The sequence below is a fragment of the Pseudomonas sp. FSL R10-0399 genome (assembly GCF_009600165.1).
GTDB classification, from domain to species: Bacteria; Pseudomonadota; Gammaproteobacteria; order Pseudomonadales; family Pseudomonadaceae; genus Aquipseudomonas; species Aquipseudomonas helleri.
On sequence record NZ_WIWK01000003.1, the window covers coordinates 57672 to 115342 of the forward strand.

General features: G+C 56.9%; 42 protein-coding genes, 1 pseudogene and 1 riboswitch (2 of these 44 cut by a window edge). Of the genes and pseudogenes, 21 read left to right on the forward strand and 22 right to left on the reverse strand.

The window, feature by feature from the left end:
* Nucleotides 1-569, forward strand: the 3' portion of a protein-coding gene (cobF, locus tag GHO41_RS01485; protein WP_153432738.1) for a precorrin-6A synthase (deacetylating). Its footprint begins 193 nt before the window's first position; only the last 569 of its 762 coding nucleotides appear in the window; its start codon lies beyond the left edge, outside the window; the stop codon is at nucleotides 567-569.
* Here cobF and GHO41_RS01490 read toward each other — a convergent pair.
* On the reverse strand, nucleotides 564-1868 hold the full coding sequence (locus GHO41_RS01490) for a glycosyltransferase (RefSeq protein ID WP_153432740.1): 1305 nt from the start codon (nucleotides 1866-1868) through the stop codon (nucleotides 564-566). The two genes, cobF and GHO41_RS01490, sit on opposite strands and share 6 nt — an antisense overlap.
* 123 nt (nucleotides 1869-1991) lie before the next feature.
* Nucleotides 1992-2191, forward strand: a riboswitch (cobalamin riboswitch).
* A 93-nt stretch (nucleotides 2192-2284) separates the two neighbouring features.
* Between GHO41_RS01490 and cobW the strand changes: the two genes are divergently transcribed.
* From cobW to GHO41_RS01510, 4 genes are all read left to right on the forward strand, one after another.
* On the forward strand, nucleotides 2285-3355 hold the full coding sequence (gene cobW / locus GHO41_RS01495; protein WP_153432802.1) for a cobalamin biosynthesis protein CobW: 1071 nt from the start codon (nucleotides 2285-2287) through the stop codon (nucleotides 3353-3355).
* Nucleotides 3356-3358: 3 nt separating this feature from the next.
* The gene (gene cobN, locus GHO41_RS01500) at nucleotides 3359-7129 is read left to right on the forward strand and encodes a cobaltochelatase subunit CobN (RefSeq protein WP_153432742.1); all 3771 of its coding nucleotides are present in this window, start codon (nucleotides 3359-3361) and stop codon (nucleotides 7127-7129) included.
* A gap of 20 nt (nucleotides 7130-7149) precedes the next feature.
* Complete coding sequence (locus tag GHO41_RS01505) at nucleotides 7150-8157, forward strand: ATP-binding protein (protein ID WP_153371930.1); 1008 nt, start codon at nucleotides 7150-7152, stop codon at nucleotides 8155-8157.
* Nucleotides 8158-8225: 68 nt separating this feature from the next.
* Nucleotides 8226-8813, forward strand: coding sequence for a VWA domain-containing protein (locus GHO41_RS01510; protein ID WP_256678655.1), 588 nt, complete (start codon nucleotides 8226-8228; stop codon nucleotides 8811-8813).
* A gap of 74 nt (nucleotides 8814-8887) precedes the next feature.
* On the opposite strand, the gene GHO41_RS01515 is transcribed toward GHO41_RS01510, so the two are convergent.
* On the reverse strand, nucleotides 8888-9154 hold the full coding sequence (locus GHO41_RS01515) for a hypothetical protein (RefSeq protein WP_048371701.1): 267 nt from the start codon (nucleotides 9152-9154) through the stop codon (nucleotides 8888-8890).
* Between the two features lie 352 nt (nucleotides 9155-9506).
* On the opposite strand from GHO41_RS01515, the gene GHO41_RS01520 reads away from it, so the two are divergent.
* The gene (locus GHO41_RS01520; RefSeq protein WP_153328919.1) at nucleotides 9507-10832 is read left to right on the forward strand and encodes a sigma-54 dependent transcriptional regulator; all 1326 of its coding nucleotides are present in this window, start codon (nucleotides 9507-9509) and stop codon (nucleotides 10830-10832) included.
* A 370-nt stretch (nucleotides 10833-11202) separates the two neighbouring features.
* On the opposite strand, the gene GHO41_RS01525 is transcribed toward GHO41_RS01520, so the two are convergent.
* Nucleotides 11203-11724, reverse strand: a complete 522-nt coding sequence (locus GHO41_RS01525) for an AAA family ATPase (protein WP_153432744.1) — start codon at nucleotides 11722-11724, stop codon at nucleotides 11203-11205.
* A gap of 273 nt (nucleotides 11725-11997) precedes the next feature.
* Here GHO41_RS01525 and GHO41_RS01530 point away from each other — a divergent pair, with 273 nt between their 5' ends.
* Complete coding sequence (locus GHO41_RS01530; RefSeq protein WP_153432745.1) at nucleotides 11998-14931, forward strand: RHS repeat domain-containing protein; 2934 nt, start codon at nucleotides 11998-12000, stop codon at nucleotides 14929-14931.
* A 76-nt stretch (nucleotides 14932-15007) separates the two neighbouring features.
* Here GHO41_RS01530 and GHO41_RS01535 read toward each other — a convergent pair whose 3' ends face one another.
* The 4 genes from GHO41_RS01535 to GHO41_RS01550 form a co-directional block, all read right to left on the reverse strand.
* Nucleotides 15008-15775: an SDR family oxidoreductase gene (locus tag GHO41_RS01535; RefSeq protein ID WP_153432747.1), complete on the reverse strand. Its 768-nt coding sequence runs from the start codon at nucleotides 15773-15775 to the stop codon at nucleotides 15008-15010.
* Nucleotides 15776-15799: 24 nt separating this feature from the next.
* Complete coding sequence (locus GHO41_RS01540; RefSeq protein WP_153432749.1) at nucleotides 15800-16867, reverse strand: phosphotransferase family protein; 1068 nt, start codon at nucleotides 16865-16867, stop codon at nucleotides 15800-15802.
* 186 nt (nucleotides 16868-17053) lie between these two features.
* Nucleotides 17054-17368: an SCP2 sterol-binding domain-containing protein gene (locus GHO41_RS01545; protein WP_123749121.1), complete on the reverse strand. Its 315-nt coding sequence runs from the start codon at nucleotides 17366-17368 to the stop codon at nucleotides 17054-17056.
* Nucleotides 17369-17423: 55 nt separating this feature from the next.
* Nucleotides 17424-18134 (reverse strand): histidine phosphatase family protein, encoded by a 711-nt coding sequence (locus tag GHO41_RS01550; RefSeq protein WP_371928797.1) that lies wholly within the window; start codon nucleotides 18132-18134, stop codon nucleotides 17424-17426.
* A gap of 204 nt (nucleotides 18135-18338) precedes the next feature.
* On the opposite strand from GHO41_RS01550, the gene sohB reads away from it, so the two are divergent.
* The gene (gene sohB / locus GHO41_RS01555) at nucleotides 18339-19358 is read left to right on the forward strand and encodes a protease SohB (RefSeq protein WP_371928798.1); all 1020 of its coding nucleotides are present in this window, start codon (nucleotides 18339-18341) and stop codon (nucleotides 19356-19358) included.
* A gap of 180 nt (nucleotides 19359-19538) precedes the next feature.
* Nucleotides 19539-24656: an NEL-type E3 ubiquitin ligase domain-containing protein gene (locus tag GHO41_RS01560; protein WP_178126454.1), complete on the forward strand. Its 5118-nt coding sequence runs from the start codon at nucleotides 19539-19541 to the stop codon at nucleotides 24654-24656.
* A gap of 48 nt (nucleotides 24657-24704) precedes the next feature.
* On the opposite strand, the gene GHO41_RS01565 is transcribed toward GHO41_RS01560, so the two are convergent.
* The gene (locus tag GHO41_RS01565) at nucleotides 24705-25199 is read right to left on the reverse strand and encodes a DUF934 domain-containing protein (protein WP_153432754.1); all 495 of its coding nucleotides are present in this window, start codon (nucleotides 25197-25199) and stop codon (nucleotides 24705-24707) included.
* Nucleotides 25183-26841, reverse strand: a complete 1659-nt coding sequence (locus GHO41_RS01570) for a nitrite/sulfite reductase (RefSeq protein WP_048371678.1) — start codon at nucleotides 26839-26841, stop codon at nucleotides 25183-25185. The genes GHO41_RS01565 and GHO41_RS01570 overlap by 17 nt, the downstream gene beginning before the upstream one ends.
* A gap of 607 nt (nucleotides 26842-27448) precedes the next feature.
* On the opposite strand from GHO41_RS01570, the gene GHO41_RS01575 reads away from it, so the two are divergent.
* A complete protein-coding gene (locus GHO41_RS01575) occupies nucleotides 27449-27697 on the forward strand; it encodes a DUF465 domain-containing protein (protein WP_048371676.1) in 249 nt (82 codons plus the stop codon).
* Nucleotides 27698-27806: 109 nt separating this feature from the next.
* A complete protein-coding gene (locus GHO41_RS01580; protein WP_048390444.1) occupies nucleotides 27807-28103 on the forward strand; it encodes a putative quinol monooxygenase in 297 nt (98 codons plus the stop codon).
* Between the two features lie 46 nt (nucleotides 28104-28149).
* On the opposite strand, the gene GHO41_RS01585 is transcribed toward GHO41_RS01580, so the two are convergent.
* Together GHO41_RS01585 and GHO41_RS01590 are read right to left on the reverse strand one after the other, a co-directional pair.
* Complete coding sequence (locus tag GHO41_RS01585; protein ID WP_153432756.1) at nucleotides 28150-29922, reverse strand: acyl-CoA dehydrogenase C-terminal domain-containing protein; 1773 nt, start codon at nucleotides 29920-29922, stop codon at nucleotides 28150-28152.
* A 36-nt stretch (nucleotides 29923-29958) separates the two neighbouring features.
* A complete protein-coding gene (locus GHO41_RS01590; protein WP_123749528.1) occupies nucleotides 29959-31581 on the reverse strand; it encodes an acyl-CoA synthetase in 1623 nt (540 codons plus the stop codon).
* A gap of 178 nt (nucleotides 31582-31759) precedes the next feature.
* On the opposite strand from GHO41_RS01590, the gene GHO41_RS01595 reads away from it, so the two are divergent.
* Together GHO41_RS01595 and GHO41_RS01600 are read left to right on the forward strand one after the other, a co-directional pair.
* Nucleotides 31760-33571: a PAS domain S-box protein gene (locus tag GHO41_RS01595; RefSeq protein WP_153432759.1), complete on the forward strand. Its 1812-nt coding sequence runs from the start codon at nucleotides 31760-31762 to the stop codon at nucleotides 33569-33571.
* A gap of 3 nt (nucleotides 33572-33574) precedes the next feature.
* Complete coding sequence (locus GHO41_RS01600; RefSeq protein ID WP_048371669.1) at nucleotides 33575-34219, forward strand: response regulator transcription factor; 645 nt, start codon at nucleotides 33575-33577, stop codon at nucleotides 34217-34219.
* A 253-nt stretch (nucleotides 34220-34472) separates the two neighbouring features.
* Here the strand turns inward: GHO41_RS01600 and GHO41_RS01605 are convergent, their stop codons facing one another.
* From GHO41_RS01605 to GHO41_RS01615, 3 genes are all read right to left on the reverse strand, one after another.
* Complete coding sequence (locus GHO41_RS01605; RefSeq protein ID WP_153432761.1) at nucleotides 34473-36101, reverse strand: Na/Pi cotransporter family protein; 1629 nt, start codon at nucleotides 36099-36101, stop codon at nucleotides 34473-34475.
* A gap of 90 nt (nucleotides 36102-36191) precedes the next feature.
* The gene (mgtA, locus tag GHO41_RS01610) at nucleotides 36192-38906 is read right to left on the reverse strand and encodes a magnesium-translocating P-type ATPase (RefSeq protein ID WP_153432763.1); all 2715 of its coding nucleotides are present in this window, start codon (nucleotides 38904-38906) and stop codon (nucleotides 36192-36194) included.
* Between the two features lie 228 nt (nucleotides 38907-39134).
* Nucleotides 39135-39374, reverse strand: a complete 240-nt coding sequence (locus GHO41_RS01615; protein ID WP_153432765.1) for a hypothetical protein — start codon at nucleotides 39372-39374, stop codon at nucleotides 39135-39137.
* Nucleotides 39375-39998: 624 nt separating this feature from the next.
* Here GHO41_RS01615 and xerC point away from each other — a divergent pair.
* The 3 genes from xerC (at nucleotide 39999) to GHO41_RS01630 (ending at nucleotide 43067) form a co-directional block, all read left to right on the forward strand.
* Complete coding sequence (gene xerC / locus GHO41_RS01620) at nucleotides 39999-40844, forward strand: tyrosine recombinase XerC (protein WP_153335393.1); 846 nt, start codon at nucleotides 39999-40001, stop codon at nucleotides 40842-40844.
* An 88-nt stretch (nucleotides 40845-40932) separates the two neighbouring features.
* Nucleotides 40933-41139, forward strand: a complete 207-nt coding sequence (locus tag GHO41_RS01625; protein ID WP_048371663.1) for a PLD nuclease N-terminal domain-containing protein — start codon at nucleotides 40933-40935, stop codon at nucleotides 41137-41139.
* A 374-nt stretch (nucleotides 41140-41513) separates the two neighbouring features.
* Nucleotides 41514-43067 (forward strand): TerC family protein, encoded by a 1554-nt coding sequence (locus tag GHO41_RS01630; RefSeq protein ID WP_153432767.1) that lies wholly within the window; start codon nucleotides 41514-41516, stop codon nucleotides 43065-43067.
* 195 nt (nucleotides 43068-43262) lie between these two features.
* On the opposite strand, the gene GHO41_RS01635 is transcribed toward GHO41_RS01630, so the two are convergent.
* From GHO41_RS01635 to GHO41_RS01645, 3 genes and pseudogenes are all read right to left on the reverse strand, one after another.
* Entirely contained in the window at nucleotides 43263-45683 is a 2421-nt protein-coding gene (locus tag GHO41_RS01635; protein ID WP_153432769.1) for a glucose/quinate/shikimate family membrane-bound PQQ-dependent dehydrogenase, read from the reverse strand.
* Nucleotides 45684-46023: 340 nt separating this feature from the next.
* Nucleotides 46024-47600 (reverse strand): annotated as a pseudogene (locus tag GHO41_RS01640) (aldehyde dehydrogenase (NADP(+))).
* A 17-nt stretch (nucleotides 47601-47617) separates the two neighbouring features.
* Nucleotides 47618-48253: an isochorismatase family cysteine hydrolase gene (locus tag GHO41_RS01645; protein WP_153432771.1), complete on the reverse strand. Its 636-nt coding sequence runs from the start codon at nucleotides 48251-48253 to the stop codon at nucleotides 47618-47620.
* A gap of 259 nt (nucleotides 48254-48512) precedes the next feature.
* Between GHO41_RS01645 and GHO41_RS01650 the strand changes: the two genes are divergently transcribed.
* A complete protein-coding gene (locus GHO41_RS01650; RefSeq protein ID WP_323368825.1) occupies nucleotides 48513-49010 on the forward strand; it encodes a helix-turn-helix domain-containing protein in 498 nt (165 codons plus the stop codon).
* A 296-nt stretch (nucleotides 49011-49306) separates the two neighbouring features.
* On the opposite strand, the gene GHO41_RS01655 is transcribed toward GHO41_RS01650, so the two are convergent.
* The 3 genes from GHO41_RS01655 to GHO41_RS01665 form a co-directional block, all read right to left on the reverse strand.
* Complete coding sequence (locus GHO41_RS01655; RefSeq protein WP_153432772.1) at nucleotides 49307-49732, reverse strand: GNAT family N-acetyltransferase; 426 nt, start codon at nucleotides 49730-49732, stop codon at nucleotides 49307-49309.
* A 375-nt stretch (nucleotides 49733-50107) separates the two neighbouring features.
* On the reverse strand, nucleotides 50108-50716 hold the full coding sequence (locus tag GHO41_RS01660) for a TetR/AcrR family transcriptional regulator (protein WP_153432774.1): 609 nt from the start codon (nucleotides 50714-50716) through the stop codon (nucleotides 50108-50110).
* A 14-nt stretch (nucleotides 50717-50730) separates the two neighbouring features.
* Entirely contained in the window at nucleotides 50731-51951 is a 1221-nt protein-coding gene (locus tag GHO41_RS01665; RefSeq protein WP_153432776.1) for a multidrug effflux MFS transporter, read from the reverse strand.
* 282 nt (nucleotides 51952-52233) lie between these two features.
* On the opposite strand from GHO41_RS01665, the gene mdlC reads away from it, so the two are divergent.
* Entirely contained in the window at nucleotides 52234-53865 is a 1632-nt protein-coding gene (mdlC, locus tag GHO41_RS01670) for a benzoylformate decarboxylase (protein WP_153432778.1), read from the forward strand.
* 27 nt (nucleotides 53866-53892) lie between these two features.
* Here mdlC and GHO41_RS01675 read toward each other — a convergent pair whose 3' ends face one another.
* A complete protein-coding gene (locus GHO41_RS01675) occupies nucleotides 53893-54861 on the reverse strand; it encodes a LysR substrate-binding domain-containing protein (protein WP_153432779.1) in 969 nt (322 codons plus the stop codon).
* 95 nt (nucleotides 54862-54956) lie between these two features.
* Here GHO41_RS01675 and GHO41_RS01680 point away from each other — a divergent pair, with 95 nt between their 5' ends.
* A complete protein-coding gene (locus GHO41_RS01680) occupies nucleotides 54957-55913 on the forward strand; it encodes a DMT family transporter (protein ID WP_371928802.1) in 957 nt (318 codons plus the stop codon).
* Nucleotides 55914-55920: 7 nt separating this feature from the next.
* On the opposite strand, the gene GHO41_RS01685 is transcribed toward GHO41_RS01680, so the two are convergent.
* Nucleotides 55921-56694 (reverse strand): ABC transporter ATP-binding protein, encoded by a 774-nt coding sequence (locus GHO41_RS01685; RefSeq protein WP_048372143.1) that lies wholly within the window; start codon nucleotides 56692-56694, stop codon nucleotides 55921-55923.
* Between the two features lie 208 nt (nucleotides 56695-56902).
* Here GHO41_RS01685 and GHO41_RS01690 point away from each other — a divergent pair, with 208 nt between their 5' ends.
* Both GHO41_RS01690 and GHO41_RS01695 read left to right on the forward strand, forming a co-directional pair.
* Nucleotides 56903-57427: an RNA polymerase sigma factor gene (locus tag GHO41_RS01690; RefSeq protein WP_153432783.1), complete on the forward strand. Its 525-nt coding sequence runs from the start codon at nucleotides 56903-56905 to the stop codon at nucleotides 57425-57427.
* Nucleotides 57424-57671: the start of a FecR family protein gene (locus GHO41_RS01695; RefSeq protein WP_153432785.1), read on the forward strand. The gene runs 592 nt beyond the window's last position; the window shows 248 of its 840 coding nt (coding positions 1-248); the start codon lies at nucleotides 57424-57426; the stop codon falls past the right edge of the window. Before GHO41_RS01690 ends, GHO41_RS01695 begins: the two co-directional genes overlap by 4 nt.

Sequence of the window (57671 nt, forward strand, 5' to 3'; positions counted from 1 at the left end):
TCAGTGATCCGCAGCGTGATAGCTCAACGCCTTCCTACACCCGGGGCGTGGAAGACTGGCATGAGCAACGCGCCGAGGTGTTCCAGCGCCTGATTGAAAATGAACTGGCCGAGGGCGAGTCGGGGGCATTTCTGTTATGGGGCGAGCCGGGGTTGTATGACAGTACGCTGCGTATTCTTGAGCGGGTGCGGGCGAATGGCTGCACCGGCTTTGATTACGAAGTGATCCCCGGCATCAGCAGTGTGCAGGCATTGGCGGCGCGCCATCGCGTGCCCTTAAATGGTATTGGCCAGCCGATTCGTATCACCACCGGGCGACGACTGACCGCCGCAGACCTGGACAATGTAGTGGTGATGCTCGATGCCCACTGCGCGTTTCAGGCGTTTACCCAGGAAAACCTCGACATTTATTGGGGCGCTTACCTGGGCACCGCCGATGAAATCCTGATTGCCGGCAAGCTCGCTGACGTTAGCGAGCAGATCAAACACACCCGTGAAGTCGCGAGACAACGCAAAGGCTGGATCATGGACACTTACTTGCTGCGCCGGCGCCTTGCACCCGACTTATGAGGTGAGGGGCCTGGCGCTGTTTTTCGCCTCGATCCACTGCGACATGTATTGCGTACTTTTATGCTGGTGATGGCGCAGCATGGCGCCGGTGAAGTTGTTGCGCCGATGCTGCTCAAGCCCGGCGCGGCATGCATTGATGCGTTGCACCAGCGCCGGGCCATGGTCGCTCTGCAGGTAGCGCGCCTGGAGCAATGCCTGCCCGTTTTGCTGGGCGTTTTGCCAGGCCTGCGGGTTTTGATACAGCTCAACCGCGGCGGCAGCAATGGCACTGGCGCTCTGTTCAATGGCACCGGCCCATGGCATGTCACCGTGCATGCCTTCGGCGCCGATCGGGGTCGTCACGTTGGGCGTACCACACAGCATGGCGTCGGCAATTTTGCCTTTGATCCCGGCGCCAAAGCGCAGCGGTGCGAGGCAGATGCGGGCGCTACTCATTACGGCCAGCGCGTCTTCGGCCCAGTTCAACACGTGGAAACCTTGCTTGGGGTTATGCAAGGCCGTGGCTTTGGGCGGCGTGTAGGCACCGTAGATATGCAACTGGGCATCGGGCAACTGTTGGCGAATCAGCGGCCAGACCTGAGTTTTCATCCATAGCACTGCATCCCAATTGGGCGCATGGCGAAAGTTGCCAATGCTCAAGAAGTGCTGGCGCTGCTCAAACGGCACGAACTCGGTCGGCACCTTGTCGACCATCAGCGGGCACCAGTGCAACAAGGCGGCGGGCACGTGGAATTGCTCGACCAGCAGATCAATCTCGTACTCGGAGATCATCAGGTTCAGGTCGCTGCGATAGATGGCGGCAATTTCTCGCTGCGCCAAATCGGCATCGGCCATGTGTTCGAAGGTCTGCACGGGCGAGGGCGCAAACAGGCGGCTGAAGTCATCCTGCTCGGGATGATCCTTTAAGTGGGCCTTGAGTTGCAGATGGCGAGCATCACGCAGGCTTTGCAGGTCTGAGGTTTCAAGCACCCGCAGGGCATTCGGACAGTGTTTCTCGACACGCCAGCCGAACTGTTCCTCCATCATGAAGCGGTCAAACAGCACGATATCCGGGGCCAGGTCACTGATAAAGGCATCAAAGCTGCTGTTATTCAGCTCGATAGCAACCTCAGCAATGCCCAGTGCCGCCAGATCAGCCTTGTGTTCGCCAATCCCGGCGGGGCTGCTGAAGGTGATGTGCCAGCCTTCCTGCAAGAAGCTCTCGATGATTTGCATCATATGCCCGCCCGCCGCCGAAGACCGTGGCTCGGGCCACACGTAGCCAATGATCAGAACGTGGGTAGGGCGGGGCAACGACATGAGCAGATCCTTGGAACCGGGGGCGGCTGAAAAAGCGGCAATTGTCGCGCAGTCAGGTGTTTGTAGCCAACTCGATTGTGGGAGTGGATAGTCGCTCAACATTGACCTGTTACAAAGCACTGCGTAGCCTTGCACCTTCGAGGTTCTTCGCCACGCGAAGCTAAGACGGGAACGCGGTATGCCGCGGCTGCCCCCGCAACTGTAAACGGTCAATAACCCTGCCAGGCCACTGCTGATTCAGCGGGAAGGCGCAGGGCAGAGGTCAGCCGCTGGCGGACTTCCAGCCGTAAGCCAGGAGACCTGCCTCGTACCAGATTCTTACTTCAACCGGGCGGGGTGATCCGGTGGCGAAGAGTAACCGCACACACCGGGCGGTTCTCGTCCCGTATGCCCGCCGCTTTGCCAAAGGGCATCCGATGAAAACACTGGCCAAAACCCCCGTCACTATCGTTACCGGCTTTCTCGGCTCGGGCAAAACCACCTTGCTGCGCCATATGCTGGACAACGCTCAAGGTCGTCGCATTGCCGTGATCGTCAACGAATTCGGCGAGTTGGGCATCGACGGTGAAATCCTCAAGCAATGCTCCATCGGTTGCACCGAAGAAGAAGCCAACGGCCGCGTGTACGAGCTGGCCAACGGCTGCCTGTGCTGCACCGTGCAGGAAGAGTTCTTCCCGGTCATGCGCGAACTGGTTGCCCGTCGCGGCGACATCGACCACATCCTCATCGAAACTTCGGGCCTGGCCTTGCCAAAACCGTTGGTTCAAGCCTTCCAGTGGCCAGAAATCCGCAGCGCCTGCACCGTTGACGCGGTCATCACCGTGGTTGACAGCCCGGCCGTTGCCCGTGGCACCTTCGCCGCCTTCCCGGACCAGGTCGACGCACAGCGCAAACTCGACCCCAACCTGGACCACGAATCGCCATTGCACGAACTGTTTGCTGACCAACTGGCCAGCGCAGACCTGGTGATCCTCAACAAAACCGACTTGATCAAGCCCGAAGACCTGGCCAAAGTTCGTGCCGAAGTCGCTGAAGAACTGCCACCGGCGGTAAAAATCATCGAAGCCAGCAGCGGTCGCCTGCCGCTGGACGTGCTGCTGGGCCTGGGCGCCGGTTCTGAAGACCATATCGACAGCCGCCACAGCCATCACGACCATCACCACGAAGGCGATGATGACCACGACGATCACGACCACGACGCCTTTGACTCGATTTCCATCGAGCTGCCGCAAGCAGAAGAGCGCCAGTTGCTGGATGCGCTTACCGAGCTGGTCGTTAAACACGACATCCTGCGGGTTAAGGGCTTTGCTGCCATTCCTGGCAAACCGATGCGTTTGCTGATCCAGGGCGTGGGCACGCGTTTTGACAAGCACTTCGACCGCGCCTGGGGCAGTGACGAAGCACGCACCACCAAACTGGTGCTGATTGGTCAGGACCTGGACGCAGCCTTGCTTGAGTCCGCACTGCGTACAGCGTTGGGCGCTTAAACCATGCATTTGCTCAGGACCCAGCCCGGTGGCTTTGTATCGGACGACAACATTGCCGACCTAGGCCAAACACCCGCCGAGCTGGTGATCCTGTGCAGCGGTGATTCAAGCCTGGCACTGCTCGCGGACGCCGCGCAGCAGTTGCCTGAAGATTATCCAAGCCTGCGTCTGGCTAACCCGATGCAGGTGCAAAACCACGGCTCGGTCGATCTGTATGTCGATCAGGTGCTGCAACACGCCAAAGTGATTCTGCTGTCATTGCACGGCGGGATTGGTTACTGGCGCTATGGCATCGAGCGGTTGATGCAGTTGGCCGAACGCGGCGTGACGTTGATTCTGGTGCCGGGCGATGACCGGCCCGACCCGGAGCTCAGCGCGTTGAGCACCGTACCCGCCGAACACGCCGAGCGCCTGTGGCACTTTTTACGCCAGGGTGGGCGCGCAAACGCGCTGCAACTCTATCGTTGCCTGGCCAGCCTGTGGCTGGAGCGCGATTATCCGTGGGGCGAGCCACAAACCTTGCCGCGTACGGCCATCTACCACCCGCAGCACGGCAGCGCCGAACTTGCCCACTGGCAAGCGGATTGGCAGGCCGGGCAGCCGGTAGCGGCATTGCTGTTCTATCGCTCGCACTTGCAGGCGGCCAATACCGCATTTGTCGATGTGTTTTGCCAGCGCTTACAGGCGGCCGGGCTTAACCCTTTGCCGATGGCGGTGGCCAGCCTTAAAGAGCCGGGCTGTCTGGCGGTGGTACAAGATCTGCTTGATGAGGTCGACGCCGGGGTCATTTTGAATACCACCGGTTTTGCTCAATCCAGCCCGGAAGCGCCGCATCTGCGGCCGTTCCGGCGCAATATCCCGGTGATTCAGGCGATTTGCGCTCAAGACAATGAACCCGGCTGGCGCGACAGCGAACAAGGCCTGGGCCCGCGGGATTTGGCGATGCACATTGCCTTGCCCGAGCTGGATGGCCGAATTATCAGCCGCCCCATCAGCTTCAAAGACCTGGCTTGGCGCAGTGAGCGCAGCCAGTCAGACGTGGTGTGCTACCGCGCACAGCCCGAGCGTATGGACTTTGTTGCCGAGCTGGCACGGCGCTGGGTTGAACTGGCCCGTATTCCCAACGCGCAAAAACGCATTGCCCTGATTCTCGCCAATTACCCGACCCGAGACGGGCGCATTGGTAATGGCGTGGGGCTTGATACCCCGGCGGCGGCGCTGAATATATTGCGCGCGTTACAGGCTCAGGGTTATCCGCTGCAAGACGACTTGCCAGCGTCGGGCACAGCGTTGATTCAAGCGCTATTGGGCGGGGTCAGCAACGACCTGGACAGCGTGGACCTGCGGCCCTGCCATCAGAGTCTGGGCCTGGATGAATACTGGGCAATGTTCAATCAGTTGCCCGAAGCCAATCGCCTGGCCGTGAACGAGCGCTGGGGCACACCGCACAACGATCCGATGTTTCGCAGTGGCCGCATGATGATTGCCGGGCTGCGTTTTGGTTTGACCTTTGTCGGCATTCAGCCTGCCCGGGGTTATCAAGTGGACGCCAGCGCGGTGTATCACGATCCTGATCTGGTGCCCCCGCACGGGTATCTGGCCTTTTACTTCTGGTTGCGCCACACCTATGGCGCCCATGCCGTGGTGCACGTGGGCAAACACGGCAACCTGGAATGGTTGCCGGGCAAAGGCGTCGGCCTGTCTGAACACTGCTGGCCGGATGCGATACTCGGCCCGCTGCCCAATGTTTACCCGTTTATTGTCAACGACCCGGGCGAGGGCGCACAGGCCAAGCGGCGCACCCAGGCGGTGATCATCGACCACCTGATGCCGCCGCTGACCCGCGCCGAAACCTACGGCCCGCTACGTGATCTGGAACTGCTGGCCGATGAGTATTACGAGGCACAGTTGCTCGACCCGCGCCGCGCCCGTGAATTGCAGGGCGATATTCTCAAGCTGGTGCGCGACACCCACATTGATCGCGAGCTGCAACTGGACGACAACCTCGACAGCGACGCCGATGCGGCTATTTGGTTGCCGCGTCTGGACACCTATTTGTGCGACCTCAAAGAGTCGCAAATCCGCGACGGGCTGCATATTTTCGGCGAATCCCCGGCCGGGCGACTGCGTATCGACACCTTGCTGGCGTTGCTGCGCATCCCCCGTGGCGATGGCCGTGGCGCCCAATCAAGCCTGTTGCGGGCATTGGCCAAAGCCTTTGAACTGGGTTTCGACCCGCTGGACTGTGCGCTGGCCGAACCCTGGACCCAGCGTCAGCCGCCGCAGTTGCAAGCCGTCAGCGAGGCGCTGTGGCGCACCGCAGGCGACACCCGTGAGCGTCTTGAGTTGTACGCTGCACAGTTAATCGAGCAAGCATTAGACGGCGGCTTGCAGTTGCCGGGCAACGCGCAATGGGCTGAAGTGCGCTCGATTTTTGATGCTTTGCTGGACGTGGTCGCGCCGCGCCTGGACGCGTGTGGCCCGGCGGAGATGCAAGGTTTGCTGGATGCCCTGAGCGGGCGTTTCGTGCCTGCCGGGCCCAGTGGCGCCCCGAGTCGCGGGCGTCTGGATGTACTGCCCACCGGGCGCAACTTCTTTTCGGTCGATGTGCGTAATCTACCGACGACCACTGCGTGGCGGATTGGCTTTCAGTCCGCCAACCTGATTCTTGAACGCCACCTGCAAGACCATGGCGATCACTTGCGCCAACTGGGGTTGTCGGTGTGGGGCACGGCTACCATGCGCACAGGCGGCGATGACATCGCCCAGGCCATGGCGCTGATGGGCGTGCGCCCGGTCTGGGCCACGGGCAGCCAGCGCGTCGATGACTTCGAGATTTTGCCGGCCAGCTTGCTCGACCGACCTCGGGTAGACGTGACCCTGCGGGTCTCGGGGTTCTTCAGGGACGCTTTTGCCAACCTGATCCGTCTGTTTGACGCGGCGGTTCAGGCGGTGGCTGCGCTGGATGAACCGGATGACCTTAACCCGCTGGCCGCCAAAGTGCGCAGCGAACGCGAACAGCTTGAGCGGGACGGCCTGGCCCCGGAACTTGCAGCGCGGCAGGCGGGCTGGCGTATTTTCGGCGCCAAATCGGGTGCCTATGGCGCTGGTGTGCAAAACGCGATTGACGGGCGCCTGTGGCAAAGCCGCGAAGATCTGGCAGAGGTTTACCTCAATTGGGGCGGCTACGCCTACGGTGGCGCCGATGAAGGCACGGCCGCCCGCGGGCAGTTCGCCCAGCGCTTGAGCCAGGTGCAGGCGGTGGTGCAGAACCAGGACAACCGTGAGCATGACTTGCTCGATTCCAACGACTATTACCAGTTCCAGGGCGGTATGCTGGCGGCCGTCGAGAGCCTGAGCGGTACAACTGCGGCCAGTTACCATGGCGATCACAGCCAGCCGGACTTGCCGAAAGTACGCACCCTCAAGGAAGAGTTGAATCGGGTGATTCGTTCCCGTGCCGCCAACCCGAAGTGGATCGAAGGGGTAAAGCGTCACGGCTACAAAGGTGCGTTCGAGATGGCAGCGACGCTCGACAACCTGTTCGCGTTTGACGCGACCACCCAATTGATCGACGACCACCAGTACGCGTTGCTCGCCGATGCCTATTTGCTCGACCCGAACACGCGTGATTTCATCCAGCAACACAACCCGCATGCCTTGCGCGACATGACCGAACGCCTGCTGGAAGCCCAGCAGCGCGGGCTCTGGAGCGAACCGGGCGACTACCGCGAGGCGCTGGAAAACCTGTTGCTGGACATTGAAGAAGACTGACTTTTGAAAGGGCTCAACCCATGACGGACACCCCGCATTTCCCGCTGTCGGCGGTGGTTGGCGCGGATTCATTGAAACTGGCGCTGTGCCTGACGGCGATTGACCCCAAAATCGGCGGTGTGTTGATCGAAGGCCCGCGTGGCATGGCCAAATCGACTTTGGCCCGTGGCCTGGCGGATGTGTTGGCCAGCGGGCCATTTGTCACCTTACCGCTAGGTGCCACAGAAGAGCGGCTGGTGGGCACCCTTGATCTGGACGCTGCGCTGGGCCAGGGCAAGGCGCAGTTTTCACCCGGCGTGTTGGCCAAGGCTGATGGCGGCGTGCTGTATGTCGATGAAGTCAATCTGCTGGCCGATCACTTAGTAGACGTGCTGCTGGACGTCGCGGCCAGCGGCATCAATGTGGTGGAGCGTGACGGCATTTCCCATCGTCACCCGGCGCGCTTTGTGCTGATCGGCACCATGAACCCCGAAGAAGGTGAACTACGCCCGCAATTGCTCGACCGTTTTGGCCTGAACGTGGCCATGAACGGCCAGCCGCAGCCGGCTGAACGCAGTGAAATCATCCGTCGCCGGCTGGCCTTTGACAGCGACCCGCAGGGTTTTTGCGCGCACTGGGAACAGGCACAAGACACGTTGCGCCAGCGCTGCCAGCAGGCCCGCAACAGTTTGCAGGGCATTGCGCTGGACGATGACTCGCTGGCGATCATTACTGAACGTTGTTTCGCGGCCGGCGTGGATGGCATGCGGGCTGACCTGGTCTGGCTGCGTGCCGCGAGGGCTCATGCCGCATGGCGGGGGGCGAATGCAATCAGCCTCGAAGATATAGATGCCGTGGCCGAGTTCGCCTTGCGTCATCGTCGCCGCGAACAGCCGCCTCAAGCGCCAACCCCCGAGCAGCCTCAACCCCAGGATCAGTCGGCGGGAAGCTCCAGCCGTTCAGGCCAAGGCCAGTGGGGTGAGTTGCCTGCGCAGCCGCAAGCCATGGGCGTTCGACGTGAAGTGCCGAGTTGGCCAAAAAAGCCTTAGGCATTCACCCTCGTACAACGGCGGGGGTGGATGCCAAACCTCAGTCGGGCACCCTCGAGCAGGGGCGGCTGGGTGCCAGTCGCCGTGCTGACAGCGGAGCCATTGATTGGCTGCAAACACTGCTGCGAGGTCGTCCGCAGAGTCGCGACGACCTGGCATTTAAAAGCCGCCAAAGTGCTGCGCAGGAATTGTGGCTGGTGGTGATTGATGCCTCGGCCTCAACCCGTAGGCATCAGGCACTTAGCGATGCCAAAGGCTTGTTGGCGCAACTGTTTGAAGACGCCTACCGCCAACGTGCCCGAGTTGCCGTGATGACGGCCAGCGGTAACGCGCCGCACTGGCACGTCAGCGGCGCCAAGGCTTCAAAAGCACTGGATAACTGGTTGCAGAGTCTGGGAGCGGGTGGCGGCACGCCGTTGCTGGAAGCGTTGCAAGAGGTTTCGCGCTGGTTAGACGTGCGTCGCAAGCAGTTGCCCCAAGAGCAGCAGCGTTTTTTGCTGATCACCGACGGACGTTTAAAAGAAGGGCAGGCATTACCGAAACTGGATTGTCCGGGCCTGTTGATTGATATCGAGCGAGGTCCGATTCGTCTGGGGCGTGCTGAGCAAATGGCCGCGGATTTACAGATCGACTACTGCCATATCGACACCGAATAACGGTAACTGCCTCGCGATCTTTTAAAAGATCAAAAGATCGCGAGGCAAGCTCGCTCCTACAGGTAGGGCGGCTGTTAAGCCGGCATTACCCAAGGTTGTAGCGCGTAGCCTTCATCGCTCAGTTCGTTACGGGCTTGGGCCAGCAGGTTTTTCAACTGGGTGGCGTCAGACAACGCGCTCAACGAGATTTGTTTGCGCCCGATACGGGTGTTGGTGCGGTCAATCACTGTGAGGCTCAATTCGCCTTGGCCATCGGGCGCTGCCCAGGCAACGCACTGGAAAGGTTCAAAGGCGTGGCCGGCAATCAAAAGTGCTTCGTTGAAACGGAGCGGGGCGTTCATAGGGTCTTCTCTCATGTGTGCCCATCAAATGATTAACCGTCGGCTGGGCGTACCGTTCGGTTGGTTACTTGTACTGATGTCCTGAGACCTGCTTCGGGTCACACACGCGTGTCACTTTGTTTAATTTTTTTTTACCTCATTGATTTAGATCAACTCTGAAAGGCTGTCTGCATCCGCTTAAAGGGTTGTTGCAATGGCGTGATGTCACTTTGGATTGGCAAAGTTTAATTGGCTATTACCGTTATAAAGAAACGGTACAAGTCACCGCCAATCCAGTTGCTAACGTTACGCTCACCCATATCAACACTTTGTTTCTACAACTCTTTTTACCCAATGGCGCGAGGGATTAGCCATGCTTGAAATGTCATCACCTCGGCGTCTGTTAGTAGTAGACCCTTTCGAAGATTGTCACCAGTTATTACCTGGGCTTCAAAGTATCGGCTGGTCGGTAGACAGTTGCAGCCTGGAGTCCGTGATCGACCGACCGTGTGACGTAGGCTTGTTTCGTTTGCTGCCTGAGCACCTGGAGCGGCCCGACCCGCTCAAAAAAATGATCAACCGCAGTGGCACTCAATGGATCGCTGTCGTCAGCCCCGAGGTGTTGAAACTCAAAAATGTCGGGGACTTTGTCTGCGAGTGGTTCTTTGATTTCCATACCTTGCCTTTTGATGTGCCACGGGTTGAGGTGACGCTCGGTCGTGCTTTCGGCATGGCTCGGTTGCGTGATCATGTGGTCAACCTTGTCGAGACCGAGGGGCATGAACTGCTGGGTGATAGCCGCAGCTTGCGTGAATTGCGCAAACTGCTCGGCAAATTCGCCCCCACCGAATCGCCGATCTTGATCCGGGGTGAAAGCGGTACTGGCAAAGAGCTGGTTGCGCGAACGTTGCATCATCAGTCCCTGCGTCACGACAAGCCGTTTGTGGCGATCAATTGCGGGTCAATTCCTGAGAATCTGATTCAATCCGAGCTGTTTGGTCACGAAAAGGGCGCATTTACCGGCGCCCACCAACGCAAGATCGGGCGTATCGAGGCGGCCAACGGTGGCACGCTGTTCCTCGATGAAATCGGCGACCTGCCGCTGGAGTTGCAAGCCAGCCTCTTGCGGTTTCTGCAGGAAAAACACATTGAACGGGTCGGTGGCGGTGAACCGATCGCCGTGAATGTGCGGGTTTTGGCTGCCACCCATATCGATCTTGAAGCCGCGATTCAATCAGGCCGTTTTCGCGAAGACCTGTACTACCGCCTCAACGTGTTACAGGTATCAACCATCCCGTTGCGTGAATTGCATGGCGACCTGAGCCTGCTGGCCAATCACTTTGCGCGCTTTTACAGCCAGGAAACTGGCCGGCGCCCACGCTCGTTCAGTGAGGGCGCCCTGATCGCGATGGGCAATCATGCCTGGCCGGGCAATGTCCGCGAACTGGCCAACCGGGTTCGTCGTGGCCTGGTACTGGCTGAGGGCCGACAAATCGAAGCGGCTGACCTGGGCCTGGAGTCTCACACCACGACTCAGCAAGCCATGGAGACCCTTGAAGACTACAAACACCGCGCTGAACGGCAGGCATTGTGCGATGTGTTGCATCGTCACTCTAATAACCTGAGCGTTGCGGCCAAAGTGCTCGGTGTGTCCCGGCCTACTTTTTATCGGTTGTTGCGCAAGCACCACATTCGGTAGGGCGCGGCGGTTGTGCGGCGGCGGCCATCAATGCGGCGAGGGCATAAACCAAAGGCTTGAGAGCATCGGCGGATTTCATTGCAGACTCCGAACTTTATTCGACAGATCAACGTGTTGTGTGTTCTTGTTGATTTAAACGTTAAGCAGTAAGGAGCAATACTTGTGCCGTTAGTCAGCAATGCTTTTAAAACAGCAAGTTACAACACCCCTTTCAGAGGCAACGTAGCGCAGTGTTTCAGATATGAGTCGAATTAAGGATTAACACCCCGGTTCGCAGGGCATTGATGTCTCAGTCTTGTTACAGTTTTGTTTAAAGGCCATAAACCCAAGTTTTATAAGACGTTTAGACCCAGCGAGTGTTTCAGCGGGTTTACGCAAGTAAACCCTGGACAGCAGCGAAGGCCTGTTGCTGCCGAGTTTTCCAATCACCGGTCAGAATTTGTAGTGGTTGTTGGTGCTGCTCGAGCCATTGCCGGCTGGCGTTGAAAAAAACTTGGCGTTCAGCCAGTAGTGGTTGGCAGCGTTGACCGTCTTGGGTCCATTCGACGTCGTCGGGAGACAGCAGCAAATGCAGGTCGTAGTGACGGCTGAGCAACTGCGGCTCCAGCCAGTCGGGGCAGTCGCCAAACAACGTTTGGCTCCAGAGTATGTTGCTCAACAAGTGAGTATCCAGAATCAACAATTCAGGCTGCCTGGCGCGGGCCTGATCCTCCCAGTCGAGTTGCCCGCGGGCGATGGTCGGAATGTCGGTCAGGCAAGTATCACGCGGGTTCTGTTCAATGAAGTAGCGCACATATTCGCCCACCAACACGCCACCAAAATGAGCCTGCAACTGCGCCGCGAGCCAGCTTTTGCCACTGGATTCAGGCCCTGCCAAAACCACGACCTTCATGTGCGCAGCACCATCACCATCACCAGCCCTGACATTGGCAACCCTTGGTTTAGAGAGAAAGCCGGGGATTGTACCCGCTGTCATTGCATCTTTGGGAATCCCTGCACACTACAGCTCTGTACACAGTCAGACGCCATCAGCAGTGAACCGTCGAAGACGCTTTAAAGGTTGTAAGCGTACTTATATGGATACAAAACGCACCCAGTTTAGTCAGGAGGCACGGAATCTGAGCTCTACACTTTTTAATTATTGTGCCGTTCAGGACAACACCTTATGCCTGCGTCTTTACACCAACACACCCCATCGCTGATAGCACTCGACCCACGCGGGTTGAGTATTCGCCAAGTGGCTTATTACCGTCAAAACGCTCATGACGCCGTGCAGGCGCGCATCAACCGAAACGTGTTCAACCCTCTCGGGGTACTCAAGGAACAATGGGACCCGCGTTTATCAGCCCTGCATGAAAACGACACGAGTGTCAGGCCCAACCAACGCATGAGCTACTCACTGTCGGGCCACCTGCTGTTGAGTGACAGCGTCGACCAAGGGCAGGGGATCAGTTGGCTGGGCAGTTCTGGCCAGGTCATCCGGCGCTGGGACTCACGCGGTGCTTGCCAAACGTTCGAATACGATCATTTGTTACGCCTGAACGGGGTAGCTGAGCAAGCCAGTGACGAAAGCGCCCCCGTGGTGGTCGAGCAGTTGATCTATGGGTCGTCAACTCCCGGCGAGGCCATGCGCAACCGTTGTGGCCGGCTGATCACCCATGTCGACCCGGCAGGTGATTTACGCTTTGAGTCTTACGATGTACTTGGCCAACTGTCGAAGCAAATACGCCGCTTCAGTGACGAGCAGCAAGACAGTGCAGGGTATGCCAGTACCTGGCGTTATCAGGCCTCAGGTGAACTTGACGAGCAGATTGATGCCAAGGGCAATCTTCAGCGTATGGGCTATGCAGTGGATGGCTTGTTGGCCAACGTGAGCGTTACGCTTGCCCGCGGCAGCGCCCAAACCCTGGTTGAGCAGAGGGTATACAGCGCATCCGGGCAAGTGCTGAGTGAGCGCGCGGGTAATGGCGTCGTCAGCAAGCTTGACTACAACCCACTTGATCAGCGCCTGCAGCGTTTGCGCAGCTATCGGTCAGGCAAGACCGATGAGCCGTTGCAAGACCTGACCTACACCTACGACCGTGTTGGCAACGTGTTGAGCGTGAGTGACGCGGCGCAACCGGTGCAGTGGTTTGACAACACACGGACCGAGGCGCAGAACACCTACCGCTATGACAGCCTCTACCGACTGATCGAGGCCACGGGCCGTGAGAGTACCCGCGCTGCCAGCGGGTCGGGCCTGTTGGAGGCGGTGCCTTTTGGCTCGACCCAGGCAAATCTGAGCCGTCACTACCGGCAAAACTATCGCTACGATGCCAGCGGCAATCTGAGCGCCCTGCGACACCTGCCTGCCCAGGCCACGGGTTATACCCGCCAGATGAACATCGCGACTCACAGCAACCACGGCGTGGAACAAGGTCCGGCCGGTTTGGCACCGGGGTTGGGCAGCGGGTTTGATAAAAATGGTAACCAGTTGGTACTGCGGCCAGGGCAGACGCTCAGCTGGAATGTACGCAATCAGTTACAGCGTGTTATCCAGGTCGTGCGCCCTGATGGTGAGGACGATGACGAAACCTATCGCTATGACAGCAGCGGACAGCGGGTGTTGAAAATCCGCCGTAGCGTGGCCAAAAATCAGAGCCACCGCAGCGAAGTACGCTACCTGCCCGGTCTTGAAATCCATCACAACAGCGCTACCGGCGAGTGGTTGAATACCGTGATCGTCTCAGGCGCACTGCACAGCATCCGGATCTTGCAGTGGGAACAAGGCCGCCCTGAGGGCATTGAAAATGAACAAATACGCTTTGCTCTTTCGGACAACTTGGGCAGCAGCACACTGGAGCTGGATGGCAGCGCGCGAGTACTGAGCCAAGAGACCTATTATCCCTATGGCGGTACCGCCTGGTGGGCGGCAAAAAACGCCGTTGACGCGTCGTATAAAACCATTCGTTACTCAGGCAAAGAGCGCGATGCCAGCGGGCTGTATTACTACGGGTATCGCTACTATGCGCCGTGGCTGGGGCGCTGGATCAACGCCGACCCAGGCGGGGATATTGATGGTTTAAACCTGTACGCAATGGCAAGCGGCAACCCCGTCAGTTATGTCGACAGTCAAGGGATGGCTTCAAAGAAAGTGGCCTTAGGGGCCCCTGTCAGTCGCTTTTCACAGCTTCGCGGTGCAGCTATGCGGTTCTCTGAGCGCATTCGCCCGGCTTTGCAGGCAGCAAGCTCGGCTGCCATTCGTGACTCATTGGCGACCCATGCTAGCAACGCGCTTGGGGTGGGGGTCGATCTCCTTTTGTTTGCAGGCCGGCAACCGACGCGTGTCCTGAATACCGTTTTGCGGCAAGTCGTTGCGGTACTGGATGGGCTGGCTCTAGGGCACATGGCCACGGGATTATTGGGTAATTGGCCGAGGTTGAGCCCGATAGCAGGTGTTGCAGCATTCGCTGCTGCTGACAGAGGGTTTGCCATGATGGGGCATGGTGATGCTGTGGATGTTGATCAGGAGTGGGATCCCGTGGCTAGGGAACGTTTTATCGGGCACGTACGGGCGTTTTCCAGGGAGGTGGGGCAGCAAATTGTACGGGGGCTGGGTACGACTGTGTCATGGGGACAAACGCCGCTGGCTGCACGAGCCCCCAGAACGCTGATGGCAGCTGCGGCTTATGGGTTGGCGACAATACCCAACGCGATTTACAACAGTTCAATTCCTGGATCTTTAGTCCCCAATGTCGGGCCGCTTATTGAAGGCTACGATGCCGGCGCCGCGAGCTTAATTCGGGCTGGTCACGCAACTGCCGTTTACGAAGCCCACGTAGACGCTATTCAACTTCCTGATCTTGAAGCCACTGGCCACGGCGGATTAAGTCGAATGCTCAATCAAGTGTGGGGGTATTGGTCAGGGGTTGGGATTGAAGCCATTGCCACTCTTGTCACTGGCCAGCCCGCTTCCGGGCAAAGCTCGCGAACCCGATTCTGGGTCGGTGCAGCGCGCGGAGTCATGACGGCGCTCACTGAATTCAGAGGGCTTTTGGTGCTAACCGCAAGACGGGGTTACACCCGCATATCAAGCCTGTGGCGTACGACCCCACGCTGAATCACGATGTTTTGCCTATCAAGGGCTGCGTTAAGGTCGATCGGCATCCCGCCGATCGGCCTCTGTGTAAACGTGATCAGGACAAGAACCCGCCATCCACATTCAAGGACACACCCGTGGTGTAGCTGGACGCATCGCTGGCCAAATACAGCACTGCACCGGCCATTTCGCTCGGGTTGGCCACGCGCTTGAGCGGGATCTGTTGCAAGGCGCCTTTGAGAATGGCGTCGTTCTTGACCAGTGCCGAGGCGAACTTGGTATCGGTCAGGCCCGGCAGCAGCGCATTGCAGCGGATGCCGAAACCCGCGCATTCCTTGGCAAACACCTTGGTCATGTTGATGACTGCAGCTTTTGTCATTGAGTAAATGCCCTGAAATGGCCCCGGCGAGACACCGTTGATCGAGGCCACGTTGATGATGCTGCCGCCGCCGTGTTCGCGCATCAGCTTGCCGGCTTCAACCGACATAAAGAAGTAGCCACGAATATTCACGTCCACTGTTTTCTGGAACGCGCCCAGGTCAGTATCCAGGACGTTGCCAAACTGAGGGTTGGTCGCGGCGTTGTTGACCAGAATATCGAGGCGGCCAAACTCTTCGCGAATACGCGCAAAGGTCCGGGTGATTTGCTCCATTTCACCAATGTGGCAGGCCATGGCTGTCGCGGTGCCGCCATTGGCAATGATCGCCTCAGCCACCGGCTTGCAACCTTCGAGCTTGCGGCTCGAGACAATCACATGGGCGCCTTGCTGGGCCAGAAGCTTGGCGATGGCCTCACCAATGCCGCGACTGGCGCCGGAAACAAAGGCGATTTTGCCGTCAAGGTCGAACAATTGAGTCTTGGACATGCTGATTCCCTGTTTATCGCGGGCTTAAAGGCTGGACTGGTGGATGACCTTGAGGCTCATCTGCTCAAGCAGTGCGTTCATATGTACGAACGGTGCAAAGCGTTTGTCCCGGGTCTGGCCGTGGTAGTAGCGGTAGTAAATTTGCTGAACGATACCGGCCAGACGAAACAGCCCGTAGGTGTAGTAAAAGTCGTAATTATCGACCTGAATCCCTGATCGTTCGGCGTAGTAGTCGACGAACTCACGGCGGGTCAACATGCCGGGGGCATTGCTGGGCTGTCGGCGCATCAGTTGGACCGGTGCCGGGTCGTCAGCTTCGATCCAGTAGGCGAGGGTATTGCCCAAATCCATCAGCGGGTCACCAATGGTCGTTAGTTCCCAGTCCAACACGCCGATGATCTGCATCGGGTTGTTTGGATCAAGGATCACGTTATCGAAGCGAAAGTCGTTATGAACAATCGCAGGGGTTGAATGGTCGGCGGGCATCTTGGCGTTCAGCCACGCCTTGACCTCTTTCCAAAGCGGAGCATCGGGGGTCAGGGCTTTTTCATAGCGATCACTCCAGCCCGATATCTGGCGCTGGACATACCCTTCTGGCTTACCCAGTTCGCCCAGACCGCAGGCGGCGTAATCAACCCGATGCAACTCGACCAGTTTGTCGATAAAGCTCTTACACAGGGTCCGGGTATCGTCGGCGCTTAACGCCAGTTCGCGCGGCAGGTCTGAGCGCAAAATGATGCCCTTGACCCGTTCCATCACATAGAACTCGGAACCGATCAGGCTGGTATCGGTGCAATGGGCATAGGCTTTGGGGCAGTACGGGAACGCGTTCTTGAGTTGGTTGAGAATGCGGAATTCTCGGCCCATATCGTGAGCCGACTTGGCTTTATGGCCGAACGGCGGGCGGCGAAGGACCAACTCGACGCCCGGGTACTCAAGCAAGTAGGTCAGGTTTGAGGCCCCACCCGGAAACTGGCTAATTGTCGGCTGCCCCGAAAGCCCCGGAATATGAGCTTTGAGATAAGAATCAATCTGGCTGGCGTCGAGCTCTTCGCCAGAACGGATACGGGTAGATGAGTCGGTAAGCGTCATGTTTATCTCTTCTGCTTATTTTTGTGACCTGACAACATTCGCTAATCTAATGCGCCGTAACCCCAAGCACAGCCTTAATAGGTACGCGTGTTAGTGAATAATCAGTGCCCTTGATTGGCATTGAGTGAAGCACAGCTAAAAAAAAACCGAAGCACGGGGCTTCGGTTTCGGAATGTTGCGTGTGGCTTACGACGGGAACAGTTCGCTCAGCTTCATGGCCAGCATCATGTCGCCTTCAGCGCGCAACTTGCCGCCCATGAATGCTTGCATGCCGTCAGTTTCGCCGCTGACGATGCCTTCCAGAGTTTCGCCGTCCATCACCAGAGTCACTTGTGCGTCCGGGTTTTCGCCTTCCAGCAGTTCGCACGTGCTGTCTTTGACTACCAGCGAGAAGTGCTTGTCTTCATCAATGCGAAAACCGAATACCAGGTCCAGGCCGGCAGCAGCGGCTGGGTTGAATTTGGCTTTCATTGCTTGAACGGCATCAGCTACAGAAGTCATGGTTCGATCCTTTTAGGGTGGGTTACGGCGACCCGCAGGTCGCGGTTGCCAACGCTCATCGGTAGGTGATCAGCGATGGCGTCTTCAACAACTGCAAATGCACATGGTTGTTGAAGGAAGCCAGGGTTACCTCACGGCCACGGTACTTGAGTTGGCTGAGCGAGGTATTGACGATTTGCCAGGTCAGCTTGAAGGCTTCGCTGGCAGGAATTTGGGTCAACCGGTGGAGCAGGGCAGTGATGCTGCCGCCGGAAGTGAACACGGCAATATTTTGTTTATGGCCGGCGTGGTCAAGCACACGATTGAGACCACCTTGTACGCGCTCGACAAAGGCCAGCCAGCTTTCGATCTGCGGGGTGTCATAGGTGCCGCTGAGCCAGCGCGCAATAATCAGATCAAAGATGCGCTGGAACTCTTCGGGCTGTTCAGCCGCATTTTTCAGCGTGTGCAGGGCGTTCGGCTCTTGCGGCAGAATGCCTGGCAATAGCGCATCGAGAATCCCGAAAGCATCAAACTCATTAAACGCCGGGTCTATTTCCAGTGCGGGCGTGGTTAACCCGGCAGCAGTGAACTGGGCGAGGGCATGTTCGGCGGTGTGTTGCTGGCGTAGTAAATCACCCGACAGGCAGCGATCAAAGCGTATCCCCAAGTCAACCAGATGCTGACCTGTGATTTGCGCCTGACGTACACCCAGAGGCGACAGCACGTCGTAGTCGTCTGCCCCGAATGAGGCCTGCCCATGTCGAATCAAATAGATGATGCCCACGTCCGCTTCCCGGCACGTTGAAAGTCTGGCGAGGTTAGGAGGATGCCGGGAGCCTGTCAATAAAAAAACATACGCTTGTTTGAATTGTCTGCAAGCACCGTCGACAAGGTGTTTCACGGCTGGCAGGCCCGGTATCACGTCGGTATGCTGGGCAGCATTACGTGGCCCTGTCCCGAGGGCTGCAAGCGTTTGTAAGGAGAGGCTGTGGAATTTCTTGCCGAATACGCCAGTTTTTTGGCTAAAACCGTCACCCTGGTGGTTGCCATTCTGGTAGTCCTGGTGACCCTGGCAGCATTGCGTGGCAGAGGTCGCAAGACTGCCGGGCAATTGCAAGTCAGCAAGATGAACGAGTTCTATAAAGGCCTGCGCGACAAGCTTGAGCAATCATTGTTGTCCAAGGATCAACTCAAGTCGTTGCGCAAGCAGCAGGCCAAAGTCGATAAAAAGCAGAAGAAACAACCGGAAGAAAAGCCACGGGTCTTCGTACTGGACTTTGAAGGCGATATCAAAGCCTCGGCAACCGAGAGCCTGCGTCATGAAATTACGGCATTGCTGACGCTGGCCACACCGGCTGACGAAGTGGTTTTGCGCCTGGAAAGCGGCGGTGGCATGGTCCATAGCTACGGTTTGGCCTCATCGCAGCTGGCGCGTATTCGTCAGGCCGGCATCCCGCTGACGATCTGCATCGACAAAGTGGCCGCCAGCGGCGGTTACATGATGGCGTGTATTGGACAGAAGATTATTAGCTCGCCGTTCGCGATTTTAGGTTCTATCGGAGTGGTGGCACAGTTGCCAAACGTTAACCGCCTGCTTAAAAAGCACGACATTGATTACGAAGTACTCACCGCTGGGGAGTACAAGCGCACGTTAACGGTATTCGGTGAGAACACCGAAAAAGGCCGTGAAAAGTTCCAGCAGGACCTGGATATCACTCATCAATTGTTCAAGAACTTCGTGGCCGAGTACCGCCCGCAGTTGGAGATTGATCAGATTGCCACCGGGGAAGTCTGGCTGGGTGTGGCCGCGGTGGACAAGTTGCTGGTTGATGAGTTGAAAACCAGCGATGAATACTTGTCTGAGCGTGCCAAACAAGCGCAGCTGTTTCACTTGCATTATGTTCAGCGCAAAAGCTTGCAAGAGCGAGTAGGGCTCGCTGCCAGCCACTCAGCTGAGCGCGTCGCTGATTCGTTGTGGAGCCGTTTGACCCAACAGCGTTTCTGGTAACTAGCGTCCCGGTTGCGGTTTTATTACCGCAATCGGGGGTTTGTTAAATGTGCGTTATTTATGTAGTGGTTTCCCTCGAATTGCAGTTGCATTTAAGTAGTTAGTCATCAGTTATTCCATTAAATTTATACGTGCGCTGTCTATAAGCTGAAGTCCCTACTTCTGATGAAGGCTAATGCCATGACAGATGCACGTGACTTGCCCGAAACGTCTACCGCTCAAGAGAAACCGCTGACAGCCAGCCAATGGGGCAACCTCGAAGTACAGCACCTCCATGAGGATTTAATCGCGAAACAAATACCTGCGTGGTTTAAAGACACGTCGGTGTTGATGCGTGACACGTTACGCAAGACCATGCTGGAATGGCATACGACCCAAGCCGAGATTGCCAAAGTATTTGCTGACATCAAGCCGATAGAGCAGTTTGCTGAGCCTTTGTTAAAGGCCGCCCTGGTTGCCAATGGCTGGACAACGATCAACCCCAAAAGCCATGGTTTTAAACAGGTCCGGTTGTTAAGCAATGCGGTTTTGTTTATTTCGAATCAGCAAACCAAGCTGGTTGATAGTCTGGCCAAGTTCCTGCTGCCGGAGTCATTGATACCCAGTTCGCTGGAGGTCAATCTGGTTTCCAGTACCAGCCATCATGATCTGCTACAGGCTGCTTTGCAGAATTTTGAGGTGGCTGAAACAGTCAAAGGCGGATTTGACACGGGCACTGCTATTTATGGGGTGCAAAAAAATGTGTTGGTTGATCTGCCTGAATACGAGCCCGAAAAATTTGCGCGTATTTGCCGTGAGCTCAATTTGGGCAAAAAGTATCAAGACCATTTGGGCAGTGTGTTCACGCCCGTTGATAACGCGTTTGCAATAACGGATCAACGCTCTAAAGGGTTCAAACTGAAGTCGATGCTTGTGTCAAATAAGCGACTTGAATTCGTGACGGAGTTGCAAGTGGCTTATATGAAAAACCATGTGACGGTCGAGCACTATGATTTCATACAGGCGACACTGCTGAACCACAATGTCGCTGTGCAAACCATCCCCAACCTTCACAGCACATTAAAGCTCATGGGGTTTGAAGTCGCCGGTGTGATTGTCTTATGGCCAGATAAACTTCCTGCGGGTCAAAGGCAACGCTGTATCGTGTACATGCCACAAGCGCCGCAACGGGCCTTTTATGCGTTTGATGACATCGACAAATTCAAGGTTGAACTGCGCGAATGGCTCACGCAACGTGAGTTTGCCGACTACTTTATGAAGTTGGTGCCTTTGCGTCATCGCGCCGAATTCATCAGAAGAACAGATCTTAAAAAGGTCGCCTGGGACTCTCTGTTATTACTCCGCCCCCCTATTATTTACGAGCCTGCAATCTTCAATGAATGTGAGGTGATTGCGCAGTTGAGCAACCCCTTTGAAAAGTCCTGGGAGTTACAACTGGCGCAGATTAAAGATGACGCTCGCCTGTTGGTCATACCGACGGCAGACGAAGACAGCAAATCACGTCTTGAACGGCAGACCGCCTTGTGGAACGCAGGGTTGAGCGCCCTGACGCTGGCATTGGGGTTTGTGCCTGTGGTGGGCGAATTCATGTTGCTGTTTGGCGTCGTGCAGCTAGGGGCAGATATCTTCGAAGGCATTGAGGCCTGGGAGCGTAACGACAAAGTGGCTGCGCTTGAACACCTGTTTGATGTTGCGCAGAACCTTTCAATGGTCGCCGTGCCAGGTGTTGCCAAGTCGTTAAGTTCATCAACTATGGTCAACCGTCTGACGCAAATTACCCGCAGTAATGGTCAAAAACGTTTGTGGAAAGCGGACCTGAAGCCCTATGAGCGTCGGCCAGAAATCTTGACCGGGCTCAAGCCTGATGCTCAAGGGCTCTACCATTTAGAGGGCGTGAAGTACCTCCAACTTGAGCAAAAGGTCTATCAAGTTCAAGGGGACGTCAGTAAGGGGTATATGTCGATTGATCCGGTACGAAACCCGGATGGCTATAGCCCCCTGCTGAGACATAACGGTAGCGGGGCCTGGACTCATGAGTTTGATGCGCCGATGCAATGGTCGCGCTTGAAGCTATTCAAGCGTCTGGGCCCTGATACAGAGCTATTTTCCGATGCGACCGCCGAGTTGATTCTGTTACTGACCGGCACAACTGAGGGGGAGTTGCGCGCGGTGTACATCGACACGCTGCCAAGGCCGCCTTTGTTGGCAGATTGCATCAAACGTATGCGATTAAGTCAGCAAATTGAGTATTTTTCGTCGCAGATGCTTAAGGGTGTGTATGCCACTTCAGATTTCGCGCCGATGCAACTTGAGCTGTTACCACAGTTGTCCGGCTGGCCAACAGGCCAGGGGCTGAGGGTGGTTGACTTACCGCGAGGAACCTTCAAGGACTTCGGTGTGAGCCCTGAAAGAGCCTATTCAAGGACGGAAATCAGTCAGGCGCGCATTAATAAGGGCGAGTTGCTTGACGCAACACTAGAGACGCTCTCTGCGACGCAGATCGAAACATTGCTGGGGGAGTCCGTAACAGGGACGCAGGCGCAGTCGTTGGTGCTGGCGCGTAAATTAGGCAGTCTGGCGCGCACAAGCCAACGCACACTGGTTTCAAGCCTTTATGCAGCGGACACAGTTCTTGAACCCGCGCTAAAAAATATCAGCAAGCAATTTCCAGGCTTGCCGGTAAATGTGCTTGAAGAATTGGTCAGTCATCTGACGCAGGATGAGCTGTCTGCGCTCACCTACCGTGCTCACATACCCCTGCGTGCTGCTGAGGAGGCGCGTATCTATGCGCAAAGGCTGCGTTTAAACCGTGCAATTGAAGGGATCGCTTGCCAAGCGTTGAGCAGCGCTGACAGCCAAACGTTAGCCTGGAAAACCATCGCGCAGCTGCCTGGCTGGCCAAAGAAGGTGACTATTTCAGTGCGCAGCAGCCTGAACAACGAGCAAATAATTGTCATTGAAGGCGAGACCGGATCGTCAAGGCGCGAGATTTTTAAAAAAGGCGAACTTTATGAGTTTTCCGGGACAAGCGCGGGGCAACCGTTCACCAGCCCGGATTTGACGGCGTGCGTGTTTAAATCGCTGACGGACAACGAACGTAATGGGCTTAACTCAGGCACAACCCTGTCTTATTCAGACTTCATGTCACGCGTTGCCATGCTGGCAGCCAAGCAACGTGATAGCTCAGCAAGCGCATTGGGCATGCAACCTATAAAACCCTGGTTTAAATCCCCCATGCGCCTGGCCGATGGGCGGATGGGTTACACGTTAGGAGGCCGGTCCGGACATCAGCTCGACGCAAGCAAACCGCTGGCATTAAAAGAGTTGGTTCAAGATATTTACCCAAACATGTCGGAAACCCAGATAGGACATTATTTATACCGCTTGCAGCAAACGCCGATTCAGGCTGCTAGTGAATTGGTGAGACTTAAAGCCGAGCTGGATCTGCTGCGCAAGACGTTACAGGACTGGGAAGAGGCCAGTGTCTGGAGCTATCCGTTCAGAGGGCAGTGCACTTTGGTCTCCGTCCAAACCAAACGAGCCATGAGCCGGGCGCTGATTCGCGCTTGGCGCAGATTGAGTACGCCGATCAGTCTGGATGGGGTCGCTGGCTACGAACTGGATCTCAACGGTTGGCCAGTGGATGCCTTACCGCCTCTTGAGGCGGATTTTCGGCATATTCACTCGTTGCATCTGTCCAACACCACGAGCACCGTACCCTCGAGTTTTTTACTGAAGTTCACAGAACTGCGCCATCTTTCCCTCAACACCACCCAGTTGACTGAGCTTCCGGCCTCTATTGCCGCCATGCCAGAGCTGACACATTTGAATCTGCGCAACAATCAAATTGTATTGACCCCTGAGAGTGCAGCCGTCTTGGCGGCGAAGACAAAACTCAAATCACTGGTGCTGACCGGTAATCCTTTGGGCCGCAGTTTCTATGTGCAGCAGATGCCAAACCTGCAGCATTTGATGTTGCGTTACACCGGGTTGAGCCAGTGGCCAACAGGTATAGAAACACTGGAAAACCTGCAGACGCTGGACCTGCGTAACAACGCTATCAGTTTTATCCCGAGTACCATTTTGACCGAGTCAATGGGCTCGATTAATCGTGTGACTTCTTTGCATGACAACCCTTTGACCCCTGACTCCATCAGACGTTTAGGTCTTTACCGCGATAGCCAGCAAATTACCCTGGGCATGGTGGATGTACGTCAACATGTGTCTCGAATACAAGGGATCAAGCATTGGGCTGTTGAGCCTACTGCTGAGCAAAGCAGTGTGTGGAACGCTTTGCTGCGTGAGCCAGGTGCCGGTGAATTTTTCGCGGTCATTGAAGATCTGAGTACGTCATCGCAATTTGCCAACGCACGGGCGGATTTGACTCTGCGTGTCTGGAAGCTGTTAAAAGCCGCCAACGACAGCACCGAATTGCGCAGTCGTCTTTTTTCAATGGCTGGACACTTAAGTACCTGTGGTGACGGCATTGCAATGGTGTTTGCAGAGCTGGAGCTGGAACATCTGGTTTTTCTGGCTGAGCACTCGGAGCAAGGCGAGAGCGCAATGCTCAAGCTGGCGCGCGGGTTGTTTCGTATCGAAATGCTCAACAAGCATGTGCTGAGCATTATCAAGGCGCGGATTGCTACCATCCACGCCACGCAGAGCGAGTATGTGCAGCAACTGCAAGAATTGGTTGATGCGACAAATCCGGATTTGGCTTCGAGGCCATTGGCGGACATGTCAGCGGTAGAGCAGCAAGGGGTTGCCTATCGCCTGGAGAGCGCAGAGGGTATGAGACTGGCAGAGCTGCTAAGCCCTGGCAGTGTAGAGCAGCAGATACGCCGTCTTGACCCGTTGGAGATCCAGATGTTTTATCACGTCAATCTGGCCAGCCCGCTGGAGTTGCCCGCACGCCCAACCAGTATGCGCTTTGGCAATATTGCCAACGTATCAGCAACTGATCTCGATACCGCAAAGCGTTATGTGCTTGATCAAGAGCAAGTGCCGGCGCTGGTGCATTCAATTTCCGGGCAAGGATTCTGGAGTGATTACTTACAGAAAAAAACGCCGGAGTCGTTCACAGCCGTTATGAGCAAGTATCAAGAGATGCTGGATGAGGTGTACTCAAAGCGAGCTACGCTCAGCAGTGATGAATACCGTCAAGAGGCTGAAAGGGTGGGCAAAGAGCGCAAAAAGGCCATTGCGGACGTTATAGAGCAACTGACCCAAATGGAATTGAAAACTAACGTTGTGCAAGCGCCGGTTGTTCCGGGCGAAACACAATCACCAGACATTTAAGCGCTACGTAAACAGCCCTGAGGTTCGCTCAGGGCTGTCACGCTGTGCTTAACGACGACGGAACAGAGGCATCGGCTCGTCGGATGAAGACTGGTAGGTCACCGAAAAATCTTTCAGGCCTTCAAGTGCTTCATACGGGTCTTTGTCAGCGCGAATGGCAAACGCGTCAAAGCCGCAACGGTGCAGATAGAACAACTGGTCACGCAGTACATCGCCAATGGCGCGCAACTCACCTTTGAAACCATAGCGGTCGCGCAGCAGACGGGCGTTGGAGTAGCTGCGGCCATCGGTGAACGCCGGGAAGTTCAGGGCAATCACCTGGAAGTGCTCAACGTCCTGGCCAATCTCTTCGGCTTCTTCATCGCTGTCCAGCCACACACCTAGGCCGCCGTCACGGGCTTTGAGGGCGTGAGCATGCTCGCGCCACAATGCCAGCGGAACGATCAGGTCGTCACAGTTGGAAATACCGTCGAAGGTTGCGTTCTTTGGCAGCAAGTGCCAGGTTTCGTCGATAACCTCGTTGTTCTTAATTATTCGCTGCATAGACGCGCTCCTTGAAAGGGTCGATGCCGATACGTTGGTAAGTGTCGATAAAACGCTCATCTTCATTGCGTTTTTCAACATAGACGTCGATCAGCTTTTCAATCACATCCGGCATGTCATCTTGTGCGAACGATGGGCCAAGGATCTTGCCCAGGCTGGCATCACGGCTGGCGTTACCGCCCAGCGACACCTGGTAGAACTCAGCGCCTTTCTTGTCCACGCCCAAAATACCGATATGACCGACGTGGTGGTGACCACAAGCGTTCATGCAACCGGAAATATTGAGGTCCAGCTCACCGATGTCGAACAGGTAGTCCAGGTCTTCAAAACGGCGCTGGATCGATTCGGCAATCGGGATCGACTTGGCGTTGGCCAGCGAGCAGAAGTCACCGCCCGGGCAGCAGATCATGTCGGTCAGCAAACCAATGTTCGGCGTGGCGAAGCCTTGTTCGCGCAACTCGCCCCACATGGTGAACAACTGGCCTTCTTCAACATCGGCCAGGATGATGTTCTGCTCGTGGGAGGTGCGCAACTGCCCGAAGCTGTAGCGGTCGGCCATATCGGCAATCGCGTCCCACTGCTTGTCGGTCACGTCACCCGGCGCAACACCGGTGGGTTTCAACGACAGGGTAACGGCAACATAACCCGGCTTTTTGTGGGCCAGGGTGTTGCGGCTGCGCCAGCGGGCAAAGCCTGGATGCTGCTTGTCCAGCTCGGCCAGTTCAGCGCCGAAGTCAGGCAGGGCTTTATAAGCCGGGTCAACGAAGTGTTTGGCGATCCGTTGAACTTCCGCTTCGGTCAGCGTGGTCGAGCCGCCACGCAGGTGAACCATTTCGGCCTCAACGCGTTCAGCAAAGACTTCAGGCGTCAGGGCTTTTACCAGGATCTTGATCCGGGCCTTGTACTTGTTGTCACGACGGCCATAGCGGTTGTAAACACGCAGGATGGCTTCAAGGTAGCTCAGCAAGTCTTGCCACGGCAGGAATTCATTAATGAATGCGCCGACCACCGGCGTACGGCCCAGGCCGCCACCCACGAGTACACGGAAGCCCAGATCGCCTGCTTCGTTGAACACAGGCTCCAGGCCGATGTCGTGAACTTCGATGGCGGCACGGTCAGACGCCGAGCCATTGATCGCAATTTTGAACTTGCGTGGCAGGTAGGCGAATTCCGGGTGGAAGGTGGTCCACTGACGAACGATTTCGCACCATGGGCGCGAGTCAATCAGCTCATCTGCCGCCACACCGGCGAACTGGTCGGTGGTGACGTTACGCAGGCAGTTACCGCTGGTCTGAATGGCATGCATTTGCACGGTCGCCAGTTCTTCCAGAATATCGGGCACGTCTTCGAGAGCCGGCCAGTTGAACTGTACGTTCTGGCGGGTACTGATGTGGGCGTAGCCTTTGTCGTAGTCGCGGGCAATCTTTGCCATCATTCGCGCTTGACGCGAAGTCAACTGGCCATACGGCACGGCAACCCGCAGCATTGGGGCAAAACGCTGGACATAAAGGCCATTTTGCAGGCGCAGAGGGCGGAACTCTTCTTCGCTCAGCTCCCCTGCCAGGTAGCGTCGGGTTTGATCTCGGAACTGCTTTACGCGGTCCTCGATGATCCGCTGATCGTACTCGTCATATACGTACATATAGGTCCTGTTCTCAGGCTGCTTACAGCTTATCTGCGCGCACGGCCGCGCACTCCCCACGGAGCGGTCGCAAGATACCAGTTTGTAGTTATGCGCAAAAGTGATGTTTAAGCATATGCAAAGAACCAAAGCGACTATAAGAGGCTGATTCTCAATCACTTACTTGTACAAAGGGTATTGCGGGTCTTTACTTAGAGACATTCTTCTAAGCATTCACCCATAAAACCGAAAAAAGGCGATGCGATGAGAACTCAAATGAAAGTGCGTAAAACCAGCAGCAAAGTCGATGCGTGGGCCATTCTTTTCCTGGTCATCCTGGTAGCGGCCGCCGCGCTGTTCTGGAGCAGCCATTCATAAACGGTGCCTCCTGGGCCATCAAGTATCTTCAGTATCCCCCAATCGGTTTCCTCTCCTTCGGGAGAGGACAGTGTGGGGGGCTATTGCTTTATGTACACATTCATTGCTCGCTGACAGAAAGACAAGCGCGGCTTTCTCACTGCCCGGATGCGTGGTATTGCTGTAGTGGGTTCATCACGGATGGAACCTTTTGCGCAGGCTCATCCTCAGAGTCTGAAACCGTCACCGAAACGTTCAATGAGGTGCATCTATGCCAGTCAAACATGATTTGCCATTGGATTTGGGCTTCTCCAAAGAGGCTCTCGACACGCTTAAAGGTCAAGACCCGCACTTGGCTGCGTTAATTGAGAAATACACAGTGGCTGACAAGCAGGTGGTAGAGGCCGAGGCGCCCAGTGCGCTGGGTGTGACTGATGAAGTGTTACTGGCGCTCAAGGAGAAGCGGCTGAAAATCAAGGATGACATCGTAAGCCGTCTGGCCAGCCAGGCGGCCCGCTAATCCTTTGAAGGTGTTCTTGGCGGCCAATTTTTTGCACGCTACAGATGTTTCTGTCTCTGTGCCGTAGTAGGGTTGGCGTGTTCAAGAACACCACTCCCAGGAAGCCGAAATGTCCAACATCATCAAAATCGTTGCTGTATTGCGCGCCAAGGCCGGTCAAGAAACGACCGTCAAACAAGCGCTGCTGGCGTGTGTGGAAGGCTCACGCAAAGAAGAAGGCTGCACGTTCTACGATCTGCATATTGACCGTACCGATCCGCAGCGCTTTGTGTTTATCGAAGGCTGGAAAGATCTGGCGGCCATCGAGCACCACAAAACAACGCCACACTATTTAGCGATGGCCAAGGCCGTTGCGGACTTGCTGGAGCACCGTGAGGTGCTGGTGCTGGATGAATTGAGTCTCTAACCCGTAAACGGCGGCCTCGAAAGGGCCGCCGTTTTCAGTGGGCCTCTTAAAAGCTCGCAGCGTCCAGTTCAAACAGTGATTCGCTGCCCGCGCGTATCGACTGTTCCAGACTGTCGATGCGTGGCAAAAGCCGCTTGAAATAGAATCTCGCCGTGGCCAGTTTCGCCGTATAGAACGCCGGATCCGCCTCAAGGGAGCCCTGGGCAACATCTGCCATGCGCGCCCACAACCAGGCGTATGCCACATAGCCAAAGACCTGCAGATACTCAACCGAAGCTGCGCCGATTTCATTGGGGTTGACCTTGGCTTGCGCTTGCAGCCAGTCGCTCAAGTCTTCAAGCCGTTGCACCGCTTGTAACAGTTGGTGCTGGTAAGGCTTGCCCGGTTGCGCGGCAAACTCGCGGATCTGTGCGGTGAACAAACGCAGCGCTACGCCGCCATTGGCAATCACTTTGCGGCCCAGCAAGTCCAGCGCCTGAATACCATTGGTGCCTTCGTAAATCTGCGCGATACGCACATCGCGCACCAATTGCTCTTGTCCCCATTCACGAATATAGCCGTGGCCACCAAACACTTGTTGGCCCAGTACGCAACTGTCGAGCCCGGTGTCAGTGAAAAAGGCCTTGGCCACCGGCGTCAGTAAAGCCACCAGTGCTACGGCGTCCTGCTGCTCTTGCGCATCCGTTGAGTACTTGCTCAGGTCCAGTTGCTGGCCCACATAGCTGGCAAACGCACGGCCGCCTTCGGTCATGGCTTTCATGCTCAGCAGCATGCGCCGCACATCGGGGTGAACGATGATCGGGTCGGCCATTTTGTCGGGCGCTACTGCACTGGTCGGCGCCCGGCTTTGCAGGCGTTCGCGGGCGTAGGTACGGGCGTTTTGGTATGAGGTCTCGGCACAGCCGATGCCCTGAATACCGATGGACAGGCGCTCGTAGTTCATCATCGTGAACATGGCCGCCAGGCCCTTGTTGGCTTCGCCGATCAACCAGCCTTGGGCGCCGTCAAAGTTGATTACGCAGGTTGCGGACGCCTTGATGCCCATTTTGTGTTCGATAGAACCGCAGCTCACGGCATTGGCGTGAGCCAGCATGCCGTCGGCATTGACCTGCACCTTGGGCACCAGGAACAGCGAAATACCACGCGGCCCGGCCGGCGCGTCCGGCAGTTTGGCGAGGACCAGATGGACAATGTTCTCGGTCAGGTCCTGATCGCCACCGGTGATGAAAATCTTGCTGCCACTGAGGCTGAAGCTGCCGTCGGCCCGGGGTTCGGCACGGGTGCGGATAAGCCCCAGATCGGTGCCGGAATGGGCTTCGGTGAGGCACATCGAGCCTGCCCAGCGACCTTCATACATCGGCGGCAGGTACGTTTCTTTAAGCGTCGTGCTGGCGTGAGCGTCAATGGCCAGGCAGGCGCCGGTTGTCAGCGCCGAATACAGGGCAAAACTGGAGTTGGCGGCGTAGAGCATTTCTTCAAATTGCACGGCGAGCATCTTGGGCATGCCCAGCCCGCCAAAGTCCGGGTTGCCTGACAGGCCGACCCAGCCACCCTCAATATAGGTGTCATAGGCCGCCTTGAACCCTTGTGGCGTGCTGACCTTGCCCGCGTGCCATTGCGCACCTTCTTCGTCGCCACTGCGGTTAAGAGGGGCGATCAATTGGCTGGTGACTTTGGCCGCTTCTTGCAAGATCGCATCAGCAGTGTCGGCATCAACGTGCTCGGCCAGAGCGGGCAGGCGCGCCCAAAGTGCTGGCGCTTGAAATACTTCGTGCAGCACAAAGCGCATGTCACGCAGCGGGGCATTGAATTCAGGCATCACAAAACCTCGTCAAACATTTACACAAATGGAGGGTTACAAGGCTTTGGCCATGTCACGCAGTACGTATTTCTGGACTTTGCCGGTGGAGGTCTTGGGCAGAAGGGTGAAGACCACGGTACGCGGGACTTTGAACCCGGCCAGATGCTCGCGGCAAAAGGTAATGATGTCGGCTTCACGCACCTGCTGGTGGTCGGCCTTCAGGGTGATGAACGCGCAAGGGGTTTCGCCCCATTTTTCATCGGGGCGCGCCACCACGGCCGCTTCCATGACGCCTGGATGGCGATACAAGACCCCTTCAACTTCAATGGTGGAGATGTTTTCGCCACCGGAGATGATGATGTCTTTGAGGCGGTCGCGGATTTCCACATAACCGTCCGGGTGGCACACGGCCAGGTCGCCGGTGTGGAACCATCCGCCTTCAAACGCCTCTGCGCTGGCGCTGGGGTTTTTCAGGTAACCCTTCATCACCGTGTTGCCGCGCATGAATATCTCGCCCATGGTTTCGCCGTCACGCGGGGTAGGCTTCAGGGTTTTCGGGTCGGCCACCATCACGCCTTCCAACGTGGGGTAGCGCACGCCCTGGCGAGATTTGATCTGGGCGCGTTCGGCCAGGGTGTGTTCGTCCCATTTGTCATGCCAGGCACAGATGGTCACCGGGCCATAGACCTCGGTCAGGCCATACACGTGGGTGACTTTGATGCCCATTTCTTCCACTGCCCCAATCACTTTGGCCGGGGGCGCCGCGCCTGCGACCATGGCGTTAACCGGGTGATCGATAGCTGCCTTGGCTGATTCCGGCATGTTCACCAGTGCATTGAGCACAATCGGTGCGCCGCACAGGTGGGTAACCTGGTGTTCACGAATCAAGGTAAGGATTTTTTGCGGGTCGACCCGGCGCAAGAACACATGCACCCCGGCCAGCGCGGTGATGATCCAGGGGTAGCACCAGCCGTTGCAGTGGAACATCGGCAGGGTCCACAGGTACACCGGGTGATTGCCGATGGCCCAGACCATCTGGTTGCCCAGAGAGTTGAGGTAAGCGCCCCGATGGTGATAGACCACACCTTTGGGGTTACCGGTGGTGCCTGAGGTGTAGTTGAGCGCAATGGCTTGCCATTCATCTGCGGGCCATTGCCAATCGTAGTCCGGGTCGCCTTCGGCAAGTACCGCTTCGTAATCCAGCGCGCTGACTGGCTGACCCTCACCGTACTCGGGGTCATCCACGTCGATGATCAACGGTGGATGATCAAGCATGGCCACTGCCGCGTGGATCACTTCATGGAATTCGCGGTCGGCAATCAGTACCTTGGCCTCGCCATGGGCCAGCATGAAGGCGATGGCTTCGGCGTCAAGGCGCACATTCAGGGCATTGAGCACGGCGCCGACCATGGGCACGGCGAAATGCACTTCGAGCATGGCAGGAATATTGGGCAGCATCACGGCGACGGTATCGTTCTTGCCGATCCCGCGCCCGGCCAGCGCGCAGGCCAAACGACGGCAACGGCTGTAGGTTTGCGCCCAGGTGCGGCGAATGGAACCGTGGATAACGGCGGGGTAGTCGGGGTAGACGCTGGCTGTGCGCTCGATAAAACTCAGAGGCGACAGGGCAATATGGTTGACGGCAGTAGGCTCAAGCCCCTGCTCAAAAATCGACATGATGGTCATTCCGGTGGCTGATTGTTAGCTCTAATGGCTGCCCGCTCTTATGCTGTCGAGAGGGTCAGTTTTATGTCCGGTCTGAGTTATAGCTCAGTTTGTATTTGATGTGGAAGTAATACCTAAGCAATATAGTATTTGTTCTATATTGAAGCGTGACTTAACCTGCGGATGTCCCATGCCTGTTTCGCTGCTCACCTATGACCCGCAACCTTCAGTAGTCCTTGACGCCGCTGGCGCGCCGCTGACGGTCAACCAGGCACTGTCACGGCTGCTGGCTGGCACACCACTGGCCGAGGTGCGCAAGTGGCTACCGGGCAATATCGATGAGCTGGTACGCGCCTGCCTGCAACAAGGGCGGGCGATTGAGCAGGTCCAGGCGCAGTCTGCGCAACACCTGTGGCTGTGGACGCTGATACCGATACCTGAACGCCAGTGTGTCGTGGCCCGTGGCCGGGAGGCGAGTGATGAACTGCTGGCCGGGCGTGAAGCGGCCAAGGCCCGGCGCCTTTACCGGCTGATTACCGAGAACACCACCGACCTTATCTCACGGCATACCCCGGACGGGCGTTTTCTCGATGCCTCGCCAGCCTCCTGGACGTTGCTCGGCTACTGGCCCGAGCAACTGCGCGGCAGCCGCGCACAGCGTTTGTTTCACCCGCATGACCTGGCCCAGGTGTTGCGCCAGGCCCGTGATGCACTTGAGCTCGATGGTTACCACACCATGACCTACCGGATTCGCCATCAAGCCGGGCATTACCTGTGGTTTGAAACCGCCAGCCGGGCAATTCGCGAAACCTATACCGGCGCGGTGGTTGAGGTGGTCAGTGTGTCGCGAGACATCACCGCGCGCATTCAGGCGGAAGAAAACAAGCGGCGCTTGGCTGAAGTGGTCGAGGTCAATCCTGACCCGGTGCTGTTTATTGATCCGGCGGGCGGGGTGTCTTATCTCAACCCGGCGGCAAAGCGAATTCTCGGTTTATCGTGTGGGAAAAGCGTGATTTCGCTGGCGGATTTTTTAAGTGCTGGCGATTTGGCGCAACTGCAGTCTGTGGGATGGCGCAGTGCTGAAGAACACGGCTTGTGGAGCAGTGAGGCCCGTCTGCAGCCGTTGAATGGCGAACCCTCAGTGCCGGTGTCTTTATTGCTGCTGGCCCATCGCGCCACCTCGGGTGAACGGTTTTTCTCACTGGTGGCCCGTGACATGCGCGAGCGCGAACTGCGTGAAGCCCAGCAGCGTCATCATCAGGATGAGCTGGCCCATACCGCCCGGCTGGTAACCCTGGGGGAGCTGGCGTCCGGCATCGCCCACGAAATCAACCAGCCGCTGGCCGCGGTGATGAATTATGCGAATGCCAGCCAGCGTTATCTGCAAAACCTGGCCACCACCCCCGACGCTGCAACCCGTGTCGCTCAAGGGTTGGAACGAATTACCCTGCATGCCGGCCATGCCTCGCAAGTGATCAAGCGTTTGCGCGGTTTTTTACGCAAGGGGCGGCGCACATTGCAAGCGCTGGACGTCAGTGAAGTGGTGCGCCAAGCGGTGAACCTGTGCGCGTGGGAAGCCCGTGAGCGACAGGTGACGATTGAGCAGGCGTTGCCGGCCATTCTGCCGCTTGTGTATGCCGACCGGGTGTTGCTGGAGCAGGTGTTGCTCAACCTGTTGCGCAATGCCATTGACGCCAATTGCGAGCAGCAGCCGGGGCAGCCTTCGCGCATCCGTATAAGCGTGCAGACCGAGCGTGCTGGCGAGTTAAGCATCAGCGTCGAGGATCAGGGCCCCGGCGTCACGGCCGAACAATTTGAGCAACTGTTCACCCCGTTTTACACCAGCAAGGCCGAAGGGCTTGGGCTGGGTTTGTCGATGAGCCGCAGTATCATTGAGGGCTTGGGCGGCGAGCTTGACGCCGAGCCGCAACCCCACGGGCTGCGCATGTGCTGCCGCCTGCCACTGATGGCCATCACCCCACAACAAGAAGAGAGCAATTAAGCCATGACAACCCCGCAGCACCACGTGGTCTACGTCGTCGATGACGATCAGGGCATGCTTGATTCAACTGTCTGGTTATTGGAGTCGGTCGGCCTGAATGCAGTGCCCTTCACCAGTGGTCAGGCTTTTTTGCACGCCGTGGATCCGGCCCTTAACGCCTGTGTAGTACTGGATATCCGCATGCCCGCCATGGGCGGCCTGAATGTGCAGCAAGCGTTACAGGAACGCGGGTTAACCCTGCCGGTGATTTTTGTCAGTGGCCACGCCGATGTACCCATTGTGGTTCGTGCGTTCAAGGCGGGCGCCCATGATTTTATCGAGAAACCCTACAACCAGCAGTTGCTGCTCGACAGTGTGCAGCAGGCCTTGAGCGGCGGTAATGCGCGGCAAAGCGCCAGTCAGGAGTTAACGGAGCTAGAGGCCCGCTTGCTCAGCCTGACACCCCGTGAGCGCGATGTGTTGTTGCCGCTGGTCAAGGGCTACACCACCCGTGAAATTGCTGAGCAATTGGCGGTGAGTGTAAAAACCATCGACCTGTATCGCGCCCGCGTGATGAAGCGCATGCAGGCCGAGCACTTGCCGGACCTGGTGGGCATGGCGATAGCAGCGGGGCTGGTGGATCCACTTAAACTGCGGGCAACGCTGTAAAGCTTGCCTTGCGATCTTTTCAGAAGATTAAAAGATCGCGAGGCGAGCTCGTTCTGATCAAACACAAAATAAGTGATTGATTCCTAAGGCCCTGTAGGAGCGAGCTTGCCTCGCGATCTTTTGATCTTGATCTAAGAGCATCCCTCACCCTAGCCCTCTCCCGAAGGAGAGGGAACCAATTGGGGGATGCTGACGATATTCGCTGTCCTGTTTGATGCGCGACAGCGCGGCGTCGAAGACGGGGCGGCCACTCCTACAGGTTAAGGGTGTCCGGGGTGTTGCGCTCGAGCACTGGATAGCCCAACGCGGCGATGTGGTGGTGCACGCGGCGGTAGTCGCGCAGTACACGCTGGAAGATATCGCCTGACTCGGCCCAGGCGGTTTTGTCGTTTTGCAGTTTGCGAAAGTGCTCGCGGCTGGCGCGGGCTTCGAGCTGGCGGACAATTTCTTTGTGGCTCACCAGCCTGTTTGCCGCCGCTATGTCTTCGCGCAAGAAAGCCGTGATTGCCAGGTTTAGGCTGTCCAGCAAGGCCAAGTGCAGGCCCTGGATGTGCTGCATCTCAAAGGTCGAGAAATGTTCGCCACGGCGGGCCCGGCGAATCGCCAGTTGCGCCAGATTGATGAGGATGTCGCCCGCATGCTCCAGGTTGATCACGAACATGAGGATTTCCTGGGCGCGATCGGCGTCATCGTCGCTCAAGCCTTCCTGGCCTATGTCCGCCAGATAGGCGCGAATCGCCGCGCTTAACATATCCACGGAGTGGTCCAGCTGGCGCACCTTGTCGAAAGCCGCTTGATCGGGCTTTTCGAACAGTTGCAGCACCTGATTGAGCATTAGCGACGCCATGTCCGCCAGCCGTAACGCTTCACGCACGGCATTGGAAAGGCCGATATTGGCCACTTCCAGCCCGGCTTCGTCCAGGTACTGCGGCATACCCGGGTCTGCCGGCCGCTCTTGTTGCGGGAACAGGCGGCTCAGGCCGTTGGCCATTGGCTCGATCAGGCCAATACACAGCACTGCCAACGCCAGGTTGAACGCCGTATGCAAGTACACCACCAGGTGCGCAGGGCCGAGGTTGGTCTGGGCCAGTTGGTCGGCCAGCAGCGGCAGCCACGGCAACAACAGCACTGTCCCCAGCAGGCGAATCAGCAAGTTCCCCACGGGCAGACGACACGCCACGGTTGAGCCGGCACTGAGTACCGAGGGCAACGCGCCGCCGACGTTGGCACCCAGCACTAAGGCCATGGCGGTGACCGGGGCCATCATTCCGGCTCCGGCCAGGGAAGCAATCAACAGCACCACGGCCACGCTTGAATGGCACAGCCAGGTCAGCAACACCGCGGCCACGACAGCTATGATCAAGTCGCCATCCAGGCTTTGCATGACTGCACGAAACACCGAGGTGGCCTCCATGTGGCTCAGGGTTGCACTGAGCAGCCCCAAGGCCAGTAGCATCAGCCCCAACCCGATCAGCGCGCAGCCGATGCTTTCGTAGCGTGAGTCGTCGCGCAGGCGATACACGATAAAACCGGCCAGCAGCATGATCGGTGTAGCCAGCGACGTGTCGAAGCTCAGCAGTTGCACCACCAGGGTTGAGCCAATGTTGGCGCCGAGCATCACGGCCAACGCTGGCGCCAGGCTCAAGGTGCCGGCGGCGGTAAAAGAGGTGGCCATCATGCTCACGGCGGTGCTGCTTTGCAGCACGCCGGTGATGCCAATGCCGGATAGCAGTGCCATCCAGCGGTTATTCAGATTGCGCCCCATCCAGTTGCGCAGTTGGGTGCCGAAACCGCGCAGCAGCGCGGTAGAAATCATATGAGTGCCCCACAGCAACAGTGCAATCGCACCGGCCAAGTTGAGCAAGAGAGTGGTTCCTGACATGAGGAATCTCCACAAAACAAACATTCATGTTTACGCCATCTACACACACGGCCGGGCTGACGCGAAACCGCGTCAGCCCGGCTTTTTACGTCAGTACCACTGTTTGAAACGGCGGATGTAAATAGTCTTCATCAGTTGTGCGACGCAGCAGTAGCTGACCAGCGTCGCGACCAGCCACGGGAAGTACGCCAATGGCAGCGGTTCCAGGCCCACCAGAGTGCCCAGCGGCGAGAACGGCACGTAGATGCCAAGGGCGATGACAATGAGGGTCATCATCATGACCGGCCATGCGGCGTTGCTCTGGAAGAACGGGATCTTGCGGGTGCGCAGCATATGCACCACCAGGGTTTGCGAGAGCAGCCCTTCGATGAACCAGCCGGACTGGAACAAGGTTTGCACGTCGACATTGTTGGCCTTGAACACGTACCACATCAGGGCAAAGGTGGTGATGTCGAAGATCGACGAGGTTGGCCCGATCCAGATCATGAAGCGGCCAATGTTCTTGGCGTCCCATTTACGCGGCTTTTGCAGATACTCCTTGTCCATCCGGTCCCATGGCAGTGCCAGTTGGGAGATGTCGTACATCAGGTTTTGCAGCAGCAGGTGAATCGACAGCATGGGCAGGAACGGGATAAAGGCGCTGGCCACCAGCACCGAGAACACGTTGCCGAAGTTGGAGCTGGCGGTCATGTTCAGGTACTTCATGATGTTGCCGAAGGTTTCGCGACCTTTTAGCACGCCTTCTTCGAGCACCATCAGGCTCTTTTCCAGGAGGATGATGTCAGCCGATTCCTTGGCAATATCAGTACCGCTGTCCACGGAAATACCCACATCCGCATCACGCAACGCCGGGGCGTCGTTGATGCCGTCACCGAGGAAGCCTACGGTGTGACCATTGGCCTGTAGCGCCTTGAGCACCCGGGATTTCTGCAATGGTGTGAGCTTGGCAAAGACCGTGCGCTGCTCGACTTCGTGCTTGAGGGTTGCGTCGCTCATGGCTTCGATTTCCGGCCCCAATAGCGGGGTTCCGGGCTCAAGGCCAACTTGACGGCAGATTTTGCTGGTGACCACCGCGTTATCGCCGGTCAGTACCTTCACTGCCACGCCAATGTCTTGTAGGGCACGGATGGCCGGGCCTGCAGTTTCTTTCGGTGGATCGAGGAAGGTCAGGAAGCCGCGAATCACCAGGTCGCGCTCATCTTGGGTGGTGTACTGCTTCTGCGCGTTAGCCTTGGGGATGTCGCGGGTGGCGACCACCAGTACCCGGAAGCCGTCCTCGTTGTATTCAGTGGCCCGTGCCAGCAGTTCAGCGCGGCGCGCGGGATCAAGTGCTACACGCACACCGTCTTCCATCACGTGGGTAGAGATGCCGAGCATTTCTTCAACGGCGCCTTTGCACACCAGCAGGTGATCGCCACGGTTGTCCTTGACCACAATCGACAGGCGACGACGCTCGAAGTCAAACGGCAGCTCATCGACCTTGCTGTAGGCAAAAGGCAGCTTGAACTTTGGATCGCGCTCGGAAAACTGCACCACCGCTTGATCCATCAGGTTGCGGATACCGCTTTGGTGATAGCTGTTGAGCCAGGCCAGCGCCAGTACCGATTCATCGCGTTGGCCATCAGGGCCGACATGGTGCTCGAGGATGATGTGGTCTTGGGTCAGGGTGCCGGTTTTGTCAGTGCACAACACGTCCATCGAACCGAGGTTCTGGATGGCATTGAGGCGTTTGACCACGACTTTGCGCTTGGCCATGGCGGTGGCGCCCTTGGCCAGGTTGGCACTGACGATCATCGGCAGCATTTCCGGGGTCAGGCCGACCGCCACCGCCAGGGCAAACAGGAAGGCATCGCCCCAATCGCCCTTGGAGAAGCCATTGAGGAAGAACACCACCGGCACCATCACCAGCATGAAACGGATCAACAACCAACTGACGCTGTTTACCCCGCGATCGAATGCAGTTTGTGAGCGCGAGCCGACAATCGCCTTGGCCAAAGAACCAAAGTAAGTCCGAGGGCCGGTCGCGACCACCACGGCACGGGCCGTACCGCTGACCACGTTGGTGCCCATAAAGCAGATGTTGGGCAGGTCCAGCAGGTTGCTTTGATCAGCCGCAGCGTTGGAGGCCGACTTTTGCGCCACATTGCCCAGGGTGTCGTATTTCTCTACGGGCAAGGCTTCACCGGTGAGCACTGCCTGGCTGATAAACAGATCGCGGGATTCGATCAGGCGTATGTCGGCGGGGATCATGTCCCCGGCGGACAGTTGCACGATGTCGCCGGCCACCAGTTCACGCATAGGGATTTCCAGCACTTTGGCGGGTGCGCCAACGCGTTCACGGCGCAATACCGTCGCCGTGGTGCGAACCATGGCTTTAAGAGCTTCGGCGGATTTGGCCGAGCGGTGCTCTTGCCAGAAGCGCAGAAAACTGCTCAGGCCCACCATCAAGGCAATGATGATGACTTTGGTCAGGTCGGTTTCTTCACCGTCACGCAGAGGCAGCCAGTAATCGGTGAAGAAGCTGATAACCCCCAAGGTCAGCAGTACATAAATGAAAGGGTTGTGCAGCGCCATCATGAACTGCACGACCGCGTGAGGCGGCTTGTCGTGAGCCACTTCGTTATAGCCTTCATGTTCCAGGCGATCAGCTGCATCTAGCAGGGTCAGGCCATCCGTGGTGGCCCGGACATTGGCCAGGGTGGCGGCCAGGCCGTTTTGCGCTTCCCGTGCAGCGCGCATCGACAATTTGCTGTTTTCGCCCGCGTTGTTCTTGTCTCGAACGTTGCTGTTTTTTACCGCGCTCATGGTCATACTCCTGTCGCCAACGCTCGACAAAACATACCTTGGCTTGCCGTATTCAAGACGAGCCAAAGTATGCCGAGTCGCAGATATCGCGATCGGTTTTAATAAGTGTTTAAGTGCGCTTTAAATGCCCGCTACAACAACTAACTTAATAGTTGCGCAGCGGGTGGCTACTGGCTTCTTCCATAGGGAACTCCAGTTATTCAACAGTGGTCTAAGGCCTGTCAGTGGTCAGCGCCAGGCGCGACTCTGAGGCTCCTGAAGGTCGGCCATGCTCCAGCGCTGCTCCAGTTGACCTGTGGCAGGGCTGACGCGCCAATGCACCTGATGGTGCGCAGGTTTTGCGCCGAAAACGGGGGATGAGAAGGGCATGCGGGCGGAGCGCGCAGTGCCGGGCTCACGGGCCAATTTAACCCGCATGCTTGAGGTAAAGGCGCGAACGCCAGGTAGAACAAAGGCTTTAAAGGTCATAACACACCTCGTAACCGGACAACTGCCGGGGAGGTCGTTACGTTGGAGCGTCAAGCTCTAGCGCAGTTGACCTCGCCCAGCAGGCGAGTCCCGTCAATGTCTGGATTGGGCGCCCGGTCAGGCGTTTTCACGCAGGCCGGGCAGCGACTAGATACTGTGTCCATTAGCTTCTTTTGTGAGTGAGTAAAGTGCCGACTGAGTCGGCCCATGCAATCTACTGAGACGGGTATATCAAGTCAACGTTAAACACCAGCAAGTGCGGGCGGTACAGGGAGTGTTCAGCAACTTGAAAGAGTGCATTGAAACTTAAGTTTCAATAAGGCAGTTATATGACAGTTACAAATTAATAACACATCACCTATACCGTGTAGGAGCGAGCTCGCCTCGCGATCTTTTGATCTTAATAATTAAAAAGGTCGCCGCCATCGTCCCTCGGTAGCGCATCCAGCGAGCCAGCCTAAGGCTATAAGTGCGCGTCGGATCTATAGGTTTGGGTTATATTACGGCGTGTTTCAACCCGTACCGAGAGTGGTTGTGTCGATTAAAGACCCCGCAGCATTACAGCTTGTTCAAGCGCCTGTAGCGCTTTACCTGCAACAGTTGGCAGCGTCCAGCCGCCAGACCATGCGCTATGTGCTGCAGGACGCGGCTGATCGTTTGGGCGTCGATGATGTCGCGATTGAGGAATTCCCCTGGCATCAACTGCAGCCGGGGCATATCACGGCGTTGGTGGCGGCCCTGCGTACCGATGGTTACGCGCCCAATACGTCGTCTTTGTATGTGAATGCGATTCGCGGCGTGATGAATCAGGCCTGGCAGCAGAGCCTGATCACTCAGGATCAACTGCTTAAAATTCGCGCGGTCAAGGCGGGCGGTGGTTCGCGGCTGATCAAGGGCCGCAACCTGCGCCGCACGTTGATCCGCGAGCTGATGGATGTCTGCGCTGCGGACCCGCGCCCTCAGGGGCTGAGGGATGCCGCGATCATTGCGATTCTGTACGGCTCGGGCATGCGCAAATCTGAGTCGGTGAACATGGACTTGCGTCAGGTCAACATGGCTGAGCGCAGCTTGCAGGTCTTGGGCAAAGGCAACAAAGAGCTGATCAAGTTCGCCCCGGCCTGGGCCTTCGAAAAGCTCCAGGTCTGGCTCGATTTTCGCCGCGAGCAACTGCCCGAAGGCGTCAGCGACGACACGTTTTTGTTCAACCGGATTCGCCGTGGCAGCCACATCACCCGTGAGCGCATCACCAAACATGCGATTTACTACATCGCCAAGCAGCGCGGTAAACAGGTGGGCGTGGATATCATGCCCCATGACTTTCGCCGCTCGTTCATTACGCGGGTGATTGAGGAATATGACGTGTCGATTGCTCAGAAACTCGCCCACCACGCCAACATTGCCACTACCGTCAGCTATGACATGCGCGATGACAACGAGCGACGCAATGCAACTGACCGCTTTTCGCTGTAATGCCCACCAGCCGCCGAAGCATTTTGAAAAATTAATGAACCCTCGCGCCTACAGCCCGCCTAAAGTTATATAACTAGCGAGGTGATGTATGGAAATTCCTACGTTTTGGGCTGTGTTAGCCGTCATTCTGCTGCTACTGGAGCTATGGACCATTCGCGGGGTGCTGAGAAGCAATGCACCGGTGAACAGCCGGTGCATGTGGGTGGCCGTGGTGATCTTTGTGCCGTTGTTCGGCATGTTGGCGTGGTTGCTGGTGGGCGCCAAAAAACACGCCCACCCCAAGGCTTCGAGCTAGCACCGTGCCTGGCGATGATGAGCGTTGCGATTATCCAGCCCGGATAATCGCTAACGCCCATCGCATGTGTCGCTTGCAGTGGCATAGGAAGGTTGAGCAGCAGGCGATGTAAAATCTTGTAATAACAATATGCGCTGACTGATGCGGGAGTCGCTGTAGGATTGCCTCCCGAATTTCATCAAGGCCTATATGAACACCCTCCTGGAGCCTCCCAGTTTTTTCTTGCACCCCGCATCCGTTTTGCGCTTAGCCGCCACTCTTGAATCTCCCACGTGTTTCCCAAATTTATTGGGCACGGGCAATACGCCCGTCGCTTCGCATGCTTGTGCGCGTCATTTGTTGACCCCGATGTTTCGAGAGGCTGAATAACCGATATGGAATGGATTGCAGATCCCACGGCCTGGCTTGGCCTGTTGACATTGATCGTGCTGGAGTTGGTGCTCGGCATCGATAACCTGGTGTTTATTGCCATTCTGGCGGACAAGCTGCCACCTGAGCAGCGCGACCGAGCACGGGTTATCGGCCTGACACTGGCCCTGTTGATGCGTTTGGGCTTGCTGGCCAGCATCTCGTGGATGGTCACACTGACCGAGCCGTTGTTTGAAGTGTTTGAAAAGTCCTTTTCTGGCCGCGATTTGATCATGCTGTTTGGTGGCCTGTTTCTGTTGTTCAAGGCGACCATGGAGTTGCATGAGCGACTGGAAGGCCACGTTGCCGAGCGCAAGTCGAATGCGGTGTACGCCATGTTCTGGCCGATCGTTGCGCAGATCGTGGTGCTGGACGCAGTGTTCTCCCTCGACGCCGTGATTACAGCAGTGGGCATGGTTGAGCACTTGTCGGTCATGATGATTGCCGTGGTGATCTCCATCGGCCTGATGATCATTGCCAGCAAGCCGTTGACCAAATTCGTCAACAGCCATCCGACGGTGATCATGCTCTGCCTGGGCTTTTTGATGATGATCGGCTTTAGCTTGACGGCCGAAGGCTTGGGCTTCCACATCCCTAAAGGCTATCTGTATGCGGCCATCGGTTTCTCGATCCTGATCGAGCTGTTTAACCAGGTCGCCCGCTCGCGCCGCAAACGCAGCTTGCAGGGCCTGCGGCCGATGCGTGAGCGCACGGCCCATGCGGTGATGCGCCTGCTGGGTGGCCGTAAGCTGAACGAGGATGAAGTGGGTGAGGAAATTGCCGACATGCTTGAAGGCGGGGAGGCTGAAGAGGTCTTCCATCGACGTGAGCGGATCATGATCAGCGGTGTGCTGCAATTGGCTGAACGCCCGATTCGCACAGTGATGACTCCGCGTGCCGAGATTGACCATATTGATCTGACCGACTCTGAGGAACAGATCCGCACCACCCTGATGCATTCTTCGTACTCGAGATTGCCATTGATCAGGGAAGGGCGCATCGATGAGCCGTTGGGCTTTGTGCACAAAAAAGAGCTGTTAAAGGAACTGTTGGCCGGTCACAAACCCGACCTCGAGGCGATGGCGCGCAAGGCCATCAACCTGCTGGACAGCTTTACCATCCTCAATGCCCTGGAGCAGATGCGCAAAGAGTCGACTCACATTGCGTTTGTGATCAACGAGTTTGGCGACTTTATCGGCATCCTGACCATGACCGACATTCTTGAGTCGATTGCCGGTGAACTGCCGGACGCCAGCGAAATTGCAGGTCCGAATATCGTGGCGCAAGGGGACGGGTATTTGGTCAGTGGCGCCTTGAACCTGAGCCAGATCAGTCGGCATACCGGCTTTACTGCAAGGCCTACGGATGATTATCAAACACTGGCCGGCATGGTCATGAGTTTGCTGGACCGTTTGCCGGTGGTTGGCGACAAACTGACGTGGGAAGGCTGGAGCCTGACCGTGGTTGAAGTCGAAGAACGCCGCGTTACGCGGGTGTTGTTGACGAAAGAAGGGTTGTAGCAGCTGCCGAGTTTTACGAGGCTGCGTGAGGCGGCGCAACCGTCGTAAGCCTTCAGTTATATCCGGAGTTATGGATTTACGATTGCTTCGTAATCGAACGTAGCCTCGCGGAGCTCGGCAACTGCTACGAGGGAAACCCTTGGGAGCCGGACAATAAAAACCCGCCTGTTCAGGCGGGTTTTTATTTACAGCACCTTACTGGTTGTCGGGCAACGCGTAAGCAATCACGTAATCACCACGATCAGGCGACTGGCGTGCACCACCGGCGGTGATCACCACGTATTGCTTGCCGGTTTTCGGCGAAACAAAGGTCATCGGGCCACCTTGGCTGCCAACGGGCAAGCGGGCCTTCCAGGCTTCTTCACCGTTGGCCGAGTTGAAGGCGCGCAGGTAGTAGTCTTGGGTGCCGGCAATAAACACCAGGCCGCCTTGGGTGGAGAGGGTGCCACCCAGAGTTGGCATGCCAATTGGCAATGGCAGCTTCATTTTGATGCCCATTGGGCCCGTGTCTTCAACAGTGCCCACGGGTACTTGCCAGGCAATTTTCCGGGTTTTCATGTCAATGGCGGTTAGCGTGCCGAAAGGTGGCGCCTGGCATGGAATGCCGGCCACGGACAGGAAGCGGTTTTTGTTCACGGCATACGGCGTACCTTTAAGCGGTACAGCGCCCATGCCTGTGTTAAGTGCTTCGCCACCGGAAGACGCCTTGGCGTCTTTTTTCTGCGGCACCATCTGGCTCCACAAGCCCAGACGCATGTCGTTGACGAAGATGAAACCGTGCACCGGATCAGTCGACAGGCTGCCCCAGTTCATGCCACCCAGCGACCCCGGAAAGCTCAGCGAAACGTCAGTACCTGGCGCGGTGTACAGGCCGTCGTAGCGCATTTTCTTGAAGGCGATACGGCACAGCATCTGGTCAAACGGCGTGGCGCCCCACATGTCCGACTCAGTCAGCGTTTGCGCGCCGATCTGCGGCATGCCCACCGATTTTGGCTGGGTTGGGGAGTAGGGTTCGTTCGGGATGTTCGAGGCCTTGACCGGAACTTCTTTCACTTCAGTCAGCGGCTGACCGGTGTGGCGATCCAGCACATAGATCTGCCCGGCCTTGGTGCCGATCACTACGGCAGGCACTTGAGAACCATCGGCCTTGGTGAAGTCGATGAGGCTTGGCTGCATCGGCAGGTCAAAGTCCCACAAGTCATTGTGGACGTTTTGATACACCCACTTTTCATCACCGGTGGTAGCGTTCAGTGCCAGTATCGAGGCGCCATAGGTGTGATCCAGCGAGGTACGTTCGACACCATAAATGTCGGTGGACGAACTGCCCATCGGCAAGAAAACAGTGTTCATCAACGGGTCATAAGACATCGGCGCCCAGCTGTTCGGCGTGCTGCGAACGTAGGTTTTGCCGTCAGCAGGAGCCTGTTTGTCTTGCGGGTTGCCCGGGTCAAAAGCCCAGCGCATGGCGCCGGTGACCACGTCGAAGCCCCGAATCACGCCGCCTGGCATGTCGGTCTGCACGTTGTCGGCTACACGACCGCCCACCACCACGGTCGTACCGGCCATCAACGGCGCGGACGAGAGCTGGTAATAAGAGTCAGGCACATCGCCCAGGCCGGCTTTCAGGTCAACCTGGCCGTGGGTTCCGAAGTCTTCGCAGAACTTGCCGGTGTCGGCATCAACCGCAATCAGGCGGGCGTCGATGGTGTTGGTCAACAGACGGCGCTGGCAAGCGGCACCCGGCGCCACATTGACGGTAGCGGCCGGGGTGCTGCCATCGGTTGGGGCGGCGATGGCAGCGGTCGCATCAAAGTAAGCCAGGCCACGGCAACGCTGCCAGACCGCCGACTTGGCGTTGATTTCGTTCTTCCACAGCTCTTTGCCGGTGTCGGCATCCAGCGCGATGATGTTGTTGTGCGGGGTGCAGATGAACACCTTGTCGCCCACTTGCAGCGGGGTCATTTGGTCTTCTGCGCCGTTGCCATCGCTGAACGCAATGTCGCCAGTGTGGTAAGTCCAGGCTGGCACCAGCTTGGATACGTTGCTGCGGTTGATCTGGTCCAGTGCGGCAAAGCGGCTGCCACCTTCGTCATTACCGTAGTGTTCCCAGTTTTTCTGTGCTTTGGCTGGATCAACCTTGGTCAGGCCGGGGCCGTCACCTGTAGGTGCAACCGACGCGTGGGGCTGAAACATTCCCCAGAAACCAACAACAATGGCCACTGCAAGGGCAGCGCTCAGCGTATAGCCACCGTTACCCTGCAAGCCATTGGCCTTGCGTAGCGTCGGGTAAGCCAACGCCACTACCAGGCTCAATACGGCCAGGGCAAACAGCCGTGAAACCAGTGGCCAGAACACCAGCCCGGCATCTGCGACCGACCAGATAACCGATGCCACCATCACCGCTGCAAACAGCCAGGCACCGACCACACGGCGTTTAAACATCAGCACCGAAGCAACGAGCATCCCGATACCGGCAAGGACGAAGTACAGGCTGCCGCCGAGTGTGGCGAGGTAACCGCCGCCCGCTATAAACAGCAAGCCGAAGACCAGCACGCCCAAGGCGGCGATCCAGATTGGCCAACGGCTGACAGTGGCCGCAGGTTGAGACTTATTCATGGCGCATGACCCTATAGATGCATGAAAGTGATAAGGAATTCAGGGTAACCAGCCCATAACACTAGCGCTGATTTCCACGAAGGAAGCTCAGGCGGATGCCGCATCGTCTGGAACAGACAGATGCACATGGGTTATGAACTAAATGGTTAATTACCGACACAATATCAAAAAAAATGCGCCTGCGACAAATTGTCAGTCGCCATGAACGAGAAACACTGTTGTGGAGCGCGTAACAATTGAGGGGAGAAGGTGGGCGATACAGAAGGAGAGTGGCGGGTTTGTTTGCTGCTTGCGGGCCCCACGAACGGGCACGATGCCGCCTTCGTGGGGCTGGTTTAGATCAGGCTTTAGCCAGTTCACCTTCAGTCAGGCGCCAGATACCCGCCGGATTGTTGTGCTTCAAGGCTTCAGGCAGCAAGTCGTCCGGGAAGCCCTGGTAGCAGACCGGCCGCAGGAAGCGCTCGATTGCCGTCATGCCACCGAGGTAAAACGACTGTCTGACGTTGCAGGAAAAGGCCCGCCGTGAATCGACGCATAGGACACTTCTTGGGGATGCGCGAACGCGTTGATCACAATGCGGCCCGTGCGACGTTCCAGAATAGGTAACAAGCGGGCGGCGAAGGGGTGATCGGCCTGGTCAATCTGCATCGTCGCACTCAATTGGCCCTGGAACTGTTTGGCCAGTGTGATCAGTTGCTCTGTATCGCTGACACGCACCAGTAGCGCAGCAGGCCCGAAAACTTCCTGCCCCAGTGTTGCATCAGCCAGCATCTGCGCACCGTCAACTTCGAAAAGCACCGACTGGCCGTCCCATGGGCGTTGCGCTTCACTGCCAGCCGCGATGAGTTGCGCACCCGCATTGCTCTGCCGCTCGACATTCTTGCGATAGGCACTGTTGATGCCTGGTGTGAGCATGGTGCGCGCTTGCATGGCCTGGACGCGGGCAATCATTGCGCTCTTCAGGTCGACATAACCGGGGCCGTCGACTGCTAGCAAAATGGCAGGTTTCAGGCAGGCTTGGCCAACAGTGACCAGCATCCGCTCTGCAAACCCGTCACCGATCTCACCACCGCGGGTTGCGAGGGCTGCGGGCAATATGAAGGTCGGGTTGACGCTGGTCATTTCAGTGAAGACCGGAATCGGATCCGGACGCAGTTGTGCCCGGCGGTAGAGTGCCATGCCGCCCACTTCCGAACCGGTGAAGGTGACGCCCTTGATCAGCGGATGATCAACCAGCGCCTCGCCGATCTCATTACCACCGCCGCGAACCAATGAAAACACGCCCTCGTGCAGGCCAGCGTCTTTAACTGCTTGCTGAATGACCCGGCCCATCAGTTCCGATCCGCCGGGGTGAGCGTTGTGCGCTTTCAAGATCACAGGGCAGCCTGCCGCCAGCGCCGAAGCGGTATCGCCGCCGGCCACTGAATAGGAGATCGGAAAGTTACTCGCACCGAAGATCGCCACCGGCCCCAGGGCAATTTTTTGTAAACGATGATCCATCCGCGCACGCGGTTGACGCTCGGGCTGCGCCGGATCAATGGCCGCCTGGCGGAATCGCCCTTGATGGACAACCGCGGCAAATTGACGAAACTGAGTCGCCGCTTTCGCTGTTTCACCTTCAAGTTGTGCGACTGGTAAACCACTTTCCAGTGAAATGCGTTGCGCAAGTTCGGCGGTGATCGCCTCAAGTCCGTCGGCGATACGCTCTAAAAACGCCGCTCGGTCGGCCAGACTGGAGTTGTTAAAGCTGTCGAATGCGTCGTCGGCCAACTGCGCGGCACGATCGACTTCGGCTGAGCCACCCAATGCGAACGAAGGTTCTATCTCGGTGTTCGTTGCGGGGTTCAGCGCTTTCATGGTGCCGGCGGTAGCAGATACTTCCTGAGCGCCGATAAGCAAATGACCTGTGAGTTTCATGGCGAGTTCCTACGGCGTCAGGCGCGGGTGGCAGCGTTCAGGGAAGTGGTCACATCGGCTGTCGTCAAAATTTCGTGAGCGAAAGTCGGGCCGTTCAGTTCATGGGCGGCATGCATCATTTCTTTTTTGAAGGCTGCCGTGGCGTCGCGCACGAGGGTGACGTGATAACCCAGCTCCATCGCAAAGCGGCTTGTGGATTCGATGCAGGTATTGGCAAGCAGGCCGATGACGATCACATGGGTGATGCCTTGCTGCTTCAACTGAAAGTCCAGATCGGTATTGGCGAACCCGCTTTGGCCCCAGTGTTCCTGAATGATGATGTCGCCGTCTTGCGGCACGAAGTCCGGGTGCCATTCACCGCCCCATGTGCCCTTGGCAAATGTGTGGCGTTGCTGCACCAGGCGTTGGGTCGGGTTGGGGTGGTCCCAGTTGTCGTAATCACCTGGCTGCCAGCGACGGTGCGGCACGTAAAACACCTGGACATCAGCAGCGCGGGCTGCAGCGACCGTAGCGCGAAGATTGTCCAGCAGATGAACCTCGTCTGCGACTTCCTTGAGCAACGGAAACAGCTTGCCACCGTGCGATAGAAAGTCGTTATACGGATCAACCAGCAGCAAACCAGTGCGCTCCGCGCGGTAGACGGGATGAGTCATGGCGTTCTCCACTCATAAGATAATTGCGACCCAAGACCCCGTGGTCTGATGCCTTGTGATCTCTCACAGATCGAATGCAGTCAGCAAAATCTAGCACTATGAAAATCATAGCGTCAACAACCGTTGGGCTGCCAGAGACATTCACACCTGCGTAAAACCATCCTTAACAGTGACTCTAGATGAGAGGAGGGCAGTGCACGTGCGCGGCCAAAACTGCTCGTGTTACTATGAATTTAATAGTTAGATCGGGAGGTACAGCGTGAAACGTGATGCAGAAATAGCCGACACGGTATGCCCGGTAGCGCGGTCGTTAGACATTGTGGGTGACCGATGGACCCTGCTGATCCTGCGTGAACTGTTTATGGGCGCCACTCGCTTCGAAGAAATACAAATCCAGACCAAAGCGACACCGCAAATGCTCACGACGCGCCTTAAAGCCATGGAGGCGGGCGGGCTGATCGAACGTCACCCATACAGCCAAAAACCGTTGCGCCATGAATATCGACTCACCGAAAAAGGCCGGGCGTTTTATCCCGTCATCTACGCGCTGCGTGCATGGGGAGAAACCTGGTCCAAAGGCGAGGAAGAAGAGATTGCCGTACGTTTTACCCATCGCGAGTGCGGGCACGACATTGGTTTGGGGACTGTGTGCCCAAACTGTGGCGTACACGTTGAGCGTAAAGATCTGGAAGCAAAAATGAGCGAACAATTTGCCGCAGAACGCGAACAAAGGCGGGTGGCGTATAAAGGAAAGTAAAAAGCTAAAAGTTGCGGTTATTTAACTCTACTAAATGACTGTTTAGTTGAGTTATATCCAAATAGTGCTTAGAAGATGCACTGGCTAAACATATGCGTGCTACTGAACAGGCCAGTGTTATTCATTTTCTGCTGGATTTTTGAGACAACCCTACAGCCATCAAGACACAGCCCGGTATCCAAAAACCAGCGTTTCCAGTGCCTAAACCCACGGCTAACATCGATATTCCTACTGCAAACACAATGCTTTCTCCATGTGTGAGGGCCTGTAGCAAGAGGCGAAATCTAGCACAAAAATTAGCCTGGGTAGCACATCAGATATTCGGCGTGGCCTGTTTGCTCGTCAATTTGCTCTTTGACCCGTTTAAAACCCTGCGACGTGTAGAAGCCGACACTGGACGTGTTTTCCTTGTAAACCGCAAGGCTCAACTCCTTGCGAAGACACTTGGCATGATCGAGTAACTGCTTACCAAAGCCTTTACATTGATACGCGGGATCAACAAACAAAGCAGCCAATTGGTTATCCAACAAAGAATCAAACCCCAAGACGCCTGACGAACCCTCAATGACAAAAGTCTCCCAGCTTGGAATATAAACGTCTCGCATCGACTCAATATTGGCTTGCCAAAAAGACGCGTCGATAAAATCATGTGCCTTGATGGATGCACTCAGCCAGATATCCAGCAGTCGATCCATGTCGCGTGGTTCAAATCTTCTGATCATCTTTAGTTCCAAAGAATTGGGATATGCGACGGTGGTGATTATGTATGCAAGGCGAGTGTTGAGAGGTTCGCATGTGGTGGGTGTGGATTGGTAGAGATGGATTGAGGGGGAAATTCCAGGAACGCGATTTCCTGGCTTGAAATCTGACCTACGCCGTGGCTGTGGGCGTAATGTAATTATTCGCATAATGTATATTATGTTAAATGATGTTTCATGCCGCGAAGATTTTCTAGCCCCCCCACAGGTTTAACAGCCCGCATCTGCCGTCAACTCTCTGAACAAGCCATGTACTTCGTGTGCACATGGCAAGTCGTCAGAAAAGACTCATCTATTGCTCCAGCAAGCTGATCGATACAGATCACTTTGCGCCCGAGCCTACTCAGGCACATTACCTCTCACCAACGGCAAACAAATCATGCTGAACAACTCGCGCAGCGCATCGAAACGCCGTGCATAGGCGGCCTCGTCTCCATAGATAAGTTCGACATTCAAGCTGTCGATCAACGCCAGATAGGCCTCGGCCAGCAAGTCGGCATGTTTTTGTTCAAACGCCGGATAGGTGTCTTTCAGAGACGCCTGGAAAAGCCGTCGTATATCAGCCAAATAACGTTCGAAACCGGATTTGACGTTTTGCTCAATGGCCGCAGGTGGATAAAAAGCTGCGCGCAGCAAGAACCGTAACGCTGCACTTTCGGCGTATCGTCCTTGCAGGTTGTCAACATAACGCTCACCAGGAGCCTGGTTTGCCTGTGTAGTCGAGAATTGCCCGCTTACGTAGGCCTGCTCACTTTGCAACGCCAGGTTCAAGACAGCCGTGTACAACTCATCCTTTCCAGAAAAATGAGCGTACAGCGAGGCTTTTTTGATCCCGGCGCTGCCGGCGATGTCATTGAGTGATGCCGCGTCGTAGCCGCGATCGGCAAAGTGTAACAAGGCAACATGAACAATCCGTTCCGCTGCCGGGGTTAAAGTCGTTGAAGTCATCAATTGCCCTTTTCTCAGTGCCCAGCGATGTTAAAGGAAGCATCATCGCTTGTAGACAGGCTAATCCATGTCAAGGCGCTTACTATCAATGCACTCAGACTCAGCAGCACCGTCCATGCGACGGCCCCATGCGTCAATGCTATAGCCGAAATGGGTGTGGCGCTCGATGAGACAGTTAGTTCAAAGGCCCCCAGCAACGCTGCCGTCGACCCCAGGGCGCGCTCTTGGGAAGACATGACCAGCGACATTAGCGTCGACTCAGCGATACCCAACCCGAACAGTGCCAGCGCCATGCCCGTAACAATACCTGCAAGCCCAACGCCTGTGACGGTCGCTACTAACGTCGTGAATGCGCCTAAAACAATGCAGCTCACACCGATCCATGTAAGACGTTTGAGGCCTAGCGTAGTGATTAACCTGCCAGCGACCATTGCTCCACACAGGATTGAGCAGCCTGTCACACCAAACAGGACTCCGAAAGCTTGCGGCGTCAGCCCGTAGATCTCTTGGTACACCAGAGTCGCGCCACCGATATAGGCGAACAGGAAAAAAAACACCGCAGCAACGGCCAGCGTAGGCAGTAGAAAGCGTCGGTCGCTCCCGATTGCCAGGTAAGTACGGCACGCAGCGCCTAGTCGCAAGGGTTCACGTTTGTCTGTTGCCAAGGTTTCAGGCAGGTTCAGCCAACTGTTGATGAGCACCGCCATGCCAAGAATGGCGAGGGTGAGCATCACTGCCCGCCAACCAAAATACGAGTCTATAAATCCACCCAATGCCGGAGCCAAGATGGGCGCCACACCTTCGATAGTCATTAACAAGGCAAACAGTTTGGTTGCCGTTGCCCCTCGGCTGACATCACGTACGGTGCTCATGATCACCACCAGCGTCAGCGCACTCCCAAGGCCTTGTACGAAGCGAAAACCCAACAATACTGAGAGCGTTGGCGCCCACGCCGAGCCCAAGGAGCAAAGGATAAACACGACCAACCCGATCAATAGCGGCCGTCTACGCCCGTAGGCGTCCACGAAGGGTCCGAACAGTAGTTGCCCTGCCCCCATGGCAAGCAGGAAAAATGTCAAAGTGAGTTGGACACTGGCGAAGCCTGCGTCGTAATCACGCGCAATTTCGGGAAGGCTAGAAAGGTACATGTCCACTGCGGAAGGTCCCAAGGCCCCTATTGCCCCTAAGCCAATCGCTAACTTCATAGGGACCCGCTGCTGTTGCACGGTATTCATTATTTGATCTCGATATATTAACAACCTACCGGTCGGTAGTTTTTCGGGATAATAAATATAATCGCCTCACGGGTCAAACGCCTGCCTTTAACCTGATCCTCCATACCCACGCCCACGCTCACGCCACTCGTCGCCCATAACCCTCTAACCCCCCTCTTCGCCTACCCTCCGATCTGATCACCGCGCAGTACCAGCGCTGGCTTGTGGTGAACACACGCGAAATAACTACTCTGCCCATCAGCTATTTCGCAATGTCATCAATTTGAATTGATCGGAGTTTCCATGACAGGCAAAACCGTCCGCGATGTGACGTATCAGTTGCTACGAGAGCTGGGGCTTACCACGATGTTTGGCAATCCTGGCTCGACTGAGGAGACCTTTCTCAAGGATTTCCCGGCCGATTTTCGCTACATTCAAACACTGCATGAGTCTTCTGCGGTTGGCGCGGCGGATGGTTTTGCGCAGGCCAATCGGCGACCGGCGATCGTTAACGTGCATACCAGTGCCGGGTTGAGCAATGCCATGAGCAACATTTTGACCGCGTTCCAGAACAGAACGCCGTTGATCATCACCGCGGGCAACCAAACCCGGGACATGTTGCTGATGGAGCCGTGGCTGACCAACGTTGAGCCAGCTCTTTTGCCCAAGCCTTGGGTGAAGTGGAGTTATGAGCCGGTTTGCGCCGAAGATGTCCCGGCCGCGTTTATGCGCGCTTACGCCATCGCCGTGCAGCCGCCGGCCGGGCCGGTGTTTTTGTCGATTCCACTGGATGATTGGGACAAGCCTGCCAAAGGCCCTGCCCTTGTGCGCTCGGTGGCCACGCGAATTGCTCCGGATCCTGAGGTGCTCAGCGCGTTTGCTCAGGCGTTGTCCCAGGCCAGTAATCCGGCGCTGATTTATGGTGCGGCCATCGCCCGTGGTCAAGGCTGGCCGCAAGCCATTGCCCTTGCTGAGCAGTTGCAGGCCACGGTGTACGCCGCGCCTGCTTCTGAGCGCCCTCCTTTCCCGGAAAGCCATCCGCTGTACGCCGGCGGCTTGCCTTTTGCTATTGCGCCTTTATCGCAGAAGCTTGCCGGTCATGATTTGGCCATCGTCATTGGCGCCCCGGTGTTTCGCTATTATCCCTACGTTGCCGGCGACTACTTGCCTGCGGGCTTACGCCTTTTGCACATCACTGACGACCCCAGTGAGGCAGCCCGTGCACCGGTCGGCGATAGTTTGCTGGGGGATGCGGTCCTGTCACTTGATGCCTTGATTGCTCAGGTCAAGCCGCGTCCTGTTGGCAGTGCTGCGGTCAAGCGCCAGGCACATGGCTTGGCTCCGCACCCGGCAGCCACGCACGCAGAAAGCGCTGATGGACTGTTGTCATCGCTCAGTGTGTTCCAGGCCCTGCGCGCTGCAATGCCCGCCAATACGGTTCTGATTGAGGAGTCGCCTTCTAACCTCGCAGAGCTGCACAGTGCATGGCCTGTGGATCAGCCCGACTCGTTTTATACCTTTGCCAGTGGCAGCCTGGGCTGGAACCTTCCGGCCAGTATCGGTATTGCGTTGGCTGAGCGTGACAGCGGTCGCAATCGCCCCGTGCTGGCGATCATCGGCGATGGCTCGTTCCAATACTCCATTCAAGGCTTATGGACCGCGGTGCAGCACGAATTACCGATTCTCTTTGTCGTGCCTCGCAACGGGCAATACGGGATTTTGAAGTCCTTTGCCGTGCTGGAACAAACGCCGAACGTGCCGGGGCTGGATTTGCCAGGTCTGGATTTTGTAGCTCTGGCAAACGGCTATGGCGCCCACGGGGTGCGCGCCACTACCCTCGATGAGATACGCAAGGCCTGCAACGAAGCCTTCACCCGTAACGTGCCAACGGTACTGGAAGTGCCAGTGCAAGCGACCATACCGCCGCTGCTCTGACCTGTTTCTCTTGATAAATCCGAGCGCTTAACCTTGGGCGCTCGGACCCATTACTACTTGGGCGTGCGCCAGCCCCCCCATCCCCAACACCCACTCCCGAAAAACCACCGCACAGGGCGACAACGGCCGATGTTTGACCGACACCAGGTACTCGGCGCGCCCTGTCACGCATTCAAACCCGGTGACGCGCTGAAGCTCGCCTTTGGCGAAGGCTTCGTCGCCCATGAAGGTCCACGCCAGGCCAATGCCCATGCCTTGTTGCACCGCGCGAAAGGCCAAGGTCAGTTGGTTGAACACCGGGGCTTTTTCCGGAGCGAGGTAGTCAATGCCGAAATGCTCAAACCACTGCTCCCAGTCCAGGCAATGCCAGGCAGAAGTGTCGATCTGCACCAGGTTGGCGCTGGCCAGTTGTTCCAGGGTTTCAATGCCTGTGACGTCCAATGAGGTATGAGCCACCGGAAAAACGATTTCCGGCATCAAAAAATCGCTGTTCAGCGCACCCCACTCGCCTTGGCCGTAGAGGATGCCCAGGTCGTAATCCTTGAGGCTGGCTTCATCGAATTCATTCATTGCGTGCACGTGCACGGCGATGTCGGGATAGGCCTTGTTGAATTCGATCAGTTTGGGGAACAGCCAAAACTGCGCCAGAGCGTGGGTCGCCAAAATTGAGACGGTGTTGGGTTGATGCACATTGCGGATCCGCGTCACGCTTTGGTGCAGCGTGGTCAGGAGTGTATTGACCGTTATCAGCAGTTCCTGCGCGGCAGGCGTGAGCATGACGCCGCGCGGTTTTCTTTCGAACAGCGGCACGCCGATGCAGTCTTCCAGCTGACGCATTTGTTTGCTCACGGCGCTTTGGGTCAGGAACAACTCTCTGGAAGCGCCGGTAAAGCTTGAGTGGCGGCCGACTGCTTCAAAGGTGATCAGGGTTTCCAAAGGCGGCAAGGCACGCAGGTAACGGTTGATGATGCAGTTCCTTGTGGCGATAAACAGCAAGATATTCCGCAGCGGAATGGATGACTGATTTTTTATCGCAGGTGGCGTTCAATTGCTACCGATAGAATCTCGCCAAAGTCATTATTTGAGTAGGCGTGATGAAAAGCGGGATTGTGTTTGCGTTGCTGGCCGGAGCCATTTGGGGCGGAGTCATTCTTGGGCCCTCCTTGCTGCCGGAATTTAATGCGGTACTGATCAGCAGCGTCCGCTTTGCGATGTATGGCCTGATTTCCCTGGCCGTTGCACTGCCCATGGCAGCACGCCTGCTGGCCAAAATCAGCCGCGCCGATGTCAGCATGCTGCTGCGTCTGTCACTCACCGGTAACGTGTTGAACTATGCGCTGCTGGGGGCCTCTGTGCAGCTCAGCGGGGTGACAGCGGCCTCGTTGATCAACGGCATCATGCCGGTGGCCATCACGTTTTTGGGCCGCGCCGATGCGGGCTCGTTGCCAATCAGTAAACTCAAGCTGCCTTTATTGATGGTATTCCTCGGAATCGTATCGATCAGCCTGGAACATACCGGTGCCCATTCATCAGGCACTGAGTTGACCACGCAACTGCTGGGCATCGCTTGCGGGTTCTGCGGTGTGATCAGTTGGTCGTGGTACGCCACCCACAATGCCCGTTACCTCAAGCACAGCGCATTCAACAGCAGCGAATGGTCTACCCTGCTGGGCATCGCTACCGGGACCGTCGCCGTGGTGTTTGGCCTGGTGGTCTGGTGGCTGTTCCCCAATCTCATGCCTGCCAACATCGACAGCAGCCGCTGGATGGACTTTTTGTGGGTATGCCTGTTCCTGGCGTTCTGCGGCTCGTGGATTGCCAATGGGTTATGGAATGCCTGCTCACGGCGCATGGCAGCGTCGCTCAGCGCGCAATTGATTGTCTTTGAAACGCTGTTCGCCTGTATTTATGGCTTCTTTTACGCCCAACGCCTGCCCAGCCTCATCGAGTTGGTGTCGATTGCTTTGTTGGTGGGCGGCGTGGTCTGGGCGGCGAGGCGCCATCGACTGCCGGGCGTTAAGCTGCCAAGCCCGGCCTGTCAGGGCTAAAGCGCTGCTACGCGTGCCAGCAACGATACCAGCCGTTGTTTTCCGAGACTTGCAATTCAGTTTGATACAGCGCCGAAAGCTTCTCGCTGGTGAGGATCTCTCGCTTGGGCCCGTCGGCAATCAGTTTGCCCTGGCTGATAAGAATCACCCGGTCGATTTCCGGAATGATCTCGTCGATGTGGTGAGTGGTGATGATCATGGCGCGATCTTCGCCACAGAAATTACGCATCAGCGACAGCAAACCAAGGCTGGCGCCCATGTCCAGGCCGCTGGTGGGTTCGTCAAGAATCAGTGCTTGCGGGTGGTGAACCAGGGCGCGGGCCAGCAGCAAGCGGCGCTTTTGCCCGGTGGACAGGCGCTGGAACATGCGCTGCTCTTCAATATCGCTGCCCAATTGCTGCATCAGGTTGCGGGCCAAGGTGATTTGTTCTTCATTGGGCTGCAAGTGAGCGTGGGCGCCCATGGCGCCAAAGAAACCGGACACCACCACATCCAGCGCCGAGGTGTACGGGGTGTAATCCTCTTGCATGTCCTGGGACACGAAGCCGATTTTGCTGCGCAGGGCCCACAGGTTCACGGTTTCATCGCCGAACAGCTTCAGGTAGCTGCCTTCGCGTTCAACCGGGTAGATCTCGCGGTTGATGAGCTTTAACAGGGTGCTTTTGCCGGCGCCGTTAGGGCCAAGGATGGCCACGCGTTCGTTGTAGCCAATGTGCAGCGAGACGCGGTCGAAGACCTGTGTTTGCTGTTGAAAAGCGCTGACCTGGTTCAAATCGATCATGGTTATGCCTTGGTTGACCGTGGGTGCGTGCCGTAGCGACTAGCGTTTTGCCGCGCGAGACTGTACGACGCATTCTTGGGTTTTGAAACCCTTTTGCGGCCGGTAAATCCTCCCCCCATGAGCGCAAGCACGCTGTGGCAATCTTCACTATGAATGGAAACATTTCTCATTTATATTTGCTGCCGCTCTGCACCCGCTCAGGCCGATCATGCCCTTCGACCCCGTCAAACCCTCACTGCTCAGTACACTGGTGCGTCACTACGACGAGCTGGTTGATCATGTGCGTCGGCGTTTTGGCGATCGTGGCTTTGCCCGCGAAGTGGTCCATGACGTCTGCGTGCAATTGCTTGAAAAACGCGAAAAGGATAACGTCCACACGCCATTGGCGTTGTTGCGCAAGATCTCCCACGATCAAGCGGTCAACCGCTACCGCAGTGAGCGACGCAGCCAGGCCTGGCTCATTGAGATGCCCGAACCGCTGGATGCTGTCTGCCCGGTGCCGTCACCTCCGCGCCAGTATGAGGCGGCACGGGAGCTGGAATTGCTCACCCAGGCCATCAGCCAATTGCCGGAACGTTGCCAGATGGTCTTTGTCATGCACAAGATTCACGAGTTGCCCCAGGCTGAAGTGGCCGCACGTATGGGCATTTCACTAAAAACCGTCGAAAAACACTTGCGTCTGGGCATCGCTGCCTGCCGCGCACACCTGGATCGTCCGCCCGGCCCTTTATGAACACGCCCTCTTCACCCGAGCAACCGCTGTCTGCCGAAGACCAAACCCTGGCCCGCCATCGCGAAGAGCTGCGCAAGCGCTTTCCGATGCCCACCCCCAAGCCGCGCAAACCGCGCACGCCGCTGGTGGTTGGGGCCCTGGTCGCGCTGGTGGGTGCAGGCCTGTTCTGGACAGACCCCAGCTATCGCATCGAGCAGTACAGCAGTGCACTGGGTGAGCGGCGCGTGCTCGATCTGGCAGACGG

Excerpts from the sequence above, each read along its gene's own strand:
- GHO41_RS01565 (WP_153432754.1), bottom strand. The coding sequence starts at position 25,199 with ATGCAGCGAATAATTAAGAACAACGAGGTTATCGACGAAACCTGGCAC.
- GHO41_RS01645 (WP_153432771.1), bottom strand. The coding sequence starts at position 48,253 with ATGACTCATCCCGTCTACCGCGCGGAGCGCACTGGTTTGCTGCTGGTT.
- GHO41_RS01530 (WP_153432745.1), top strand. The coding sequence starts at position 11,998 with ATGCCTGCGTCTTTACACCAACACACCCCATCGCTGATAGCACTCGAC.
- xerC (WP_153335393.1), top strand. The coding sequence starts at position 39,999 with ATGCGCTATGTGCTGCAGGACGCGGCTGATCGTTTGGGCGTCGATGAT.
- cobW (WP_153432802.1), top strand. The coding sequence starts at position 2,285 with ATGAAAACACTGGCCAAAACCCCCGTCACTATCGTTACCGGCTTTCTC.
- GHO41_RS01535 (WP_153432747.1), bottom strand. The coding sequence starts at position 15,775 with ATGTCCAAGACTCAATTGTTCGACCTTGACGGCAAAATCGCCTTTGTT.
- GHO41_RS01525 (WP_153432744.1), bottom strand. The coding sequence starts at position 11,724 with ATGAAGGTCGTGGTTTTGGCAGGGCCTGAATCCAGTGGCAAAAGCTGG.
- GHO41_RS01545 (WP_123749121.1), bottom strand. The coding sequence starts at position 17,368 with ATGACTTCTGTAGCTGATGCCGTTCAAGCAATGAAAGCCAAATTCAAC.
- GHO41_RS01605 (WP_153432761.1), bottom strand. The coding sequence starts at position 36,101 with ATGTCAGGAACCACTCTCTTGCTCAACTTGGCCGGTGCGATTGCACTG.
- GHO41_RS01590 (WP_123749528.1), bottom strand. The coding sequence starts at position 31,581 with ATGTCGATTTTTGAGCAGGGGCTTGAGCCTACTGCCGTCAACCATATT.
- GHO41_RS01595 (WP_153432759.1), top strand. The coding sequence starts at position 31,760 with ATGCCTGTTTCGCTGCTCACCTATGACCCGCAACCTTCAGTAGTCCTT.
- mgtA (WP_153432763.1), bottom strand. The coding sequence starts at position 38,906 with ATGAGCGCGGTAAAAAACAGCAACGTTCGAGACAAGAACAACGCGGGC.
- GHO41_RS01580 (WP_048390444.1), top strand. The coding sequence starts at position 27,807 with ATGTCCAACATCATCAAAATCGTTGCTGTATTGCGCGCCAAGGCCGGT.
- GHO41_RS01685 (WP_048372143.1), bottom strand. The coding sequence starts at position 56,694 with ATGATCGATTTGAACCAGGTCAGCGCTTTTCAACAGCAAACACAGGTC.
- GHO41_RS01520 (WP_153328919.1), top strand. The coding sequence starts at position 9,507 with ATGCTTGAAATGTCATCACCTCGGCGTCTGTTAGTAGTAGACCCTTTC.
- GHO41_RS01655 (WP_153432772.1), bottom strand. The coding sequence starts at position 49,732 with ATGATCAGAAGATTTGAACCACGCGACATGGATCGACTGCTGGATATC.
- mdlC (WP_153432778.1), top strand. The coding sequence starts at position 52,234 with ATGACAGGCAAAACCGTCCGCGATGTGACGTATCAGTTGCTACGAGAG.
- GHO41_RS01615 (WP_153432765.1), bottom strand. The coding sequence starts at position 39,374 with ATGACCTTTAAAGCCTTTGTTCTACCTGGCGTTCGCGCCTTTACCTCA.
- GHO41_RS01635 (WP_153432769.1), bottom strand. The coding sequence starts at position 45,683 with ATGAATAAGTCTCAACCTGCGGCCACTGTCAGCCGTTGGCCAATCTGG.
- GHO41_RS01625 (WP_048371663.1), top strand. The coding sequence starts at position 40,933 with ATGGAAATTCCTACGTTTTGGGCTGTGTTAGCCGTCATTCTGCTGCTA.
- GHO41_RS01515 (WP_048371701.1), bottom strand. The coding sequence starts at position 9,154 with ATGAACGCCCCGCTCCGTTTCAACGAAGCACTTTTGATTGCCGGCCAC.
- GHO41_RS01665 (WP_153432776.1), bottom strand. The coding sequence starts at position 51,951 with ATGAATACCGTGCAACAGCAGCGGGTCCCTATGAAGTTAGCGATTGGC.
- GHO41_RS01575 (WP_048371676.1), top strand. The coding sequence starts at position 27,449 with ATGCCAGTCAAACATGATTTGCCATTGGATTTGGGCTTCTCCAAAGAG.
- GHO41_RS01660 (WP_153432774.1), bottom strand. The coding sequence starts at position 50,716 with ATGACTTCAACGACTTTAACCCCGGCAGCGGAACGGATTGTTCATGTT.
- GHO41_RS01560 (WP_178126454.1), top strand. The coding sequence starts at position 19,539 with ATGACAGATGCACGTGACTTGCCCGAAACGTCTACCGCTCAAGAGAAA.
- GHO41_RS01570 (WP_048371678.1), bottom strand. The coding sequence starts at position 26,841 with ATGTACGTATATGACGAGTACGATCAGCGGATCATCGAGGACCGCGTA.
- GHO41_RS01490 (WP_153432740.1), bottom strand. The coding sequence starts at position 1,868 with ATGTCGTTGCCCCGCCCTACCCACGTTCTGATCATTGGCTACGTGTGG.
- GHO41_RS01540 (WP_153432749.1), bottom strand. The coding sequence starts at position 16,867 with ATGACGCTTACCGACTCATCTACCCGTATCCGTTCTGGCGAAGAGCTC.
- GHO41_RS01585 (WP_153432756.1), bottom strand. The coding sequence starts at position 29,922 with ATGCCTGAATTCAATGCCCCGCTGCGTGACATGCGCTTTGTGCTGCAC.
- GHO41_RS01505 (WP_153371930.1), top strand. The coding sequence starts at position 7,150 with ATGACGGACACCCCGCATTTCCCGCTGTCGGCGGTGGTTGGCGCGGAT.
- GHO41_RS01630 (WP_153432767.1), top strand. The coding sequence starts at position 41,514 with ATGGAATGGATTGCAGATCCCACGGCCTGGCTTGGCCTGTTGACATTG.
- GHO41_RS01600 (WP_048371669.1), top strand. The coding sequence starts at position 33,575 with ATGACAACCCCGCAGCACCACGTGGTCTACGTCGTCGATGACGATCAG.
- GHO41_RS01690 (WP_153432783.1), top strand. The coding sequence starts at position 56,903 with ATGCCCTTCGACCCCGTCAAACCCTCACTGCTCAGTACACTGGTGCGT.
- cobN (WP_153432742.1), top strand. The coding sequence starts at position 3,359 with ATGCATTTGCTCAGGACCCAGCCCGGTGGCTTTGTATCGGACGACAAC.